At 52.0% G+C, this 57671-nt stretch carries 38 protein-coding genes and 2 pseudogenes (2 of these 40 only partly in view); 26 read left to right on the top strand and 14 right to left on the bottom strand.

Features of this window, described 5'->3' with window-relative positions; all coding sequences use genetic code 11:
- The 4 genes in view from ACJJIQ_RS14195 to ACJJIQ_RS14180 are tightly spaced (at most 25 nt apart) and all read left to right on the top strand, a layout consistent with a single transcriptional unit that may run on beyond the window.
- On the top strand, positions 1–1748 hold the 3' portion of the coding sequence (locus tag ACJJIQ_RS14195; protein WP_445362255.1) for a non-ribosomal peptide synthetase. 6124 nt of this gene lie to the left of the window's left edge; the window shows 1748 of its 7872 coding nt (coding positions 6125–7872); the start codon falls outside the window, past its left edge; the stop codon is at positions 1746–1748.
- Between the two features lie 25 nt (positions 1749–1773).
- A complete protein-coding gene (locus ACJJIQ_RS14190; protein ID WP_445362254.1) occupies positions 1774–6393 on the top strand; it encodes a non-ribosomal peptide synthetase in 4620 nt (1539 codons plus the stop codon).
- A 1-nt stretch (position 6394) separates the two neighbouring features.
- Positions 6395–11170 carry an AMP-binding protein gene (locus ACJJIQ_RS14185; RefSeq protein WP_445362253.1) on the top strand — a complete coding sequence of 1592 codons (4776 nt, stop codon included), beginning with the start codon at positions 6395–6397 and terminating at the stop codon, positions 11168–11170.
- Between the two features lie 3 nt (positions 11171–11173).
- A complete protein-coding gene (locus tag ACJJIQ_RS14180; protein ID WP_445362252.1) occupies positions 11174–16324 on the top strand; it encodes a type I polyketide synthase in 5151 nt (1716 codons plus the stop codon).
- 151 nt (positions 16325–16475) lie between these two features.
- Here the strand turns inward: ACJJIQ_RS14180 and ACJJIQ_RS14175 are convergent, their stop codons facing one another.
- Positions 16476–17426, bottom strand: coding sequence for an IS5 family transposase (locus ACJJIQ_RS14175; RefSeq protein ID WP_445362251.1), 951 nt, complete (start codon positions 17424–17426; stop codon positions 16476–16478).
- A gap of 61 nt (positions 17427–17487) precedes the next feature.
- Positions 17488–18360, bottom strand: a complete 873-nt coding sequence (locus ACJJIQ_RS14170) for an IS630 family transposase (protein ID WP_445364817.1) — start codon at positions 18358–18360, stop codon at positions 17488–17490.
- 125 nt (positions 18361–18485) lie between these two features.
- Here ACJJIQ_RS14170 and ACJJIQ_RS14165 point away from each other — a divergent pair, with 125 nt between their 5' ends.
- Complete coding sequence (locus ACJJIQ_RS14165; protein WP_445362250.1) at positions 18486–19436, top strand: IS5 family transposase; 951 nt, start codon at positions 18486–18488, stop codon at positions 19434–19436.
- Positions 19437–19555: 119 nt separating this feature from the next.
- Here the strand turns inward: ACJJIQ_RS14165 and ACJJIQ_RS14160 are convergent, their stop codons facing one another.
- The gene (locus ACJJIQ_RS14160; RefSeq protein WP_445362249.1) at positions 19556–19753 is read right to left on the bottom strand and encodes a hypothetical protein; all 198 of its coding nucleotides are present in this window, start codon (positions 19751–19753) and stop codon (positions 19556–19558) included.
- A 341-nt stretch (positions 19754–20094) separates the two neighbouring features.
- Between ACJJIQ_RS14160 and ACJJIQ_RS14155 the strand changes: the two genes are divergently transcribed.
- The 11 genes from ACJJIQ_RS14155 to ACJJIQ_RS14105 all read left to right on the top strand — a co-directional run bounded on the left by ACJJIQ_RS14155 (position 20095) and on the right by ACJJIQ_RS14105 (position 33748).
- The gene (locus ACJJIQ_RS14155) at positions 20095–20820 is read left to right on the top strand and encodes an aspartyl/asparaginyl beta-hydroxylase domain-containing protein (protein ID WP_445362248.1); all 726 of its coding nucleotides are present in this window, start codon (positions 20095–20097) and stop codon (positions 20818–20820) included.
- Positions 20821–20974: 154 nt separating this feature from the next.
- Positions 20975–23296 (top strand): FtsX-like permease family protein, encoded by a 2322-nt coding sequence (locus ACJJIQ_RS14150; protein ID WP_445362247.1) that lies wholly within the window; start codon positions 20975–20977, stop codon positions 23294–23296.
- A 51-nt stretch (positions 23297–23347) separates the two neighbouring features.
- A complete protein-coding gene (locus ACJJIQ_RS14145; protein WP_445362246.1) occupies positions 23348–25522 on the top strand; it encodes a M28 family peptidase in 2175 nt (724 codons plus the stop codon).
- A gap of 44 nt (positions 25523–25566) precedes the next feature.
- Positions 25567–26286 carry an aspartyl/asparaginyl beta-hydroxylase domain-containing protein gene (locus tag ACJJIQ_RS14140; RefSeq protein WP_445362245.1) on the top strand — a complete coding sequence of 240 codons (720 nt, stop codon included), beginning with the start codon at positions 25567–25569 and terminating at the stop codon, positions 26284–26286.
- Positions 26287–26307: 21 nt separating this feature from the next.
- Positions 26308–27225, top strand: coding sequence for a cupin-like domain-containing protein (locus ACJJIQ_RS14135; protein ID WP_445362244.1), 918 nt, complete (start codon positions 26308–26310; stop codon positions 27223–27225).
- A gap of 395 nt (positions 27226–27620) precedes the next feature.
- On the top strand, positions 27621–27818 hold the full coding sequence (locus ACJJIQ_RS14130) for an MbtH family protein (RefSeq protein WP_445362243.1): 198 nt from the start codon (positions 27621–27623) through the stop codon (positions 27816–27818).
- 18 nt (positions 27819–27836) lie between these two features.
- Positions 27837–29093 (top strand): efflux RND transporter periplasmic adaptor subunit, encoded by a 1257-nt coding sequence (locus ACJJIQ_RS14125; RefSeq protein WP_445362242.1) that lies wholly within the window; start codon positions 27837–27839, stop codon positions 29091–29093.
- A gap of 11 nt (positions 29094–29104) precedes the next feature.
- The gene (locus ACJJIQ_RS14120; RefSeq protein WP_445362241.1) at positions 29105–29773 is read left to right on the top strand and encodes an ABC transporter ATP-binding protein; all 669 of its coding nucleotides are present in this window, start codon (positions 29105–29107) and stop codon (positions 29771–29773) included.
- A 43-nt stretch (positions 29774–29816) separates the two neighbouring features.
- Positions 29817–30611 (top strand): thioesterase II family protein, encoded by a 795-nt coding sequence (locus ACJJIQ_RS14115; RefSeq protein WP_445362240.1) that lies wholly within the window; start codon positions 29817–29819, stop codon positions 30609–30611.
- Between the two features lie 47 nt (positions 30612–30658).
- Positions 30659–32305: a cyclic peptide export ABC transporter gene (locus ACJJIQ_RS14110; protein WP_445362239.1), complete on the top strand. Its 1647-nt coding sequence runs from the start codon at positions 30659–30661 to the stop codon at positions 32303–32305.
- A gap of 33 nt (positions 32306–32338) precedes the next feature.
- Entirely contained in the window at positions 32339–33748 is a 1410-nt protein-coding gene (locus tag ACJJIQ_RS14105; protein ID WP_445362238.1) for a hypothetical protein, read from the top strand.
- 32 nt (positions 33749–33780) lie between these two features.
- Here ACJJIQ_RS14105 and ACJJIQ_RS14100 read toward each other — a convergent pair.
- A pseudogene (locus ACJJIQ_RS14100) lies at positions 33781–34752 on the bottom strand (IS30 family transposase).
- A gap of 129 nt (positions 34753–34881) precedes the next feature.
- Positions 34882–35412 (bottom strand): TnsA endonuclease N-terminal domain-containing protein, encoded by a 531-nt coding sequence (locus ACJJIQ_RS14095; RefSeq protein ID WP_445362237.1) that lies wholly within the window; start codon positions 35410–35412, stop codon positions 34882–34884.
- Between the two features lie 477 nt (positions 35413–35889).
- Here ACJJIQ_RS14095 and ACJJIQ_RS14090 point away from each other — a divergent pair, with 477 nt between their 5' ends.
- Positions 35890–36612, top strand: a complete 723-nt coding sequence (locus tag ACJJIQ_RS14090) for a helix-turn-helix domain-containing protein (RefSeq protein ID WP_445362236.1) — start codon at positions 35890–35892, stop codon at positions 36610–36612.
- Between the two features lie 213 nt (positions 36613–36825).
- Here ACJJIQ_RS14090 and ACJJIQ_RS14085 read toward each other — a convergent pair.
- From ACJJIQ_RS14085 to ACJJIQ_RS14065, 5 genes and pseudogenes are all read right to left on the bottom strand, one after another.
- Positions 36826–37780 (bottom strand): annotated as a pseudogene (locus ACJJIQ_RS14085) (IS5 family transposase).
- A gap of 164 nt (positions 37781–37944) precedes the next feature.
- Positions 37945–39189: a ribonucleotide-diphosphate reductase subunit beta gene (locus tag ACJJIQ_RS14080; protein ID WP_108734126.1), complete on the bottom strand. Its 1245-nt coding sequence runs from the start codon at positions 39187–39189 to the stop codon at positions 37945–37947.
- A gap of 411 nt (positions 39190–39600) precedes the next feature.
- On the bottom strand, positions 39601–42540 hold the full coding sequence (locus ACJJIQ_RS14075) for a ribonucleoside-diphosphate reductase subunit alpha (RefSeq protein ID WP_445362235.1): 2940 nt from the start codon (positions 42538–42540) through the stop codon (positions 39601–39603).
- A gap of 807 nt (positions 42541–43347) precedes the next feature.
- A complete protein-coding gene (gene argF / locus ACJJIQ_RS14070; protein ID WP_444941010.1) occupies positions 43348–44262 on the bottom strand; it encodes an ornithine carbamoyltransferase in 915 nt (304 codons plus the stop codon).
- 22 nt (positions 44263–44284) lie between these two features.
- Entirely contained in the window at positions 44285–45469 is a 1185-nt protein-coding gene (locus ACJJIQ_RS14065; RefSeq protein WP_445362234.1) for an acetylornithine transaminase, read from the bottom strand.
- 317 nt (positions 45470–45786) lie between these two features.
- Between ACJJIQ_RS14065 and grxD the strand changes: the two genes are divergently transcribed.
- Complete coding sequence (gene grxD, locus ACJJIQ_RS14060; RefSeq protein ID WP_282933784.1) at positions 45787–46119, top strand: Grx4 family monothiol glutaredoxin; 333 nt, start codon at positions 45787–45789, stop codon at positions 46117–46119.
- 111 nt (positions 46120–46230) lie between these two features.
- Here grxD and bfr read toward each other — a convergent pair whose 3' ends face one another.
- Positions 46231–46722, bottom strand: coding sequence for a bacterioferritin (bfr, locus tag ACJJIQ_RS14055; RefSeq protein WP_020412720.1), 492 nt, complete (start codon positions 46720–46722; stop codon positions 46231–46233).
- Between the two features lie 1105 nt (positions 46723–47827).
- Positions 47828–48058, bottom strand: coding sequence for a bacterioferritin-associated ferredoxin (locus ACJJIQ_RS14050; RefSeq protein WP_413662956.1), 231 nt, complete (start codon positions 48056–48058; stop codon positions 47828–47830).
- Positions 48059–48372: 314 nt separating this feature from the next.
- Here ACJJIQ_RS14050 and ACJJIQ_RS14045 point away from each other — a divergent pair, with 314 nt between their 5' ends.
- The 7 genes from ACJJIQ_RS14045 (at position 48373) to ACJJIQ_RS14015 (ending at position 55789) form a co-directional block, all read left to right on the top strand.
- Positions 48373–48975, top strand: coding sequence for a peroxiredoxin (locus ACJJIQ_RS14045; RefSeq protein WP_143730920.1), 603 nt, complete (start codon positions 48373–48375; stop codon positions 48973–48975).
- A 241-nt stretch (positions 48976–49216) separates the two neighbouring features.
- Entirely contained in the window at positions 49217–50419 is a 1203-nt protein-coding gene (locus ACJJIQ_RS14040) for a serine hydrolase domain-containing protein (protein ID WP_413662955.1), read from the top strand.
- A gap of 97 nt (positions 50420–50516) precedes the next feature.
- Complete coding sequence (gene htpG, locus ACJJIQ_RS14035) at positions 50517–52436, top strand: molecular chaperone HtpG (protein WP_445362233.1); 1920 nt, start codon at positions 50517–50519, stop codon at positions 52434–52436.
- Positions 52437–52682: 246 nt separating this feature from the next.
- Positions 52683–53714, top strand: a complete 1032-nt coding sequence (locus ACJJIQ_RS14030) for an NAD(P)H-dependent glycerol-3-phosphate dehydrogenase (protein ID WP_445362232.1) — start codon at positions 52683–52685, stop codon at positions 53712–53714.
- Between the two features lie 13 nt (positions 53715–53727).
- Positions 53728–54210: a DUF4389 domain-containing protein gene (locus tag ACJJIQ_RS14025; RefSeq protein WP_282933779.1), complete on the top strand. Its 483-nt coding sequence runs from the start codon at positions 53728–53730 to the stop codon at positions 54208–54210.
- A gap of 125 nt (positions 54211–54335) precedes the next feature.
- Positions 54336–54788: a phosphohistidine phosphatase SixA gene (sixA, locus tag ACJJIQ_RS14020; protein WP_444911343.1), complete on the top strand. Its 453-nt coding sequence runs from the start codon at positions 54336–54338 to the stop codon at positions 54786–54788.
- Positions 54789–54856: 68 nt separating this feature from the next.
- On the top strand, positions 54857–55789 hold the full coding sequence (locus ACJJIQ_RS14015; RefSeq protein ID WP_445362231.1) for an alpha/beta fold hydrolase: 933 nt from the start codon (positions 54857–54859) through the stop codon (positions 55787–55789).
- On the opposite strand, the gene ACJJIQ_RS14010 is transcribed toward ACJJIQ_RS14015, so the two are convergent.
- Positions 55786–56130: a 5-carboxymethyl-2-hydroxymuconate Delta-isomerase gene (locus ACJJIQ_RS14010; RefSeq protein ID WP_282933776.1), complete on the bottom strand. Its 345-nt coding sequence runs from the start codon at positions 56128–56130 to the stop codon at positions 55786–55788. The two genes, ACJJIQ_RS14015 and ACJJIQ_RS14010, sit on opposite strands and share 4 nt — an antisense overlap.
- A gap of 54 nt (positions 56131–56184) precedes the next feature.
- Complete coding sequence (gene folE, locus ACJJIQ_RS14005; protein ID WP_282933775.1) at positions 56185–56727, bottom strand: GTP cyclohydrolase I FolE; 543 nt, start codon at positions 56725–56727, stop codon at positions 56185–56187.
- A 341-nt stretch (positions 56728–57068) separates the two neighbouring features.
- Between folE and prmB the strand changes: the two genes are divergently transcribed.
- On the top strand, positions 57069–57671 hold the 5' portion of the coding sequence (gene prmB / locus ACJJIQ_RS14000; protein ID WP_445362230.1) for a 50S ribosomal protein L3 N(5)-glutamine methyltransferase. Its footprint extends 321 nt past the window's final position; the window shows 603 of its 924 coding nt (coding positions 1–603); the start codon lies at positions 57069–57071; the stop codon falls past the right edge of the window.

Raw genomic sequence — 57671 nt, 5'->3', positions numbered from 1 at the left:
TGCCGAAACAAATTCTGGTGGTAAGTCAATGGCCCCTGACCGACAACGGCAAGGTGGATCGCAAGGCGCTGCCTATGCCGGAGTTTCTGGAGCAGGAGCAGGAAAAGCAGCATATAGCACCGGCCAATGAGGTTGAGCAAAAGCTGTACGCCATTTTACAGCGCCTGCTCGGCATTAAGGCTCTGTGTGTGACGGACAATGTCTTTATGCTGGGCATGGATTCGATTGTCGCTATCCAGCTGGTGGCCCAGGCAAAACGCGAAGGTCTGGCCCTGACTATCCAGCAGGTGTATCAGTTCACTTCTGTCCGCCAGTTAGCCCAGGTTGCCGGCACAATGCAGCACAGGGAAGCGGCGCAAAACTTTACCAGCGCCTCCCTGTTGCCGGTTCAGCACTGGTTTTTACAGCGCTTTGGCGACAGCGCCCATCATTTCAATCAGGCGTTTGCCTTTAGTTGTGAGCCGTTGGATATCCAGGCGCTGGAAACATCTGTGACTGCTTTGCTGCAGGCTCATCCTATGCTGTCTGCCTGTTTAAGAGACAAGCAGATTGCGGTGGATAAAATCGCCGAAGTCGGTGAGGTTGTTCAGTATCACCGCCTGTCGCAGGAGCAAAGCATGGCGGAGCTGGTGGAGTCTGTTGCCCATACCTTGCAGCGCGGTTTTAATTTGCAGTCAAGCCCGTTGATTAAAATTGCCTACCTTGAGGGAGGGGGAGAGTACAGACTGCTGCTGGTCTGCCACCACCTGATTATCGACGGGGTTTCCTGGCGGATCCTGCTGGCGGATCTGGAGTTTGCTTATCAGGTGGCGCAGACAGAAAAAGCTGTTGAGATACCGCCGGCGGAAACCAGTTTTGCCCAGTGGAGCGATTTTGTCCGTCAGTCCCCGGCGGCATTAGCTGAGCAGGAGAACACACAATTCTGGCTTGGGCAACATACAGCCACCGGCCTGCTTGCCCCTGAAAACGAGCAAAGCTTTGATTGTCGAGACAATACCTACGGCAACAGCCGCCTGGCAAGCCGCACCCTGACTGCAGAGTTAACCGGGCGTTTGCTCGGGCAAGCGAACGAAAAGTTCAATACCGATATCCAGGACTTGCTGGTATCGGGTCTGGCCCTGGCCTTGTCGCGGGTCAGTGGACAAACTGCTTATAGCATCATGATGGAAAGCTACGGACGCGATAACAGCGATCTCGATACCAGCCGTACCATAGGCTGGTTTACCGAATTGTATCCGGTCAGGCTGGATGTCGATGCCGGGGAGCTTGCTAATACCCTGATAGCCACCAAAGAAAATCTGCGCAAATGCGGCAGCATGAGCCGCAGCTACGGTCAGGTGAAATACCTGAGCGGAGAAGAACAGGCGGCATCATTGCAGGCAAGCGCCGAGCCTCAGTTAATGTTCAACTATCTGGGGCAGCTGGATAAAGTGATAGACGAAACCAGTGTTTTCCAGGCGGCGCCAGAGTCGCTCGGCGCCGATTGCGATGAATCCCTGCAGCGGCCGAACCTGCTGGAAGTCACCGCCATGGTGATAGAGCAAAAAGTGCAGCTGAGCTGCCGCTATAACCCGGTATGTCACCCGGCTGAGCTGATCCAAGGCCTGCTTGATCATTATCAGCAGGTACTGGGGCAGCTGGTAGACATGTGTTTGTCTCAGCAGCGTCATTTTACCCCTTCAGACGTGCCTGAAGCCGGCATGGAGCTCGAGGAAATCAATGATTTCCTGGGCGAGCTGTTTGACTAGGTAGCAAGTAGAAAAAGAAGTAAGCATGGAACAGCAATTACCTCCGTTTAAGTTGGAAAAAGACAATATAGAGACGTTTTACCCCTTATCACCGCTGCAGCATACGATGATCAGCAAAAGTATGCAGGCGCCGGGGCAGGGGGTGTACCATATCCAGGTCGGCTATGAGATCAAAGGCCAGCTGGATATCGGCGGCTTTCAGGTTGCCTGGCAGCAAGTGATCCAAAGGCATGATATTTTAAGGACCTGTTTTAGCCGCTTCGACAGCTATAAACCTATGCAGCTGGTGTGCAGGCAAGTGCCTCTGCCCTGGCTGGAAGTTGACCTTAGCGGCGAAGCGGACCCACAGCAGGCCTACCAGGCCTGGCTGCAACAGGACCGGCAGCAGGACTTCGATTTTGCCCGGCCCAGTTTGATGCGCCTGGTATTGCTGACCCTGGCCCCCGGCCATTACCATTTTGTCTGGAGCCACCATCACAGCATTTCCGACGGCTGGTCTATGCCGATCGTCGTCAATGAAGTGCTCCAGGCCTACCAGGCTGGGCTGATGTCGGCACCGGTTCAGTTCGGCCCGCAGGTCAGCTACCGCTCGATGATCGCCTGGTTGGGCCGTCAGGACGCGGCGGCTTCCGAGCAGTTCTGGCGGGAGTATCTGCAGGGAGTGGAGCAGGCGAGTCTGTTAAAGGATTACGCCAGGCCTGCGGTGCAGGATAAAGGGGAAACGGCGCATTATGATTTCTACCTGGGCGAGCAGCTTACCGTACAAAGCGAGCAATTTGCCATGTGCTGCGGCGTTACCACCAATGTTCTGTACAGCGCCCTATTTGGCTTATTGTTAAGTAAGTATACCAACAGTGACGATCTTGTTTACGGCAGCGTAACCGCCGGGCGCAACGGCGATATTGCCCTGGTGGAAAACATGGTAGGGCCTTGTGTTAATACCGTGCCAGTGCGCTACCGGGCGCAGCCGGGGCTAAGCCTGGGACAATGGCTAAAAACCTGCATGGACGAGCAGGGAGAAAGAAACCGTCATGAATACCTGTCCCTGCTTAAGATCAGCCAGAGCATATCCGCTAATCAGTTAAGCGAACTTTTCAATTGCCTGTTTGTATTTGAGAACTACCCGAAAGTGGCGACCTTTGACAACAAGGAAAGCCAGGCTGGGCAAGGGGTTAGTTTTGCTCCGCTGGCCACCGAGGAAAACAACAGTTTGCCGTTTTCCTTTATCGTGGTGCCGGGACAGAATACGCAAATTCGCATCAGTACCCAGACGGCCCAATACCGGAAAGCTTTTATCAAAACGTTTTTTGATGACTACGCTCAGTTGTTAAGTCGGGCCATTGAGATGCAGGAGGCCCCGTTAGAGCAGCTCTGGCCCGGGCATGACCAGCGCCTGGTTTCTGAACTTGTCTATCAGCATGGCGACAGGGACAACCTGGTGGCGGCGTTTGAGCAATGGGCCAAGGTTACACCCGATCAGCTTGCCCTTTCCAGCGATGAGCTGAACCTGAGCTACCGTCAGCTGGGGCAGCAAAGCGACCAACTGGCCGCAGGCCTGATCAGCCGCGGCGTTCGTTCGGGGGATCGCGTGGCCATTGCTTTGCCTGTCGGTCACCGGCAGCTGGTGGCCATGCTGGCGGTGTTAAAAGCCGGTGCCTGTTATGTACCTTTAGATATTAAGAGTCCGGCGCAAAGAAACCGTTTTATCTGCTCCGATGCCAAGATAAGCTGTGCTATCGCCGAGCAGGCATTGGAGTGGTTGCCGACAGGCTGCCCTGTGCTATCGCCCGAAGATGAAGCGTCTTATCATGAGGTGACGCTGCCGCAGCCGGGCGGCGAAGATGCCGCCTATATCATTTATACCTCAGGGACTACGGGTAAACCCAAAGGGGTAGTGATCAGCCACTGCCAGGTACTGCGCCTGTTCAGTGCCAGCCAGGCGGGATTTGGCTTTGGCAGCAAAGATAAGTGGCTGCTGTTGCACTCCTTTGCTTTTGATTTCTCCGTCTGGGAGATCTGGGGCGCCTGGATGTACGGGGCGCAGCTACACCTGGCGCCGGCCGGGACCGAGCGCGATTTCCAGTTGCTGTACGATTGCCTGCACAGAGAAAAAATCACTGTGCTGAACCAGACGCCTTCGGCCTTTTACCAGCTGAGCCAGGTCGCCTGCGAGCAGACTACGGATCTCAGTCATTTGCATACCGTAATATTTGGCGGCGAGGCGCTGTCACCGGCGTTATTAAAGAGCTGGGTGGCCCGTTATCCGCTGTATCAGGTGCAGCTGTACAACATGTATGGCATCACGGAAATTACCGTTCACGCCACCTACCATAAACTGTCGGCACTGGATATCGACAGCGGCGACAGCTGTATCGGTTTGCCGCTGGCGGATCTGGAGATCTTGCTGTTGGATAAGCAGGGCCGGGGTGTACCCCAGGGCTGTTTAGGGGAGATCTGGGTTCTGGGAGACGGTGTCAGCGCCGGCTATTATCAACAGGGCGAGCTGACGGCGCAAAAATTTACCCAGCTGCACGGACGGGCGGCCTATCAGTCCGGCGATCTTGCCTACCTCAACCATAGCGGCCAGCTGGTTTATGTCGGCCGCGCCGACAATCAGCTGCAGCTGAGGGGGTTCCGTGTCGAGCTAGGGGAAATCGAGCAGGTTTTACACGGCATTGACGGCATAGAGCAGGCCGTGGTGGCGACTAAAGACTCAGGCATAAATACCTCGCTGGTGGCCTTTGTTGTCGATAGTCTTAAGCGTGAAAGTAAACACTTACTCGGCGAGCTGAAACAGCATTTGCCTTATTATATGCTGCCCGGTGCTATCCATAGCCTGGAAAAATTACCGCGCACAGTCAACGGTAAGGCGGATAAAACCGCTTTGCTGAAATTCGACGCCGACTTGCATCAGGGGGAGAGTGCCTCGGCACAGGCACTTTCACCGATAGAGGCCAATATCGCCAAAATCTGGCAGCAATTGCTGCAACAGGAAGTGAGCAGCCCGCAGGCAAACTTTTTCGAGCTGGGGGGCCATTCCCTGCTCGCAACCCAGTTTGTCTTTGCTTATAAAAAACGCTTTAAGGTCGCCATCCCCGCCCAGGCGGTTTTTGAACATACGACTTTGGCTGAGTTGGCCCGTTTTGTCGAATTTGGCAACAGCCAGGAAGCGGTCGCAATCACTAAGGCGGCGCGCGATCAGCTTATCCCGCTGTCTTTTTCCCAGCAGAGGTTATGGTTTTTATCCCAGATTGAAGGGGCCGAGGCCAGTTACAACCTGCCGCTGGTCATGGAAATCTGCGGTCAGCTGGACAGGGATGCGCTGGAGTCCAGCCTGCAGCAGCTGTTTGAACGCCATGAAGTTTTACGCAGCCGTTTTGTCAGCGAAAACGGCGAATCGGGCCAAATGATCCGCCCGGCAGATCCGCTGCCGGTGTTATTTGAAGATGCACAGAACTGGGACGAGCAGCGCCGCCAGCAAGCCATTAACCTGGCCTGCCAGCAAGCGTTTTCTTTAGCCGATGATTTGCTGATCCGGGTGACCCTGTACCGGTATTCGCAAAACCGGCATGTGCTGTTAATCGTCTTGCATCATATTGTCACCGACGGTTGGTCCAACGGCATATTACAGCGGGATCTGCTGGCGCTGTATAAGAGCTGCTGCGAAAACCGCCCTCCCCAATTGCCCGAGCTACCCATTCAGTATGCAGACTTTGCCGCCTGGCAGCAGGCGAGGCACGGGGATTTCTCCGGCCAGCTTGACTACTGGCGACAGAAGCTGGCGGGCATGGCCAGAGTATTGCCTTTGCCTTTAGACGGCGTCAGGGGAGAAAACCAGTATCAGGGGGCCACTATGGCTGCGGTGCTGGAGCCGGACGTGCTTGCCTGGCTGGAAAAATTGGCCAAAACCCACGATGCTACGCTGTTTATGCTGCTGTTAAACGCCTTTCAGGCGGTGCTGGCCCACCATTCCGGCTGCAACGATATCGCCCTGGGCACTGTGGTGGCAAACCGCCAAAGCAGCGAGCTGGAAAATGTCGTCGGCTTTTTCACCAATACTCTGGTGGTGCGCGACCAGGTGGTGCGCCAAAAGAGTTTTGTTGACAGTTTAAAACAGACGCGCAGCACCCTGCTCGATGCCTACCGTAACCAGGACGTACCTTTTGAACAGGTGGTGGAACATGTGTGTCCCGAGCGCCCGGAATTTGCCGCGCCTCTGGTTCAGGTGATGTTCGTGCTGCAAAATGCACAGCAGGTACAATTTCAGCCGGAGCAAATCCAGGGCCTTGAGATCAGGCCGGCTCCCTGGGAGTATGGCCAGTCGAAGTTTGATCTGACCGTTTCTCTGCAAAATGACGATACCGGGCTACAGATCCATTTTGAGTATAAATCTGATTTATTGAGCGAAACGCGCATGCAGCGCTGGCTGACTACCTATACCGGTTTGCTGCAGGGTATTGCCGGTGCCCCAGAAGCCTCCATAGATCACTTGCTAGATGAACTCTTGCACAGCGATGATGCCGGGCAAAGCAGCGAACTGGACTGGCAGCGTATTGCCGCCATGTCGGAACAAGAGCTACAAGAATACATAGAGACCCTGCCGGAAGCGGCAATGCTAGACCTATTAGAAAAATTAGAAGAATAGTATGGATATAAAGAAAAATGAAGCTCAGCCGCCGTTGGAGGCGCCTCAAAAGGCACGTTTAAAGGCCTTACTGCTAAGTAAAGCCAAGACTATGTCCTTCAGGGAAAAAATAATTACTGAGGCTAAAGAAAACCCGGATGCCGTGGCCATCGAAGCAGAGCAAAGCTGGACTTACGCCAGCCTGCTCGATTATATCAGCCAGCCTTCAGGTAGTGCCGGTGGTGGCCAAGACCTTGACGGTTTTGTACACCAATTGCATAACTGGTGGCAGGGCGGTCACTGGGTTGTTGCCGATCCGGCCTGGAACTGGGACTTTAGCGAGTTTATGCGCCGTCCACTGGATATGCAGCTATTCGAGCAAGAACAGTCGCTCCCGGCCAAGGTGTGGGGCTCATTTAACGGCCGCTGGTGGGGGCTGGATGACAGCCTGCTTGCCGGTCAGCTTGACTCGATCGGGCGCAGCTTTGATTTTAAAGCCAATGCCTGCGTGGCGATGGATTTTACCCGGATGCCGGCGGACAAAGTGATGATAGCTCTGGCTGCGCTGTCCGTCGGCGCCAGGCTGGTGGATAAACCGGTTATGCATAAGTTCGGGCATATAGAGCATTACTTCTGTTTACCCGAAACGCCTGAGTTAGCCGCCCGGTTGGAAGAACTGGCCACCCAAGGCGCAGCGAAGAGCTATTGCCAGGATGTCGGTCCCAGCTCGTCCTTTAGCAGCTGTTATCTCTACCACCCTGCCGTCGGCGTCTGGCTTAAGGACAATCAACTGCAGCAGGGCCTGCAACCTAAGCTTGTGGACGAACAGGGCAGCCGCTTGGCCGAAGATGCCATAGGACGCATAACCTTCGCCAAAACCTCTGCTAAGCTGCCTGTGGTTGACGTGTGCGCTACCGCGGGTGAGGTCGGCAGCGAACTTGTCGATACCGGGCTCAAAGGGCAGTGCGGCGTACAGGGGGAAGTGCGGCTTGAGATCGACCGCTGCCATAGCCTGGCCCTCGATAACCGCTACTTTTCAAGCGCCGAAATCGTTTCATTCCTTTACCGGAAAATGCCGGAGGCCGGCTTCGAATACAGGTTCAGAGCCGGGACCAAGGGGATTATGGGCATACTTTACCTGGCGGGCAGCGAGCAGTTCGATACCGGCCTGAAAAACCGGGTAAGGGAATGTTTGCCGCCATGTTATGCGCCGGATCATATTGTCGAGTTATGTACCTTTCCCCGGCTGGCAAACGGCGCCTTGGATATTGCAGCCCTACAGGCATTGCCGCTGATTTCCGAGCAGCAGCTTGAGCGCTGGCACCAACGGGGCGGCGGCGAGCTGAAATTAACGCCGAAAAAGCGGCAATCTCCCGGCTGCGAGCTGCCGGGCATAGCACAAATCTTGTCTGCCTCAACTGAAGCATCAGCGCCGGCCCTGTTAAACGGTGCGGCACTGGAGGTCAGCAAGGGGCATATACGCTTGCTGCGCGATGCCTTGCTCGATGCCGCCGAAAACAGCGATAACGGTGTGTTGTTGCTCGGCGAGCAGGAGCAGAGGGTCACTTACCCGGCGCTTTTGCAGGCGGGGCGGGAGATATTGACGGCCCTGAAGGACATGGGCTTGAAATCCGGCGATACCCTGATTTTCCTGGTCCAGGACAACTACCGTTTTCTCAGTTTATTTTGGGCCTGCCAGCTCGGCGGCATTATCCCGGTATTTTGCGAATGGCCGAAATGGCAGGAGCGCCAGCAGGGGGCCCTGGCCAAATTAAGGCATATCGCGGATACCCTAAAAACCAGTCCTATCATAGCCGATGAGCATGTCTATGAATATCTGCCGCAGCGGCAAGACTTTGCTAACCTGGTGAGTTTCCAGACGCTTTATGGCTGCGCCCCTTGCGAAGAGCTGCCGGAGATCGACCCGCGGCAGGCGGCGCTGATGCTGCTGACTTCCGGAAGTACCGGCAAGCCGAAAATGGTGCCGCAAAGCCATGAGGCGGTGTTAACCCGCTCGCGGGCGACGATTGCACACAACCATTTTAACGATGGCGATATCAGCTTTAACTGGATGCCCATGGACCACGTCGGCGGTATAGTGATGTTCCATGTCCGCGATACCTTTTTGGCGATCGAGCAGATCCATGCGGCGACCGATTTGGTGCTGCAGCAGCCGTTATCCTGGCTGGACGCGCTTGCCCGCTACCGGGTAACTATGACCTGGGCGCCTAATTTTGCCTATCAGCTGGTGGTTGATCGCCTTAAGGAGATGAAAGACGACTATTACTGGGATCTCAGCCAGTTACATTTTATTCTCAATGCCGGCGAAGCCATTCAACCCAGGACGGCGGTGCAGTTTATGCAGATGCTGGCCCGGTGCGATCTGGCGCCAACGGCGATGAAGCCGACCTGGGGCATGTCGGAAACCTGCTCCGGGGTGGTCTATAACCGCTGCTTTGATGCAACCAGTGCCGATGCCCCCTATGTGCATGTCGGCTTTCCGGTGCCGGGCTTTTCGCTGCGTATTGTCGACGACAACGCCAATGTGCGCCGCCAGGGGGAGATAGGCGAGCTTGAAGTGAAGGGGCGCAATGTCCTAAAGGGCTACCATCTTAACGAGCAGGAAAACCGCCAGGTATTTACCCAAGACGGCTGGTTTAAAACGGGAGATCTGGCCTGTATCGACGAGCACGGCCTGGCGATCACCGGCCGCAGCAAAGAGCTGATCATCATCAACGGCGTGAATTATTCGTGTCAGGAAATCGAGGCAGCGGTCGATGAACCTGAGCTGGTTGACAGCCGCTATACCACGGCCTGCCCGATCCGGCTCAGCAACGGCCGGGAAGGGGCTGCCCTGTTTGTCGTTCCTGTTGCCTCCCCGCTGTCGCGCAGGGAAGTTGCGCAAAAAGTGCGGCAACAGGTTTTTGAACATACCCAGCTGGCCTTGGATCAGCTGGTGTTTTTAAGCCCCGGCCAGATACCTAAATCCAATATCGGCAAGATCCTGCGTAGCCAGCTGCAGCAAACTTATGCCGGTGGGCAATTTAGCGATGTTACGGAAAGTTTTGCCGCAGAAGATAAGGATGCGCCGGCCACGCCGGACTGGTTTGCCAGGTGCGCCCTCAAACCTGCGCCTTTGCTGTCCAGTTACCGGGCAAGCGAGCCGTGTCTGCATATCGGCCGGCCGTTTTGCGCCAGGCCGCCGCAGGAAAGAGTCCTTGAAAGCGGCGAAGATTTTAGCGGCCAGTTGCAGGCAGAGCTTGAAGCTCAAAACGGACAGACAGTTAACCTGGCTATCTGGCTTTGGGATGAGCAGCTCTGGCCCCTGATGGAAACTCTCGGCCTGCTGCACCGTTTGGCGCAAGACAAAAAGCTGAATCTGCGTATTTTTAGCCGCTCTGCCCTGACGGGCCTGCAGGGGCTGGTGCGCTCGGTTGTCAAAGAAGCCCCGCTGTGGCGTCTGGGCTGGATTTGTGCCGACACCCGGGATCAAGCCTCCTGGTCAGGGTATTTTAGTGATGAAATGAGTGCGCCAAACCTGCTTCCTGAAGTGGTGTACCAACAGGGTAAGCGTTACCGGAGTGCTCTGGTGGCGGGCGCGCCTCAGGCTGACGAAGCCGGGAAAGTGCCTTTTGGCAAAGGTGAGACCTATATTATTTACGGCGGCTTAAGTGCGGTGGCCAGGCCGCTGATCCGTTTGCTCAGGGATAAATTTGATGCCCGGATCGTGCTCTTGGGCAGACGGGATACTAATTCTGCCCTGAGTGCCTGGCCGGAAGCGGAGCAGGATGTCAATATCCAATATATTCAATGTCCCGGCGCCTTAACGGCCGCAGGTATGGCGGATATCGAAGGACAAATCCCGCCTCAGTGGCTGACCCGGTTACACGGCGTGATCCATGCCGCCGGTGTCTTTGAACCCGGTACCCTGGATACGCTGACACCAGACGGCTGGTGCCATTCATGCGAAGGAAAAGTTGCCGGGGCCGCAGTGCTGGCCGACTGGCTGCAGCAGCACCTGCCGGGAGAGGGACTCTTTATCCAGCTGTCTTCCGTTAATGGTTATTTCGGCGGTATGGGGGTGACTGCCTATGCAGCCGCCAACAGTTACCAGCAGGCGTTAAGCCGGCATTTAAATGCCGGGAAACAGTTAAAATCTTATTGTTTGCTGTTTAGCCCGTGGCAGGAAACCGGTATGAGTCTGCAACTTGACTCTGTTGCCGCCACCCGGGCCAACGGATTTCATGTGATGGTCCCCGATCAGGCGCTGCGCTCTATGCTCTTGTGTTTGTCGGATCAGCCTGGCGAGTGGTGTATCGGGGTGGAATTGGCTCACGCAAATCTGCTGAATGAATACAGTGAGCAGGCAAACCTGATGTATGAAGTGGCCCAGACTCGCCCCGAAGGCGTGACTGAGCTTAAGGATGACACCGGAGTGACCTGCCGCTTTGCAAGGCAAAACCGCCAGCAGGCGCCCCAGGATATGACGCAAACCCAGGAGCAATTGTACAAGCTTTGGCAGGAAAGTCTGGGGCACAGCGAATTTTCCATCGACGACAGTTATTTTGCCGTCGGGGGGAATTCCATGCGCCTAGTGCGCCTGAGAGAGCTGATCATGACCCAGACCGGGCGGGAAGTGTCCCTGACCGACTTCTTTAAGTTCCCGACCATCAGGCAGTTGTCGCAGCTGTTCGGCGAAGTGCAGGAGCAGCACCAGGAGCGCAAAGAAAGCACACAAAACCGTGCCGCCAACCGAAAAGCACAATTGGCGCGCCGCAAGAGTAAGAAAAGGCTTTAAGCCATGTCAGACAACGAAAATAAAATCGCCATTATCGGCTGGGCAGGCCGTTTTCCGCAATCGGCGACTGTTGCCGAATTTATTGAAAAAAGCCTGTCGGGAGAGACACAAATTGCCCATTTTGATCCCGAATGCCTGAAACAAAGGGGCATAAATCCGGAAGATCCCGAACTGGCAGGTTTAGTCGCCAATTACGGCTACCTGGACAAGATGTATCATTTCGATGCCGAGTTTTTTGCCATGCAGCCGGCGGAAGCCGGGATGATGGATCCGCAGCAAAGAATGCTGCTGGAATTAAGCTACCAGGCCTTATGCGATGCCGGTTATCCGATGCGTTCGGATCTGAGCAGCTGCGGCGTTTATATGGGCACCGGGGTGAGCCAGCACTGGCTGAGCGAAACCTATCAGGCCGGCGCCCGGGGCGTTGCCCCCGATGCCATGAGAATGTTGTTGGGCAACGGCCAGGATTTTGTCTCCACCAATATTTCCTACCGGTTAAACCTGGGAGGCCCGAGCGTGAGCCTCAATACCGCCTGTTCAACTTCCCTGGTGGCGGTGCATCAGGCCTGCAGCGCGCTGCTTAATTATGAATGCGATATGGCGATCAGCGGCGGTGTCAATGCCAGTATCCATCAGGAACGGGGTTATTTTACCATCGAAGGGGGCATAGAATCCCCCGACGGCTGTTGCCGCCCGTTTGATGAAAAAGCCAACGGTACTGTCCCCGGCAACGGCGGCGCCGTGGTGGTGTTAAAGCGCCTGGAAGATGCCCTGGAAGATCAGGATCCCATCTATGCCGTGATCCGCGGCAGTGCCATCAATAACGACGGCTCGGATAAAATCGGCTTTACCGCCCCGAGTGTCTCGGGGCAGCGTAATGTTATCGAAGCGGCGATGGCGATGGCGGAAGTCGAAGCCGATGACATAGGTTATATCGAGGCTCACGGCACCGGCACCCACTTAGGGGATCCGATAGAGTTTCAGGGGCTTAAAGAAGCATTTTCCGAGGCTTCGCCCGAGGCCCGGTGCGGAGTCAGTTCGGTCAAGGCCAATATCGGCCACCTGAATGCGGCTGCCGGTGTTGCCGGGCTGATCCGGGCCAGTGCCTGTATTGACCGCAACCTGCTGCCTAAAACGGCAAACTATCAGTCCCTTAACCCGGCGATTGATTTGGCGCAAACGCCGTTTTTTATCTCGTCTGAGTTACAGGCCTGGCCGCAGCCCGGGCAACCGCGTATTGCCGGGGTGAGCAGTTTCGGGATAGGCGGCAGCAATGCCCATGTTTTGGTAGAGCAGGCACCGGCGCAGGAGCTGCCGGGTGCGCGGGAGCAGGCGGGTATCTGCGTATTATCCGCGCATTCGCCTCAGTCGCTGGCGCAGATGAAAACAGCGTTGGCGGAGTTTGTGGCTGCAGAGGATAAGCTTAACCTCAATGATCTGGCCTATACCCTGCAGGAGCGAAGAGATGAATTTTCCTATCGCCACGCATTCGCCTACTCCAGTAGGCAGTCCCTGCTGGAGCAGCTCAACGCCGGTGATACGGCAAACGGCAAAGCGGCAGAAGCCGATCCCAGGCTGGCCTTTGTCTTTAGCGGCCAGGGCAGTCAGGTGGTTAATATGCTTAAGGGCCTTTATCAGCAAAAGACTGCCTTTAGCCGCTGTATTGATGAGAGTGCAGCCTATATTCAGCCACTGATCGGTAGGGATATCCGGGAGCTGATCTACCCCGACGGCAAAACCGTCACCGAAGAAGAGGCGCAGGCGCTGCTGGCGCAAACCCGTTACGCACAACCGGCCTTATTTATGGTGCAGTATGCCCTGGCCGTTAACCTTATTGAGCACGGGATCAAGCCGTCTGTAATGCTGGGACATTCCCTGGGGGAATATGTAGCTGCCTGTCTGAGTCAGGTGATGTCGTGGCAGACTGCCCTGACATTGGTTTGCGCCCGGGCCGAAGCCATGTTTGAACAGCCTCCGGGCTCCATGCTCAGCGTGGCGGCCGGTATCGGTGAGTGTGAAGGCCTTTTGCTACCCGGGATCAGCGTTGCCGCTATCAACAGTAAAAACAATATCACCCTGGCAGGTACCGGGGAAGCGATAGCGCAGCAGGGAGAAGCCTTGACGGATGCCGGATTGCAATGGCGCCTGTTAGAGACTTCGCATGCCTTTCACAGCCCGCTTATTCGCGGGGCCAGAGATTTGCTGCATAGCCGGTTTACTACGGCTTCTTTGCAGCCGGGCACGCTGGCGTATGTGTCCAATATCACAGGGGAGCTGGCAACGGATCAGCAGGCCGTCAGCGGGGAATATTGGCTGGATCATATGGAGCAGGCGGTACAATTTGCTCCGGGCGTAGAAACCCTTGCCGGGCACAGCGATCTGATCCTGGATTTAAGCCCCGGCTCTACCTTAACCGGGCTGCTGCAGGGACAACAAAAACCTGTAGTGGCCCTTGCCGGTAAAAATAATACTTCTGTTACCGTGACGCTCCAGGCCATGGCGGCAAAATTGTGGCAGGCGGGATGTCAGATCGACTGGCAGCAATTTCGCCCTGAGACCGGTAAGGCCATTCACCTGCCGCCCTATGCTTTCTGCGGAGCGGAATATCTGTTGCCTCAGGCGCAGGGCGCTAAATCTGCTGCACAAACCGACAAGCCGGTTGAGGCCGGGCAGGTATGTTACCGTACGGTTTATCAGCCGAGCTACCTGGCAAAGGCGGGTTTAGCCTATGGTTCGATCCTTATTTTTGCGGATGAAGTAACCCCTCTATTATCTGAGCTGGCGATAAAACACGGCGCGAAAATTATAACCTCTAAGATGATCGACGACGTGCCCGACAATCAGCAATGGCAGTTTGACTGGGCCGGCCAGGACTGGGCAGACCAAGAGGCGTTGTTTGAGCTCAGCCGGGAAGTGCAAACGGTACTGGTGCAGCAGCCAACAGACTTAGAGGCCGATGATTTTATGGTCTGGCAATTACGCCTGCTCAATAACCTTTTGTTACTGAACAGGCGGCAAACGACCATCACGGCAAACCTGATCCTGAGCCGGCAAAGCACGGCCGTGATGGCCGAGTGCGAGATCTCTCCACCAGCGGCCATGTCTTTAGGTTTCTGGCGTTGTGCCCAACAGGAAAACAGTCAGCTGAATATCAAACTGGTGGATATCCATGCAGATGAAACCAGTCCGGTCAATGCCACGGTTGGGCTGCTGGCATCAGAATTATGTCAGGGGGAAAACGAGCTGGCGGTTATCTGGCGCGCCGGACAGCGCTGGGTGCAAAAGGTCGAACCTTTGGCTGTGCAGCAAGGAGGCGCAAGCCGCCTCAAACAGGGCGGCGTGTATATTGTCACCGGCGCCAGGGGGAAAGTCGGCAGCCTGCTGTGCCGCTACCTGAGCGAGACCTACCAGGCAAAAGTGGTTTTAGTTGTCCGCGAAGGCATTCAAGCACCTGACTGGTCCTGGCTGCAGGCATCTCTGGATCAGGAACAGGCCTTAGTTGCGCCTCTTGCCCTGGATGATAGCAGCGCCTGGGATACGTTGTTGCAGCAGCTGGTATCGAAATGGGGGGGCATCGACGGTGTCTTCCATGCTGCCACCACAGGGGCAAAAAGCTTTAGTCTGCTAAGCGAAATGACGCCCGGGCACTGGCAGGGGGAATTTCAGGCCAAAGTCTCCTGTTTGCAGGTTATGGCCGATGCCTTTGAATCTTATGCCCCGGATTTTATCCTGACGATGTCAAGCATTGCTTCTCTGCTCGGCGGTCTGGGCCACGGCGCATACAGCGCCGCCAACTGTTATCTGGATCATTTTGTGCTGCGTCAGCAGCAAAAACACGGCCAGGAAAGCCCCTGGCTGACGGTTAATTGGGACGGCTGGCAAACGGGTCTGGAGCTCCAAGGCAGCGATAAAGAGCAGGCCTTTAGCGATGCCGACGGCCTCGGCCAGCTTGAACGGGTGCTTGCAGACAATACCCGTGCGCACCGGGTGGTGGCAGCCTGTGCGCCGCTAACCGAGCGGATCGATAAGTGGGTGAAATTAAATTCCCTGCAGCAGCAAAGCGGCGATCTGCAGGCGGGCAACTTGCTCGAACGGCTGCGGGGCATATGGCACAACCTGTTTGGGGTCATCCCGGAAAACGACAGCCTGGGCTTTTTCAGCTGCGGCGGCGATTCCATGCATGCCCTGTTGCTGGTGAAAGCCCTACAGACGGAATTTGGCTATGAGTTGCCGCTGCAGGAGCTGATCGCCAACGATTTTAGTATCGGGCAGTTAGCGCAGATGATCACAGAGTCGGAGCAGGACAATGCCGGGGAAGCCTGGCAGCCGGTTGTTAAAATGAGCCAGCAGTCCCACGAGCAAAAAATGGTGTTTATCCATAGCGGCGGCGGCGGCCTTTTGTGTTATCAGGAGTTAGTTACCGCGCTGGAAGGGCGCTATGAGTGTTACGGCTACCGCTCTGCCATAGAAGCGAACAGCCCCCAGCCGGCCTACGAGGACTTAAAACAGCTGGCGGCCACTTATGTCGAGCAAATCGTAGCGACTGTGCCAAACGGGCCCTATAACCTTGCCGGTTACAGCCTGGGCGGCATTATCGCCTTTGAAGTGGCCCTGCAGCTTGAACAGCGCGGCGCCCGGGTGGACAAGCTGGTCTTATTCGATCCCCGTCCTCCTTACCGGGACATGGCTGAGCAGCTGGAAAACCAGATGGGGCAGTCGGGTTTGTTTGAAACCCTCTATCTGGCGTTGTGCGAGGAGTTTGGTTTGCCGGCTTTGGATGTGCTTTTGCCCGATGACGACACTGTAACGGTTGAGCAAAGAATCGAGGCCTGTCTGGTAAAATACCCCGATGCCCAGCCGCAATGGCTAAGCTGGAGCCGGGAGTATTTCCGCCACAATATTGCCCAGATGTATGCCCGCAACGATTATCGTCCTCAGGCTCAGTTTGCCGGCGAGATGAGCTTATTGCGTATCGATGATGCCGATTATCACACCGATAGAAATGACATCAGAGATTTGGGTTGGCGCGAGCACTGTCAGCAGGATGTCGAAGTGTTTTATGTCTCAGGGTCGCACCGGAGCTTGTTTAAACCGACGCATATTGCCATGACCACGGAAGTTTTTTTAACAGCACTTGGTTTATCAATTAGCTAAGGAACCTCTGAAGAATACGGCAGACTTTCCCTATCCTGCTTTAAATCAGAAAAATTGGCTATATATTGGTCGTAAATTACCTTCTCATGGCTAAACCCCTCAAATTTGTATGCCCAAAATCCGTATTGATCGGATTTTGGGCGCACTTTCCCTAAGTGATGAGATATTTTTTTCCTATCAGTAAGTTGGTAATGCCTGCCAGCAAGTGTAGACGTTGTGTATTCTTGGCCAACCCTTTATAGCGTACCTTGCTGTATCCAAAAACTCGCTTTATATAGCGGAATGGGTGCTCTACTTTTGCACGGATCTGTGCTTTGATCTTCTCAGCCTTCTTTACAGCATCCCTTCCAGGAAGGGATTTCTGCCTGCTGGGCTTCATCGCAATATGCCAATCCACTTCTTTACTATCCAGCTCTTTGCGTCTCTCCACTCCGGTATAGCCAGAATCACCCCAAACTCTTTTTTCATCGCCATGTAAGAGGTTTTTTGTCGCGGTAATATCATGGGCATTGGCTGCTGTTGTGTCGATATGGTGAACCAATCCAAGCACGTCGTCAGTCCCTATATGCAGTTTCATCCCAAAGTGCCACTGATTTCCTTTCTTGGTTTGGTGCATTTCAGGATCCCGCTCTCTCTTCCTGTTCTTGGTGGAGCTTGGAGCAGAGATAATGGTTGCATCTACAATGGTGCCTTCACGCAATACCATACCCCTCTCAGAAAGATATTTATTGATTTCCTCGAAAAGTCCCGAGCCAAGATGATTTGCCTCCAGTAAGTGGCGAAAATTAAGAATCGTTGTTTCGTCTGGAATTCGGTCACTCAAAGTTAATCCCGCAAAATTTCGCATCGATTCAATTTCGTAGAGTGCATCTTCCATGGCTGGATCGCTAAGGTTATAGAAAAGCTGCATGCAGTGAATTCGTAGCATGACGCTGAGAGGATAAGGTTGTCGACCACGCTTACCCAATGGGTAAGAGCGAGCTATACGAGCTTCCAGTCTACGCCATGGGAGGAGGTCATCCATTTGAGAAAGGAATTTCTCCCGGCGGGTTTTACGGCGCTTAAGGCGGTATTCTGCTTCGGCAAAGGTGACTTGATGCATGATCTATCGTAGTCTTGGCTGATAAGTGAATACTACTAGTGTTCTGTAACAAATAGTGCGCTCAAATCAGTGCCGCCTTGGCGCGCTCAACTTTCTTCAAAATTATCTCTGCGTTCTTGGTCCAAACAAAGGGCTTGGGGTTAGCATTGTGAATATCTATGAACTCCATTATCTTTTGCTCCAGATCCTTTACTGACGCAAAGACACCACGACGAATTTGTTTTTCTGTGATTAACCCGAAGAAGCGCTCAACAAGGTTCAGCCAAGATGAGCTGGTTGGTATGAAATGCATTATCACTCGCGGATTTTTCTTTAACCAATTACGGACTTTTTCATGCTTGTGTGTGGCGTAGTTATCCACGATCACATGTAGAGCTTTATCTTTCTCCGTTCGAGCCTCTACATTCTTTATGAATGACAGAAATTCCTGATGGCGATGGCGATGGCGTTTCTTACACGCCCCAATGATCTCTCCTGTGAATACATTTAATGCAGCAAATAGAGTGCTGGTACCATGGCGCTTATAATCATGGGTTAGGGGGCCAGCTCGTCCTGATTTCATAGGCAGCCCTGGCTGGGTTCGATCCAAGGCCTGAATCGAACTCTTTTCATCCACAGAAAAAACTACCGCATTTTCGGGTGGGTTTAAGTACAATCCCACCACATCCTCAAGCTTTTCTTCAAAGTTTGGGTCATTGCTGATCTTAAATTGACGTATCAGGTGAGGTTTAAATCCATACTCCTGCCACACACGTGCCACGATCATATGGTTTGTACGGAGTTTGGCCGCAAGGGTTCTGGTAGTCCAATGTGTCATCCCCTTGGGAAGCTTGTCCCTGTTGGTCGTGTACTCGATAATCTGCTTACGAAGCTGAGTTTGTTTTTTGCTGTCTGCACCGCCATGGTTCGATCCCCGTGGTAGATCTTTCTCAATGCCTTTAAAGCCAGATTCTGCGAACCGGTTTCGCCATCGAGCAATTTTATGGGCGCTAAGGAACCTCTGAATAATTCCGAGCCAGTTTGGTAGTATTCAGTTATCCGTCAAGACTACGATAGATTATGCACCAAGTCACCTTTGCCGAAGCAGAATATAAGCTAAAGCGCCGTATAACTCGCCGAGAGAAGTTTCTTTCTCAAATGGAAGCCCTCATCCCATGGCAGCGACTAGAGGCTCAGATCACTCCTTGCTATCCACAAGGCAAACGTGGCCGACAGCCATATCCATTAAGTGTCATGCTCCGTATTCATTGCATGCAGCTATTTTATAATCTCAGTGATCCCGCTATGGAGGATGCACTGTATGAAATTGAATCCATGCGTAGTTTTGCTGGATTGACTTTGAGCGGCCCAATTCCCGATGAAACAACGATTCTTAACTTTCGCCACTTATTGGAGCTCAATCAGATTGGTGCAGCGCTTTTTGATGAAATCAACAAGCATCTTGCTGAGAATGGCATGGTACTGCGTGAAGGCACGATTGTAGATGCCACTATTATCTCTGCGCCAACTTCAACTAAGAATAAAAAGAAAGAACGTGATCCAGAAATGCATCAAACAAAGAAAGGCAATCAGTGGCACTTTGGAATGAAGATGCATATCGGGGTTGATGATGTGCTCGGAGTAATACATAGCGTAGATACAACAGCAGCGAATTCGCATGATGTCACAGCCACAGAGCGAGTCCTCCATGGGGAGGAAGGAAGAGTCTGGGGTGACTCTGGGTACATTGGTGCGGAGAAGCGAGAAGAGTTGAAGGAGCGGGAGGTGGATTGGTACATAGCAATGAAGCCGAGCAAGCTGAAAACTCTTCCTGGGCGTGATGCACTCCGTAAGGCGGAAAAGATCAAGGCGCAGATAAGAGCGAAGGTTGAGCACCCCTTTCGCTACATTGAACGGGTATTTGGTTATGACAAGGTCCGCTATCGGGGACTGTTAAAAAATACTGAGCGGCTGTGCTTGCTAGCAGGCTTTACCAACTTACTAATAGGGAGAAAATATTTGGCCACCTAGGGGTGGTTCGCCTGAAACCCGCCTATTTAGGGTTTCAGATGAAAAATTAGCGGGCTATTACGCGAAAATTACGCGCTTGAGCGTAATAAAGTGAATTTTTCAAGCAGTTCAGCTTAATTCTAGAAAAATGCTTCGTTGATCAGAGGGTCCCTAAAGGGTAAGCGTTCAGCAATTTCTCCGTTCGATAAATCTTCATCGGCAAGCAATATAATTGACAGGCGCTCTTTGATTCTCGCTGGAGTTTTACCACTGCGACAGAGGCGTTGAAATTCTTCACGCTCTTCGTCTGTGAGGGCTATTGTTACGGGGGCGGGCATTGTCTGTATACCAAAAGCAGCAGCTGGGCCACTAATTATATTTGAATGTATTGTTTGTTACACCACACTAGATTTGATCCGAATTATTCAGAGGTTCCCTAACATTATTGCTTGCTTTATTTGTGCTAGCAAGGTAAATATAAACAGAGTTTTAACATGTTCATTACTTGCGGAAAACTCACAAAAAACTGTTTGTATTTCGCTCTGACAGCTTAAATCAAAGCTATGGTCCGAAGACTTCGGCTAGATAATGTGTTTAAATTCAAATTTAGCACAAATGCTTTGCTCAATGTCGGATTAGAGTTTGACTCTTACGGAAGTATGTATAAGGAAGTATATCAATGATAAGACAAATTTTTTGTATTCTAATTATTAATCCACTTTACATTTTCACCGAAATGTTAAACCGAAAGTTTGGCAAGGTTAAGCTCGGTCCTATCTGGTATGCCGAAGACATGCCATGGATGAAGGTGTTGGAAGATAATCATAATGTTGTCCTGGAAGAGTTCGAACGTTACCGGGCGACCTTGTCCCGTTTGCCCGATCTGGAAGATCTGCGCACCCAAAACAACAAGACGGATTTTGGCAGCGGCCGCTGGGACATGTTATACCTGCGTATCAACAATCGCAAAAATGAAGAGCTAAGTTCACATTTCCCGAAAACTGTTAAACTGTTAGAGGAAAATGTCCCCGAGCTGTTCAGCATCCGCTTCTCCCTATTGGGCAGTAACCGCAAGGAAATTACCCCGCACCGGGACGGCCACAACCAGTGCGTTATCTGTCACCTGCCGCTGATCGTGCCCGAAGGCGAATGCTCGATTACCATCAATGATATCCGCCAGCCTTGGGAAGAAGGCAAATGTTTTGCCTTTGACGCTTCAGCCCTGCATTACGTGACCAAAGAGTCCGATGGCGAACGCCTAGTGGTGCTCATCGATACTTTCCGCCCTGTGCCTAAATGGGTTAAAGCCCTGTCACGTTTTGTCTTTAACTACCAGGTAAAAAATGCGCCGGTTGAAGAAATTTTTCAATTGCATGGCCAGGCAATCAGTAAAGCTCAGCTTTAATGATGTGCATACCGTACCCTGTATTAATACGTAATAATAACTAGGTTATATCATGCTCCTTAATTATCTTACGATCCTGTATCGTAACCTAATTCGGTACTGGTTGTTTTCGGCTATCAACATTGTCGGTCTCACGATTGGATTTTTATGTTGTATGCTCATTTGGCTGTTTATCCAAAATGAAACAGGCTATGACCGGCACTATCAAGATGCCGAGCAAATTTACCGCGTTACAACCCGGGTTGAACGAGGAGCAGATCAGGAGCCGATTGTTGTTGCACTGACGTCGCCGCCGGTAGGTACCCTGCTGAAAGCGGACTTTGATGTCGTCGACAGCTATACCCGGCTGATGATGGGGAGTTTTGACCTCAGCTACCAGCGGAAAAACTTCAAAGAAAAGCTCTATTTTGCCGACGCCAACTTTTTCGACATCTTCGATCTCAAGGTGTTGGCCGGTAACCTCAGCCAGGCGTTGAGCACTCCCGAAGCCATAGTGCTGACCAAAGATCGGGCGATCAAATATTTCGGCTCACCAGAGGCGGCTATCAACAAAACCATGCTGCTGGATAACCAGCGCAACGTAGTGGTTACCGCCGTGCTGGACGACTTGCCGGAAAATACCCATTTGTCCTTTAATGTCCTGCTGTCGATGGAGATGCTGCAGGAGTTTTTCGGTGACGATATCCTTGAAGACTGGAACGGCCGCGCCGCCGGTTATACCTATATCAAACTGACCAACGGTAAGTCCATCTCGCCGGTGTTGGCGGGCATGCCTGAGTTTATCAAAAACCGCTTGCCGAATCCTGAAATGCAGCGCCTGGAAGTGCAGGGGATCACAGATATTCACCTGCACTCTGCTCGCAAGTTTGAAATGAAAGAAGGCGGCGATGTCTCGGTTATCTTCACTATGGCCCTGGTGGCTTTTACTATCTTGCTGATGGCCTGTTTTAACTACATCAATCTCTCGACCGCACTGGCCACTATGCGCTCGAAAGAAGTCGGCGTGCGCAAAGTACTGGGGGCGGAAAAGGGCCAGCTGATCGCCCAGTTTATGACGGAATCTGCCGTTACCGCGATTATTTCTGCTGTACTTGCCGTGGCGGCCTTGGCTGTGCTTTTACCGTACTTTAATAATTTCCTGTCGTTGAGTTTGCAGCTGGGCTGGCAGGACCTAGAGTTTTGGGGCGGCTTTGTCGCGGTGCTTGCCGTGGTGATCTTGCTCGGCGGCGGTTATTCGGCTTTTTACCAGTCGTCATTAAATCCCATCGTGGCGATTCACAACAGCGACTTTCTGCCGAGTAAACTCGGCGGCACCCAGTTACGCAAACTGCTGGTGGTTGCCCAGTTTACTGTGTCCGTAGTACTTATGATTGCCACCATGGTGGTTTATTTACAGGTGAATTTTGCCAAGAATATCGACCTCGGCTACGACGATAAGGATCTGCTGGTGTTATACGGCGCCGCCAATCCCCAGGTGCAGGAAGCCTATGAATTGATGAAGACCCAGTGGCAGAGCCATCCCGGTATCGACGAGGTCACAGCCTCATCTGCCACGCCGCCGGTGTCTTTGATGGGTCGGGTGCAATACCGTATTCCGTCGGCCAACCAGAGCGAATTCGACTACATTGCTTATAATGCCATCGATTATAACTTCTTTAGCACTTACGACATCGGCATTATTGCTGGCCGGGGCTTTTCCGAAGCGCAAAAAGGCGATGCCTTCAGCTTTGAGTCGGGTGCGGGTGTCGTTATTAACGAGCGTGCCGTGGAAGTACTGGGCTGGGCAAATCTGCAGCAGGCGCTGGGACAGCAGATGCTGGTGAAGTCCCTCGACGGCGAAAGGGAAGTGATGACCACTATCGTAGGGATCAGTGAAAATGTCCATATGTCTTCGGTTCACGATCCTATCCACCCTCAGCTGTATTTTGTCATGCTGCCTTATATGCAGGATATCAGTATCCGCATCCGCGGAGACCGGCAGGAAGCCATGAACCATATCCGCCAGGTGTGGCAGCAGCGCCTGCCGAATGTGGCCCTAGTCAGCGGCTTTGTCGATGTCGGCATTGAAAGCCTGTACCGCGACGAGGAGCACCGTCTTAAGCTCTTTACCGGTTTCTCTGTGCTGGCCGTCAGTATTGCCCTGCTGGGACTGTTTGGCCTGTCTATGTTCACGGCACAGCGCAAAGTCAAAGAGATAGGCGTCAGAAAAGTGTTGGGGGCGGAGCTGAGCGATATTGTGGCTTTACTCAGTAAAGATTTTACCAAGCTGGTAGTAATCGCCAATATCCTGGGTATTCCGCTGGCCTATTACTTAATGTCGAACTGGCTCGAACAGTTCTCTTATCGCATCGATATGCCTGTATTGTCCTTTGCCGTTGTCTTTGTGCTGACCCTGTTGCTGTCGGTGGCAACGATTGCTTCGCAAGCGGTCCGGGTGGCCAGCCTGCCGCCGGCCAATTCACTAAGGGACGAATAAGCTGATGGCCGGCCTGCGCTTCAGGCCGGCAACCAAGTTGTGCAGTAACATATGAAACAAGTTATCCGAAATATCAGTGTGCTGGCCTTGTTCGCCGCCATAACCTTGCTGGCTTTGTTCGCCGCAGAAAAGGTGAATCACGGGGTGTTAGCAAAAACCGGCAATGAAAGTCAGTTTTCGGTTACCCGGGCCAGGGCGCTTTATGAGCAGCTGGTGGTCAAAGACGTGCCCCGGCCGACAGGCAGTGCCGCCAACCTGCAAACCGTGGACAATATTTACCGCCACCTTAAAGACCTGGGCCTGGAAGTGGTCAGGCAGGTGGAGTTTATTTGCAATCAGGATACCCTGCAATGCAGCCAGGTGGTCAATTTAATTGCCAAAAGCCGCGAATATAGCGGCACGGATTATGTGCTCGTTGCCAGCCACCATGATACGGTACCGGCCAGTGCCGGGGATGCAGATCCCGGGGCGGGTATGGCCATTGCGCTTGGGCTTGCCGAGCAAGATCTGATGGCGCAGGGGGTGATGTTGCTGTTTAGCGACGGCGAGGAAATCGGCCTGCTTGGCGCCAAGGCTTTTATCGAGCGCCATCCCTGGGCGGATTCGGTCAGTGCCGTGGTAAATCTGGAGGCCCGCGGCACTTCGGGGCCGAGCCTGATGTTTGAAACCGGCAGCAAAAATCACTCGGTGATCCGGGCATTGGCCAGTTCGATGGCCCGGCCCGTTGCCAGTTCGTTTTTCACCGGTGTCTACCAGTTTATGCCGAACCAGACAGATTTCACCCTGTTTAAGCAACATGATTATCAGGGGGCGAATTTTGCCTTTATCGGCGGTTGGGACCACTATCATACCGAAGCCGACAGCGGTGAGAATTTAAGCCTCGACAGCGTCCAGCACCAGGGAGACAATGCCGTCAGCCTGATCCGTGGGCTGTTAAACCAGGACGGCCAGCCGGCACAGGCAAACAATCTGGCGTTTACCGATATCCTGACCTTTTCCCTGGTGAGCTGGCCGGAAGAGTGGACGCCGCTGATTCTTTTTGTCTTTGTTGCCGTTTTCAGTGTGGCCATTTGGCGTCAGCAGGCGATGCAGGCGCTGGATATCGATGTCTTGATGCACCGTACCCTGGTTTGGCTCGGGGTATTGGCCCTGGCAGCGATGGCGGGCTGGTTGCTTAGTTTCTTTGCCTTATCGGAGAGCAGCAGAGGTTACCTGTTTGTTGCCAGTGCGGCCCTGGCTGTGGCTTATGTGTGCGCCCAAACCGAATCGTCGGATGGGCTCAGTACGGCGCTGGTTCCCTGGTTGGGACTCTTTTTCCTGGCCCTTATCCTGTTGCTGATCACCCCGGCGCTGACCGCACCCTTTTTGCCGCTGTTGATTTTGATCACCTGTGTGACGGCACTGACTTTGCTTTTTGCCCGCTGGCACAAACTGCTGCTGGTGCTTTTGCTGGCCACAGGCACTGCGGCCTTGATCTCGTTTGATTTACTGGCCGGCTGGCTGGAACTGGCGGTAGGGTTTCAATACCCGGCCCTGTTCCTGGTGCTCTGGACCCTGGGATGTATGCTGATCTCCGCCTGTTTCGGTGCCTATCTGCGTGATAGGGGCATAGCCAAACTGGCACTGGGCACTGCCATGCTTTGCTGTATCGCGGCCGTACTGGTGGCCGACGACAACCATGAGCACCAGTTAAATTATATTAAGCTTCAGGCACACTCGGGGGACGAGTACCTGGTGGCTTATGGCGACACCCGCGAAGTTGCTGCAAGTTCAGACCATGTGATGTTCCAAAATGAGCAGCAAGAATATTATCCCTGGGCGCCGGGTTACCGGGCGTTCGGTATGGAGCTTGGGAGCCAAGGGCAACAAGTGGCGGATATTGCTGTTGAGCGCGTGCAATCCGGGGTTTACCGGATCGCCATTCCCGAGAACATCAATGCCGACAGCCTGATGCTGATTTTACCCGGGCAGCAGCTGACGCAGATCGATGTGGCAGGTCAGTTAATCGCCACCCCCGGCAATGTCCAACCCCGGGTGCTGCATTTATACGGCTTAACGGACGGCACGAATGAGATCACCCTGAGGTACCAAGGGGACGCTCAGGGGGAGATGTACTGGGTGCAGAAAAACTGGGGATTGTCCACGGACCAGGCCTTGCCGGTGTCAAAGCGGCTAAGGTTTGGTGAAGGGGATACGACCATGCGCGTAAGGCATGTGAAATTATAAAAATCAGTTCATAGACTAGAAAAATTAAAGGAAACACCATGTTCATGGAGAGAATTATTGAGTCGATTAAGCAGGCTTATTTTAACATTATTCACAAACTGCTGCTGCGAAGCACAAGTTTGTCGGGACAGGCCTACTGGGATTCTCGGGAGCTTCCTTGGCTGGCGGAACTGGAGAAAAACCATCAGGTTTTTGCCCAGGAGCTGGCGGAGTTTAAGCGCAAGCAGGAGAAGAAAGTCGATAAAGAGGATTTGTTTCCCGGCCTGACCGACAATTTCGGCACCCAGCCATGGGAATTTTTGCACCTGATGGTATACGGCGAAAAGATAGAAGCTGTGGCCTGCCATTTTCCGCGTACCTTTGCTCTAGTCGAGCAGCTTGTCCCCAAACATGTTTCCATCATAGTGTCGACCATTCCCGGAGAAAGGGAAGACATCCCGGAACATGAAGATGAAAAAAACGGCACTTTGCGCCTGCACCTGGGATTGGATATCCCGCAAGACGGCGAAAACTTCATTTCGGTTTCCGGAGAAAAGCGCAGCTGGCAGCAGGGTAAGGCCTTTGTCGCCGACGTGACTCAGCCGCACTGGGTGAGAAAAACCTCAACACAGGCAAGAGCCATCATAATGGTGGACTTTGTCCGGCCTACTTCGCGCTTGCTGGAGTGGTTAGGCTACCACCAGTTTGTACGCATCAAGGGAGTCAGGGTTTCACAGCTGCTAAACCGTCAATATAGAAAGTTAATTACTGCCGAGGTGGTGTAGCAAGCGGAGACCGTGATCAAGATGGAAATTTTAAAGCATATTCCAAACAGGGAAACCGCTAGAGGCGTGGTGACCTATGATGCGCAAGACTTGCCTGAGACGCAATTTGTGCAGTCGCACGTTAATTTAAACAAGCCCTGTTTAATCAAGGGGGCGGTAAAAAGCTGGCGGGCGACGCAGCTCTGGCGCGATCCCGATTATCTGTCGGGATTAGTCGATAATCCTGAAGTGCGGGTTTACGGGCACTCCAATTATCTGGACTGGAAAAGTATGGCGCGCAATGAAGAGCGGGCCACATTCAGGCAGGCACTGAAAAGGATCGAGGCCAATGAAGAGGGAATAGTGAGTATACCTTCGATCTTTTGCGTGCCCGACAGCCCGTTTTATCCTTTGCGCCAGGATATCGGTGTGTTTGCCTTTTTAACGCAAAAAAAAGCCCCAGTTTTCTATCCCCAGCGTCGTTTCTTTATGTACAGCGGCGCCGGGACGGCTTGGCATTACCATCAAATTGACGAAACCCTGATGTGCCAGATAAAAGGCAGTAAACGAGTGGGCTTGCTCTCCCCCGACTGCGCCGGTTTCAAGCAGCTCAATGACGATCTGATGGCTTATAAATACCTCGACGGTCCCGGGTGTTTTGCCTCCTATAAGGATGAGATCCAGCCGTTCGAAGTTGTGGTGGAAGAAGGGGATTCCCTCTATATACCGCCCTTTTGGTGGCACGGGGTCGAGCCGGTAGATAAGGAGCTGGGCATTACCATGGCCGAATGCTGGGCTTCGCCCGAATATAAACTGGCGGACTTTAAAAAGCCGGTGTTGAAAAAGCTGTGGAAAGAAGCGTTTTCAGATTTCGGCATTGCCAAGCTGATCATGCGCCACGGTTTGCCGGCAATCATGTCGCGCTTTAAAAACAAAGAGTTAGTCCTGAAAATGGACTGATGCGGAATTTATATATGAACGATAACGTAAAATATACGGTCGACAGGGAGCTTTACTGGGGAGCCTCGCTGCTAGTTTTTATAGTGCTAACAACGAGCTGGGGTGTGTTTATAACGTAACCGGCCCGGAGAATATCAGGCCTGATGCCGTTCGGTATGACTTTTCCTTGGTGTAGGCTTTGGGTGCCACGATGTTAATCAGCAGCAGCGACAGTGTCGGCTTGTTGGGCTTCACGCTTTTTAACGGCGGTGAAGCCAGAGGCTGTTCAGCCAGGCTTATGATATCCACATGTTCCTTATAAATGTGGTGTGGGCGGGAATACTGAATCACATTGCCGGTGCAATGTATAGCTATAAGTAATTTGATTTTTATTTTATAACTTAGTTGATGTAAATATGGATTATTTTGAGAAATTTGTTGTTGTTTGTAATCATGAAATGCAGTACAGCCTGTGGCCGCAAGAAAAGGCCGTACCCCAGGGGTGGGAGAAAACCGACTTTAGCGGCACTAAGAAGGCCTGCCTGGAGTATATTGCAAAAACCTGGCGAGACATTACCCCGAAATCCTTACAAACACAGTTAGCAAGCGCCTAGTGTTACAGGAAACTTACTGTGGATAAAAAAATACGAAAAAAAAAGAGCCGCAAGCCGGTCTGGATCCTCGCGGGTGTTCTCGGCATCGGGTATGCGTTTTACATTATGCTGGAAGCCTCTGCAGATGCGGTTGAACTGGATAAAAGCAAATTGACAGTAAGTCGGGCATTTATTGGCGAGTTTAGGGACTTTGTCCCGCTGCGGGGGGTGGTGCGGCCACAGGAAACGGTTTATCTGGATGCGCTCGAAGGCGGTAATGTCAAAGAGGTCTTGGTCCAGGACGGCGCCTATGTCGAAAAAGGCCAGCCCCTGCTTGCATTTAGCAATACCCCTTTGATCTTAAATACCATGGCCAGAGATACGGCAATAGTAGAGCAGAGCAACCAGTTGCGTACCACCCAGCTGAACTTGGATCAGGAAACCCTGGCGCTGAGGGAGGCTATTCTGGATACGGATTACCGTATCACGCAACTTGAAGCTGACATCAAGCGGATTAAACCTTTGCTGAGCGACGGCAAGGTTGCCAAGTCCCACTATGAAGACGCGGTCTACGAGCTTGAATACAGTAGGGATAAGTTGGTACTGCAAAAAGAAAAACTTACCCTGCATAAAAAACTCAGTGCCATACAGGCCGAGCAAATCAGTCAGTCGATCGAACTCCTGGAACAAAACCGCCAGGAATTAAAGCAGGCCAAGGAAAGCCTGGTGGTTCGGGCGCCGGTCGGCGGCTATCTGACAGGGTTTGAGATCACGGTCGGCGAGTCTAAGGTTTCCGGCGAGCGGCTGGGGCAAATTGACGTCCTCGGCAGGCAAAGCAGTAACTATAAAATTGTCGCCGAAGTCGATGAATTCTATTTGTCAAAAGTGAAAAAGGGCCAGTCTGCTAGCGCACGCATCAACAACCAGGCATATCCTTTGATTGTTGAGAAAATCTATACCCAGGTCAGGAATAATAAATTTACCGTTGACCTTACTTTCGAACAGAGCGCACCGGAAGGGGTAAGCAACGGACAAAGTATAGCGTTGGAGCTGACCTTCCAGCAAAAAGCCGATGTCCTGCTGCTTGAGCGGGGCAGTTTCTTTGAGGATACCGGGGGTAACTGGGCATTTGTCATCGATGAGTCCGGGGAATACGCCACCAAGAAACCGCTCACCATAGGCGCAGTAAACACACAATATATAGAAGTTAAAGATGGGCTGACTACCGGCGAGCAGGTTATTATCTCTAAATATACCAATCTGTCGAACCGACAGCGTATTAACTTCAAATTATAAAGGGCAAGAATATGATTAAAATTCGTAACTTATCAAAAAGCTATTTTACGGATGAGCTGGAAACCACTCCGCTGAAAAATATTGATTTCGATATCGATAAAGGCGAGTTTGTGGCTGTGATGGGACCGTCAGGCTGTGGTAAATCAACCTTATTGAATATTGTCGGCTTACTCGATGCACCGTCTGAAGGCAGTTATGAGTTTTTAGAAAGCCAGGTGGCGGATAAATCGGAACGTCAGCTTGGCAGGATCCGCAAGCAGAACATAGGCTTCATTTTTCAGAGCTTCAACCTGATTGATGAGCTGACCGTGTATGAAAATGTTGAACTGCCGCTGTTATACCAGGACACAAGCGCATCACAAAGACGTGAAAAGATCCATGCTCTGCTGGATAAAATGGGGATATTACACCGGGAAAATCACTACCCGAAGCAGCTCTCCGGCGGCCAGCAACAGCGCGTTGCCGTTTGTCGGGCGCTGATCACTGAGCCGTCGCTTATTCTGGCTGATGAGGCTACCGGTAACCTGGACTCAAGCAGCGGTGAAGAAGTGATGAAAACCCTGGTGGAATTAAACAAACAGGGCTGTACCATCATGATGGTGACGCACTCGGATGAACATGCCTGTTATGCTGGCAGGATTGTCAGAATGCTAGACGGAAAATTTGTCTGCGAAGCCTAGCAGCAAAGTAAAATTACCTAACAGCAAGTGAGATCAGGGCGCTATGAATATAATTAACGCACTTTCCCCTTGGCTGATTAATATCAACGGCATCAGGGAAGACAAGCCTATTATCGTGATGTTTGCCTATGCAGGCGCCGGGGCTTCTGTTTTCTACAGCTTTAGCAAGGCGCTTGAAGGTTTTTCCGTTTTAATTGTGCAGTTGCCAGGCAGGGGGCAGCGCATGGAGGAGCCGCTGGCGGAAGATCTTGGTCTGTGTGCAGGCATTATCCTCAATGAATTGCTCCGCCATGTGCCCGAGCATGCCCGCTTGGTGTTTTTTGGCCACAGCATGGGGGCGCTGATGGCCTATGAAGTAGCACGCCAATACCAATTACGTGTCGTAAAGCCAATACAGATCGAGCGCCTGATTTTATCGGGTAGGGACATTCCCACCCGTAAATCCATTCGCGTTGATGCGCATACCCTGCCGAGTCCGCAATTTTGGCAGGAGGTCAGGGAAATGGGCGGTATGTCGGAGGAAATACTGGCGGTACCCGAGTTGCTTGAGTTGGTTGAGCCAGTATTAAGAGCCGATTTCAAAATGAACAATGGTTATGCCTGGCCGCAAAGCGAGCCGCTGCCGATCCCGATAACGGTTTTAACCGGTACCGAAGACAAGCTCTGTAATGTTGACAAGCTACATGACTGGCAAGCGTTTACTTGTGATGATTTTGAGCTGATGGAATATGACGGCGGACACTTCTTTATCAACGAACATAAGAAAAAGATAGTGTCTGTGATCGAACGCTTGTGCCTTGCATCTGATATCAGCTACGACAGCCCGCGTTTTGCCTAATCTGGAGTCTTTGCCTGTTACTATTATACGGGAAGGATCATAAATAAATGAAATTATTGGACTATATTCCTAGGCATACCTTTGTTGTCACCTTGCTATTTGTAGTTTTTATCAGCCTTTTCCCTGCCATCATCAGTGTTAAGCTGTTAGCTGAAATAGGTGGTGCGATTAGTCGGGTGGGTACGTCAGAGCCTGTTATGCCTATGGGGGCTGCCTATTACATCGGCTTGGTGCTGATGATGATCATACTGGCGGTTATTTCCCGATTTTTTATGAGCCGTTTCAAGGAAGAGATGCTGCTGAAAATCCGTGAGCAAACTGCTAGCAAAGTGTTCGGCAGTACGCTGCAGAATATAGAAAAAATCGGTGCTGCACAGTTATATAACCTGCTTACGGAAGATGTTGGTCATGTGAGCTCTTTGCTGGCGACGCTGCCTTATTTAATCTTTAATTCCCTCTTGATTATCATCGGCTTTTTCTATATTGCCCATATGTCATGGGGTATGTTTTTTATGGTATTGTTTTTAACCTGTGCCGCGGCGGCCATTGCCGGTATCATGCAAAGCGGTATACAGAAAAAAACATTTGAAGAGCGGGGGCTTAAAGATAACCTGTACCAGCTGTATGAATCTATTATCTACGGTAAAAAGGAACTGAGCTTAAGTCATAGTAGAACCCGGTACATTTCCAAGTCGAAACTTGCGCCGTTATTGCAGCAGATGCAGGAAAAAGTCATAGATCAGGACCTGCGCTGGTCCGGGGTCATCACCTTTACCGATTCAATGATCCTGTTGATCATCTTAAGTTTGCTGTTTTTGGTGGAGCAGGTTACGGCTGAGGTCTTGTCGATAACAGTTTTGATTATCTTTTATTTGAAGGGGCCGGTCTCGACCATAATGTCGAGTATGCCGACGATATTACATGCCCGGGTTTCACTAGCGCGGTTATCTGTTCTGTCCCAATTTTCCGATAGGCCGTTTTCTGCTAGACCAAACTCGCTGTATGTTGTGGATGAATTAAACTATCAAAACATACATTTTAGTTATTTGGATGAGGCGCAGAGACCGGCCTTTCAGCTTGGTCCTTTGAACATAGTTTTCCGTAAAGGGGAGGTGACTATGCTCAACGGCGGCAACGGCAGTGGTAAGTCGACATTGTGTAAGATTATTTCCGGCCTGTATCCGCATCATGATGGCGCGATTTATGTGAACGGCGAAATAAGCTCTGAACCTGAAAAATTACGTTCGCTGTTTTCCTGCCAGATGTTCGATTATTACTTGTTTGACGACCTGCCGGGGGGGCAGGAAGCACTTTCAGACGAACAGCTGGCTTTTGTCTATGCCTATCTTAAAGAGCTGAAGCTTGAGCATATTGTTGACTTAAAGGGCAATACCTGGAGCACCACCAATTTGTCGTCGGGACAAAAGAGAAGGTTGGCCCTGGTCGCTACCCTGTTTGAGAGCAAGCCTATCATTTTGTTCGATGAGTGGGCCGCAGATCAAGACCCCTATTTCAGGCACTTTTTCTACAATGTCCTGTTACCCCGTTTAGCCAGCCAGAACAAGATAGTGATAGTGGTCAGCCACGACGAACACTATTTCAGTCATGCAGATAAAATATATACCTTGCGCGAAGGACAACTGGTTGCAGAAGAAACAGGCAGGGCGGCCGAATTAATCGCTGCAAACGAGTAGCAGTTAAGTTTTGCACTGACAGATGGAAATATCATGATAAATAAGGAAGAGTTAGAGAAAATTATCGGGGTTTCTTATAAGCCGCTGGGCGAAGTCGCTCAGCGCTTTATTAACTACGCCGTTGAAAACAAATCTCTGCATGTGCACGAGGATTATAGAAAAAGGGCGGACTTGCCCGCCATGATCCAAAACTTTCGTTATGCTGTCCAGTCCTGGCCCTTTTTTGTCAGCACGGAATACATGAAAGAGGTTGAACAGCCGGCGACGGTTTTTCCCGCCTTATTAACCAAGATCCCAGAGTTATTTTTCGATAATGACTCGAACGCACTGTGTGATTTTTTTGATATCGAAGACCGTACTTTGGTGAACATGCTGCTCAATCATAAGTGGAGCAACGAAAGCATTATTTCCAGGGGAGACTTTATCAATACCGAGGACGGTTTAAAATGCCTTGAGCAAAATATGGGCTCCAATATCGGTGGTTGGGAGCTTGAACCCATTACCAAATCCTACATGGAAAGAAACGCGCTGAAGTCGTTTTTAAACGACAACCAGGTAAAAATCACCGGGATAAACATAGTACACCGCTGGTTCAATTACGCCGTGAGCTTGCTGAAAAAGCACCCCGAACTCTACGGGGACGGTCCGTTAAACCTGTTTATATGCTCTACCTCAGAATATCGCCGCGATGGTATGCAGGAACATTTTGAAGGGGTTTTTGCCCAAGTATTACAAGAGCACGGCATGACAGGTAGCTTAGTATTAAGTACCTTCGACCAGCTGAAAGTTGTTAACCGGGACGTGCATTACGGGGACCTGAGGGTCCACGCTACCCTTAACCCTTTGGATATGAAAGTGCCGCTTGAATTGCTGCGTGCTTATATGTCCAGCCGGGTGTATTTCGTTGATAATATGTTAAGTTTTATCTACGGAGATAAGCGTGCCCTGGCCTTACTGTCAGCCAATGCCGATAACGCGGAGTTATTTTCTGCCAAAGAGCAAGAGGTCATCAATAAGCACCTACCATGGACTCGTGATCTGAGAGATACTCAGGTTGTTTATCAGGGAGAGGAGTGGAACATACGCGAGTTGGCCATTGCCCAACAAGCTCAGTTTGTATTAAAACACGCTAAAGGCACGCAGGGACGGGATCTTTATATCGGTTGTAAAACCACTAAAGAAAAGTGGCAAAGCGTGGTAAATCAGACGAAAGAGGATGCGACCTGGGTATTACAGCAATACTATAAATCTAACTCTTATCTTGCCCAAAGCGGGGTTGATGCAAAAGGCTTTGGGGTCCATCACTTCATATGGGGAACCTTCTGTTTTGGCGAAGAGCTTGGCAGGATATGGATGCGTTTACTGGCGGTTGAACATGAAAAGGGAGTTATAAACAACTGCCAGGGCGCCCAGCAAACTCAGGTGTTTGTTGCCGATATTTAAAACCTGCATTCAACTCTGAAGTGCATCACCCTTTAGGCTGCTGCGGCAGCCGTATATTCTCCCATGACTTGTTTCGGGGTTTTATAGTCCAACATCTTTCTCGGACGATTATTTAAACGCTCAATAGCTGCTTCGACACCTGCTTGGTCCACAAGCTTGAAATCAGTTTGTTTCGGAAAGTACTGACGCAGTAGGCCATTAGTGTTCTCATTTAGGCCCCTCTCCCAAGATGAATACGGATGCGCAAAATAGACCGTCGCATCTAGAGACTCACCAATCTTCTCGTGCAGAGCAAAATCTTTGCCGTTATCGACGGTAATCGTGTGTACGAAATCTCTGTATGGCTCAAGTAATACAATGGTAGCTTGAGCAACCAACTCTGCTGTCTTGCCTTCAACCTGCTGAGAGAGGATAAATTTGCTCTTACGATCTACAATAGTGACCAGAGCACCGCTATGGCCTTTACCTATAACGGTATCAATTTCCCAGTCTCCAATGCGAGATTTATCGTCAACAACCTGTGGGCGTTCTTCGATACTGATGGCGTTCTTGATGTGTCCTCAAGTTGACTTTCCATTGGCCCGTTTTTTGTAGGGCCTATCCCTACGCCGTAAATTCTCGTAAAGGGTCCCGCCACGCTGCTTATCAGCCCAGATATACAAGTAGATAGTTTCATAGCTAATGGACTGGCCTTCTTCCCGGTCTAGCCAGCCGGAAATTTGTTCTGGGCTCCACTGTAGCTTCAGTTTGCTCTCTATCAGAGCAATCGCCTTAGATAGCATTTTTGTTGGCCTTCCTGCCTGCCTACGCCGCTCTTCAGCCATCTGCTGAGCTTGCTTATAGCGGTAGCCTCTTCCGCCTCGATTACGAGCGAGCTCTCTGCTGATCGTAGGCTGGCTAATACCAATCTCCCTGGCAATTGCCCTCTGACTCCAATCACTTTTCTTTAGCGCCCAAATCTGGCATCGTTGCTCTTCGGTCAGCTGTCGGTAACGTCTTGTCATCACTTAATCTCTTGGCGGAGAAGAAGCGGCAGATGTTACCTTCAGCTGACCGTTCTTTTCCAGATGATTAACTGATGCACTTCAGAGTTGAATGCAGGGCCTCTTTTTCAATGTGTAGTCCGGGCATATCTACCTCCCGACTTTAATGTCAGTAAAGACATGCTGCTCTCTCAAAGGTTGGCTCCAGTCAATATTGAGATGACCGTCAAGAGCTAGGCAAGCGAGTACGCTGCGTGCTTGGGGATAGGGTGCGGTTAGTTTGAATAGATCTCCAAATGTCATTTGACCCAGACTAAAAATCCACCGCCAAACCGTAGAAGTTAGCAATGTCGGAGCTTTGCCATGTGATAGGCTTAATAGCCACTGAGCGTTTAAAAGTCTTTGTCCTCTAATATTTTTCTCGGTTAGTAAAATATAATCCATACCTTGTTGCTCTGCGAAGAACTCCAATGCTTCACAACGTTGGCGAAAAAGAGGATTACGAGTGTTCTTTTCATACTTGATATCTACAAGGATTTTTTTAGTCAGCAAAGTGATTTCAAAATCTGGATAAACGATGCGACTCTTTCCAGCATAGAGCAAGCGAACTGCATATGGCTGAGAGCGGTAGGTCTGAATTTCGTGGTAGCTCTCAAAGGTGGTACATGCTTGCTTTTCCAAAGTAGATTCAAATGGAATCATTGCCTAGTTTAAGCGACTAGCAAATAATCCCACGTGGTGATTACGATCTCCTTTTCGGATAACTTTGCGAGCTGTCACTTGCCGTAGATATGTGACAGGTATTAACTGACAAAGCTCTGGCCTTTGCGTGAGGAGTTGCTCAATAGCCTCCTTGAGTGCTGCCATGCTTCTATCTCTGCAGGACATGGGCGAGAGGGAATTTACTGGCTCTCTTATTTGATCTAATGTTTGTTGGCTGTCGGACATTTCGTATTTCCTTTCCAATAAGCCGCCCCTTGGGCGAAAACAGAGTTACTCAGATATTTTCCTGAGCCCAAATCTTTTGGAGATGCAGTTATTTGCGGTCTCGTGGGAATGGTAATGAGGTGTAATTTACTGTCCCAACAAACTGGGACAAAAATTGGGAGGTATGCCAGAATTAGTAGGGTTTACAAGGACTTATGAGGAGCCATTCGAATGAATCACCAGTTAACGAAAACAGAGAAATCTCTTATGGTGAAATTTGGTGAAATTTTGCGGATGGTGCGTAAACCGGATGAGGCTGAGTATCGTAATTTAGCAGCACGTGATTATTGGGAAAAATTAACTCAAGAGTCACTTCCTCCAGGTAAGCAGAGTTCAAAACCTGAAGCTTTTCAGACATTCGAAGAATTGCTCGTCTTGCCGCAAAATTTTAGGGATTATCAGCGGCATGCAAGGCGTCTAGGGTTAAAAATGATGTCCATTCGAGAAGTTGCCGATCAGCTGGGTATTAGTAAAAACACTCTCCATGACTATGAGAAGGGTAATCGATACCCCCCGGCAGAGTTTCTATTCGAGTATTGCTCGCTATTAGAACTAAGTCCGGAGTTCTTGATGAACTATTGGATCAGGTGCCATCCAAATTCCAAGGTTCGAGAGAATAAAAGGTTGCTAAGAGTTCAAGGGTATTTCGGGGGGATGTCCGAAGATATCAACTCTCCTGAAAGAAGAGCTGCGATTGATTTCTTTAGTGGGGCTATTCGGTATGCAATATATCTGACAAATGCTAATTTCATTTTAGGAGAAAAAGCGAATGAGGTTGCCTACTGTTCAGCATTAGTTGTCGAAAGAACTTTTTCTAAAGGGTTAGCTTTAGATCCTAAATCGATTAAGCCTGATAAGGCTTATTACGAGGAACAACTAAAGCATTTTGAATAGGGTTATAGGGACGATGATCTCTAATGTAGATTAGTTTAGATCAAATCTATCACTTCCAATTAGGGACCCTCTGATCAACGAAGCATTTTTCTAGAATTAAGCTGAACTGCTTGAAAAATTCACTTTATTACGCTCAAGCGCGTAATTTTCGCGTAATAGCCCGCTAATTTTTCATCTGAAACCCTAAATAGGCGGGTTTCAGGCGAACCACCCCTAGGTGGCCAAATATTTTCTCCCTATTAGTAAGTTGGTAAAGCCTGCTAGCAAGCACAGCCGCTCAGTATTTTTTAACAGTCCCCGATAGCGGACCTTGTCATAACCAAATACCCGTTTAATGTAGCGAAAGGGGTGCTCAACCTTCGCTCTTATCTGCGCCTTGATCTTTTCCGCCTTACGGAGTGCATCACGCCCAGGAAGAGTTTTCAGCTTGCTCGGCTTCATTGCTATGTACCAATCCACCTCCCGCTCCTTCAACTCTTCTCGCTTCTCCGCACCAATGTACCCAGAGTCACCCCAGACTCTTCCTTCCTCCCTCCCCATGGAGGACTCGCTCTGTGGCTGTGACATCATGCGAATTCGCTGCTGTTGTATCTACGCTATGTATTACTCCGAGCACATCATCAACCCCGATATGCATCTTCATTCCAAAGTGCCACTGATTGCCTTTCTTTGTTTGATGCATTTCTGGATCACGTTCTTTCTTTTTATTCTTAGTTGAAGTTGGCGCAGAGATAATAGTGGCATCTACAATCGTGCCTTCACGCAGTACCATGCCATTCTCAGCAAGATGCTTGTTGATTTCATCAAAAAGCGCTGCACCAATCTGATTGAGCTCCAATAAGTGGCGAAAGTTAAGAATCGTTGTTTCATCGGGAATTGGGCCGCTCAAAGTCAATCCAGCAAAACTACGCATGGATTCAATTTCATACAGTGCATCCTCCATAGCGGGATCACTGAGATTATAAAATAGCTGCATGCAATGAATACGGAGCATGACACTTAATGGATATGGCTGTCGGCCACGTTTGCCTTGTGGATAGCAAGGAGTGATCTGAGCCTCTAGTCGCTGCCATGGGATGAGGGCTTCCATTTGAGAAAGAAACTTCTCTCGGCGAGTTATACGGCGCTTTAGCTTATATTCTGCTTCGGCAAAGGTGACTTGGTGCATAATCTATCGTAGTCTTGACGGATAACTGAATACTACCAAACTGGCTCGGAATTATTCAGAGGTTCCTTAGGTATAAAAAAAACGGGCATTAAGCCCGTTTCAATACTTCTCTTCCTGTGAGCGACTACTTTTTCCTTTTTAGTAATTCGCTGACTGGGAGGCGCTTACCACTGTAGTGCGCCGCCAGTTTGATACTCAATAACGCGAGTTTCAAAGAAGTTTTTCTCTTTGCGCAGGTCCATAATTTCAGACATCCACGGGAATGGGTTCTGAGCGCCAGGGAACTGCTCTTTCAGGCCCAGCTGGCTAAGGCGGCGGTTGGCGATAAACTGGAGGTACTCCTCCATCATATTCGCATTCATGCCGAGTACGCCGCGGGGCATAGTGTCGCGGGCATAAGCTACTTCAAGCTCCATACCCTCGAGAATCATCTGGGTGACTTCCTGCTGGAATTCTGCTGTCCACAGGTGTGGGTTTTCCAGCTTAATCTGGTTGATGACGTCGATGCCGAAGTTCAGGTGCATAGACTCGTCGCGCAGGATGTACTGGAACTGCTCGGCAACACCGGTCATTTTGTTGCGGCGACCCATGGACAGAATCTGGCTGAAGCCACAATAGAAGAAGATACCTTCAGTGACAGCGTAGAAGGCGATCAGGTTGCGCAGCAGCTCCTGGTCGGATTCAACGGTGCCGGTTTTGAAGTTGGGATCACCGATGGCCTGGGTGTGGGACAGGCTCCAGGCCGCTTTTTTGGCAACCGCTGGCACTTCGCGGTACATATTGAAGACTTCACCTTCGTCCATACCTAGGGACTCTACACAGTACTGGTAGGCGTGGGTGTGAATGGCTTCTTCAAAAGACTGACGCAGCAGGTACTGGCGGCACTCAGGGTTGGTGATATGGCGGTAGATCGCCAATACCAGGTTGTTAGCAACCAGGGAGTCTGCGGTGGAGAAATAGCCCAGGGAGTATTCCACGATGCGACGCTCGTCCTCGGTTAGACCGTTGGGGTCTTTCCACATGGACACGTCTTTGTTCATGTTGATTTCCTGGGGCATCCAGTGGTTGGCGCAGCCGTCCAGGTATTTTTGCCAGGCCCAGTCGTATTTAAAGGGAACCAACTGATTGAGGTCAGCGCGGCAATTAATAATGCGCTTTTCATCTACCTGGATGCGGGCCGCACCCATTTCCAGTTCTTCCAGGCCGGGAGCCGGGTCCATATTAGCAACTGCGGCACGTGCGGCATCAACGGCAGTGGAGCCGCTTTGGGCCGCAGGCGACGCCGGAGCGGCTGTGTAGGAAGCGCTGGGCTCCTGCACGGATTTTGCCTGGGCCTCCGGCGTCGGTCGCGGTTCGGTTGCTTTTTCAGGTTGTTGGGGCTTGGTGTCGATGTCGTCCCAGCTCAGCATAGTTGGCCCTTTTGATCGGTCTCACTATCGAAAGTTCGATAAAAAATTCTTAAATCTTCCTGGTGTATTACTCACTAATTGTGTGCAACCAGGGATGACATACCGGTGATATTTTTTGCCGGTAATAATTTATTACAGGCTCGTATTTTTAACTCGCCTGGGCACAGAAAATCCTGTGCCAGATCAATTTTTGCTGCGCTTTTGTGCATTTATTTGCACTGAATTTTCGCTGGCAATTGCACTGGGTTTTCTCGGGAAAATAAGCCGCAGCCGATCCCCGGTCCCTATGGTATTACCCACTATTAAAATAATGGGTGGACCGGGGTCGCTGCGCATGGTCATGCCCGCACTTGCGGTTACGACGCTCTCCCCCGAGAGTCAGTGCAGCCCCTATAAAAAGGGGCTTAAAATTTACTGGCAGGCCTCGCAATCCGGGTCGTCCAGTGAGCAGGCCTGAGGCACTGCGGCCGGTGCGGGTGCAGCTTGCTCGGCAGGTGCTGCCGCAGCCATTCCGTTGCTACCGCCGTGTGCACTTACCGCGTTCAGGGTGCCGCTATTTACCGTAGATTTCTCTGTGGTAGTGGCAGCCAGTGCGCGCAGGTAGTAAGTGGTTTTTAGGCCGCGGAACCAAGCCATGCGATAGGTCAGGTCCAGCTTCTTGCCGTCGGCGCCGGCGATGTACAGGTTCAGGGACTGGGCCTGGTCGATCCACTTCTGGCGACGGCTGGCAGCGTCCACGATCCAGCGCGGCTCCACTTCAAACGCGGTGCGGTATTTTGCTTTCAGGTCTTCCGGTACGCGATCGATTTTCTGTACAGAACCTTCATAGTATTTCAGGTCGTTAACCATGACCTGATCCCACAGGCCGCGATCTTTCAGATCGTGTACCAGGTAGGGGTTTACTACGGTGAATTCGCCGGACAGGTTCGATTTCACATACAGGTTTTGGTAGGTCGGTTCGATCGACTGGGAAACTCCGGTGATATTGGCAATGGTCGCAGTAGGAGCGATCGCCATCACGTTGGAGTTGCGCATACCTTGGGCTTTTACTTTCTCGCGCAGGCCATCCCAGTCCAGAGTGGAGCTGGTGTCCTGTTCGATAAACTGCTGGCCGCGCTGTTCAGCCAGGATCTGTATGGAATCCAGCGGCAGAACACCTTTGCTCCACAGGGAGCCTTCGTAGGTCTGGTACTTGCCGCGCTCGGCAGCCAGGTCGCTGGAAGCGGAGATGGCTTCGAAGCTGATCGCTTCCATGGTGTTGTCGGCAAAGGCGACGGCTTCGTCGCTGGCGTAGGCGATACCGGCCTTGTACAGCGCATCCTGGAAGCCCATTAGGCCCATGCCCACAGGGCGGTGACGCATGTTGGACTGACGTGCACTTTCAACTGCGTAGTAGTTGATGTCGATAACGTTATCGAGCATACGCACCGCAGTTTTTACGGTATTGGCCAGCTTGGTGCGGTCGAGTTCACCATTCTCACCAATGTGTTGAGCCAGGTTCACGGAGCCCAGGTTACACACGGCGATTTCGTCGTCGGCCTTGGTGTTGAGAGTGATCTCGGTGCACAGGTTGGAGCTGTGAACCACACCGGCGTGTTGCTGAGGACTGCGCAGGTTGCAGCTGTCTTTAAAGGTGATCCAGGGGTGGCCGGTTTCGAACAGCATGCCCAGCATCTTGCGCCAAAGGTCTAGTGCGCGGATCTTCTTGAACAGACGCAGCTTGCCTTCGGCAGCCAGTTGCTCGTAGTGGTTGTAGCGCTCTTCGAATGCGGTGCCGAACAGGTCGTGCAGGTCCGGGCAATCGGCCGGGGAGAACAGGGTCCACTCTTTGTCTTCGAACACGCGCTTCATAAACAGGTCGGGGACCCAGTTGGCGGTGTTCATATCGTGGGTGCGGCGGCGGTCGTCACCAGTGTTTTTGCGCAGCTCGAGGAATTCCTCGATATCCAGGTGCCAGGTTTCCAGGTAGGCACAGACAGCGCCTTTGCGCTTACCGCCCTGGTTGACGGCTACTGCGGTGTCATTGGCCACTTTCAGGAAGGGCACAACACCTTGGGACTTGCCGTTGGTGCCTTTGATATAGGAACCCAGGGAGCGCACCGGCGTCCAGTCATTGCCGAGACCGCCTGCCCACTTGGACAGCATGGCGTTATCGCGGATCGCGCCGTAAATGCCGTGCAGGTCGTCCGGTACCGTGGTCAGGTAGCAGGAGGACAGCTGCGGGCGCAGGGTGCCGGCGTTGAACAGGGTCGGGGTAGAACTCATGTAGTCGAAAGAGCTCAACAGGTTGTAGAACTCTACCGCGCGCTCGTTTTTGTTCTCTTCATTAATGCTGAGGCCCATGGCGACACGCATAAAGAAGATCTGCGGCAGCTCGAAACGAATATCGTCGCTGTGCAGGAAGTAGCGGTCGTACAGAGTCTGCAGGCCCAGATAAGTGAACTGGTGATCGCGCTCGCCTTTTAGAGCTTCGCCGAGTTTTTCCAGGTCGAAGGTGGCCAGTGCCGGGTCCAGCAGGTCCAGCTCGATACCCTTTTTCACGTAAGTGGGCAGGGTAGAGGCGTACAGCTTTTCCATCTCGTGCTGGGTGGCGCGCTCGGCAACACCGAGGAAGCGCAGAGCTTCGGAGCGCAGCTTGTCCAGCAGCAGGCTGGCGGTGGCGAAGGTGTAATTGGGCTCCTGCTCAACCAAGGTGCGCGCAGTGATTACCAGCGCGGTATTGATATCGTTTTCGGAAACACCGTCGTACAGGTTTTTCAGGGCTTCGTTAAGAATTGCCGCGCTGTCGACATCTTTGAGGCCTTCACAGGCTTCTTTGACAACGGTGCGCAGGCGTTCCATATCCAGGGGTGCAAGGCTGTCATCGTCCTGCTTTACACGGATGCTGGGGTGGGCATCGACAGCTTGCTCGGCAATTTGAGCGGTTTTTTCTTTCTCTGCGCGCAGGCGGGCGTGTTCTTCACGGTAGAGTACGTAGTCGCGGGCAACCTTTTGTTCACCGGCGCGCATCAGGGCCAGCTCTACCTGGTCCTGGATCTCTTCAATGTGGATAGTGCCGCCAGAGGGCATGCGGCGTTTGAAAGTGGCACTGATCTGGCCGACCAGTTCTTCAACTTGCTCGTGGACACGGCTGGAAGCAGCGGCGGTGCCGCCTTCAACAGCGAGGAAGGCTTTAGTTACGGCGACGGCGATTTTGCTGTCGTCGTAGGGTACAACGGTGCCATTGCGCTTGATTACGCGGATCTGGCCCGGTGCAGTAGCGGCCAGAGTCGTGCCGCCAGTCGCCTGGTCGCTGGAGGTGCCTGATTTTTCCGCAGGCACGGCTTGAGAGCGCCCTGTCTCTGTGTGCATGTAAATCTCCGAAAGGTTTGTTCTGTTGTCTGTCCGCGTGCGTTCAAAAGAACGGCGGCCACATGACTGTGTGGCATGGCGGAGCGTGTCCTTCGCTTTGCCAGTGTTTATCCACAGCTGTGGACACTGGAAACAGGCGGCTTGTCACCGGCTATCTGAAAAGGTTTGCCAGCTGCTGCCTGTGGCGGAAATTCCATTCCGCCCGCTTACCTCTGATTCTGCTTTGAAAAAAGCAGCGCCTGACGCCCACCGCCAAAAAGTGTGGTGGTGCGCCGGAATTTGCCCCACATAATGGGGGTGCTCTTGAGCCTCTACCCCAATATATAGGGGGTCGGCCTCGAGTGCGCTACAAGATAATGCGGTAGGCGGGTCAGTTCAAGGCGAATAACTATGTAGTTGTTTGTGGATAAATTGTGGGTAGAGGTGCTGAGTCAGTAGCCACTTTCGCGGCAGAGCCCGCCAGCCCTGGGCTGCAAAGGAGTGGGTGCCGGGAAAGAACGCTGGGTACAGTGTCTTACAATTTTTTTTAATAGCTAGAGCGCTGTAAATTAACAACGGCAATAACCATTTGCAAATGGCTGCTCTTTGAGCAAAGTGGTACTCAATTGCTCAATTTACTGACGCTTATTTAATTCTGACATCTTGGCTGGCTGTAAATTAGTCGTTGGCGCCGATTGCTAAATTTAGCGATCTCTTGGATTTTTTGTCGCCAATCGCATCTTTTATACGTTATCGGGAGGAGAGGCGCAGGGGAGTGAGTACAGGTAGCAGGGTACAACCGCAGGAGTGGCTGTACCCTTTCAGGGTTTATCGACTGTGGTCTTGGAGGAATTCCATCAGGGCTTTTTGCGCGTGAAGGCGGTTTTCAGCCTCATCCCATACCACCGAGATGTTGCCATCCTCTAAAAGTTCGGCACTCACCTCCTCTCCACGGTGGGCGGGCAAGCAGTGCATAAAGATGGCATCGCTATTGGCGTGGCTCATCAGCTCATGGTCCACGAGGAAGCTCTCGAAGGCTTTCAGGCGGATCTGTTGTTCAGTTTCCTGTCCCATGGAAGCCCACACATCGGTGGCCACCCAATCGGCCCCTTTAACAGCCTCCACCGGATCGTGTACTACGGTGACCCGATCACTTGCCGAAGCGAGGATATTGGCGTTGGGCTCGTAGCCGGGCGGGCAGGCTATACGCAGCTCAAAATTGCACAGGCGGGCAGCATTAATATAGGAGTGGCACATATTGTTGCCATCGCCGACCCAGGCGACCACCTTGCCCTCAGGGCTGCCGCGGTGCTCCACAAAGGTTTGGATATCTGCGAGCAGCTGGCAGGGGTGGTAGCTGTCGGAGAGGGCATTAATCACCGGTACCTTTGAATATTCTGAGAAGCGCTCCAGTACCTGGTGGCCAAAGGTGCGAATCATCACCATATCCACCATGCTGGAAATTACTCGGGCGCTGTCTTCAACGGGCTCCCCGCGGCCTAACTGAGTATCGCGGGGAGATAGGAAGAGGGCGCTGCCGCCCATCTGTGCCATGCCGGCCTCAAACGAAACGCGGGTGCGAGTAGAGGATTTTTCAAAAATCATCCCCAGCACTTTGCCGCGAAAAAGGTCGGTATTTATTCCTTGAGCGCGCAGTGTTTTGAGTTCGATTGCGCGTTCAATAATTTGCTTGAGCTCTTCCGAAGACAAGTCTGTCAGGGTGAGAAAATGTCTGATCGCCATAAGCTGTTCTCCTTTTTTTGCATCAGACTGCTTGCAGTGCAAACTGGTGAATCAGTGAGCTGACATCGTTTGCCAATTGATGGCACTCGTCGTCGCTGAGTGTGAGTGGGGGGAGCAGGCGCACTACATTGCCGGCGGTAACATTAATCAGCAGTCCGCGCTCGCGGGCTATGTCCACCAGTTTGGCACAGGGCTGCTGCAATTCTATTCCGATCATCAGCCCCAAGCCCCGCACCTCTTTGACCTGGTCGCAATCGGATAACTGCTGTTTGAGTTGGTGCTGCAGGCGTTGCCCCAATGCCTTGGCGCGCTCTAACAGCCATTCACTTTCCAGCGTATCGATCACTGCCAGTGCGGCACTGCAGGCTAGAGGGTTGCCGCCAAAAGTGGAGCCGTGGGTGCCCGCAGAAAATAATTGTGCGGCAACTCCCCTGGCCAGGCAGGCTCCGATGGGGACACCGTTACCCAGTCCTTTGGCAGTGGTCACCACGTCGGGCAATATGTCCGCATGCTGGTAGGCAAACATTTTGCCGCTGCGGCCGTTTCCGGTTTGCACTTCATCCAGCATCAGGAGCCAGTTATGTTGATCGCAGATTTCGCGCAATTGCCCCAGGTAGTTGGAAGTGGGCACGCGTACACCGCCCTCTCCCTGAACCGGCTCAGCCAGCACTGCGACAATATCGTTGCGCTCACCTGCGAGCTTTTCGATGGCTGCGGTATCGTTAAACGGCACACGTAAAAAACCCTCGGGCAGAGGGCCGAAGCCCTCTTGGATTTTTTCATTGCCGGTTGCTGTCAGGGTAGCCAGGGTGCGGCCGTGGAAAGCGCCTTCCATCACCAGGATTTGAGGGGTTTCAATGTTGCGGCTATTACCTAGCCGCCGCGCTAATTTAATCGCGGCTTCATTAGCCTCAGCACCGGAATTGGAGAAAAACACATTGTCCATGCCGGACAACTGCACCAGCTTGTCTGCCAGTTTCTCCTGCGCAGGGATATTGTAAAGATTGGATACATGTAACAGGGTCCGAATCTGCTCGTGCAGGGCCAGGGTCACTTTGGGGTGGCAGTGGCCGAGACCGCAGACGGCGATCCCAGAGATTGCATCCAGGTATCGTCGGCCCTGATCATCCCATACATAATTGCCTTCACCCCGCACCAGTGTGAGGGTTCGATCGCCATAGTTTTGCATGAGTGTCGGGGTGGCCACCGGGGCATCTCCTTAAATATTGACTATTTGGACTATCTATTTTCCGCAGAAAATTCTGTTTAAGCTTTCTAATCTGCACTTTATATTGATTGGGGCAATGGTAACACAGCCTTTATAAGCTGTGTGCTATCTGGTTGGCTGAATTTTCAACATGGTATCCGGTGTTGCAGATCTGCGGTTTTTGCTTTCATCGAGGGGATGGTGTACTTATTGCCGGCCCCACTGGGGTACAATGGATGCCGGCGCGCTATACCAGATGATGGTATGGTGCCTGTACACTTACTTTTTGCTTCGACCACCTGAGGTTTTTCACGCTTATGGATACACTGGAGAACATCAAGCAGCAGATCGCTGATAACACCATTCTGCTTTATATGAAAGGTAGCCCTAATGCCCCCCAGTGCGGCTTTTCCATGCGGGCCTCCCAGGCGATGATGGCTTGCGGTAAGCGCTTTGCCTACGTTGATATTCTGGCTAACCCGGACATCCGCGCTGAGCTGCCTAAGTATGCGAACTGGCCGACCTTCCCCCAGCTGTGGGTTAAGGGCGAGCTGATCGGTGGCTGTGACATCATTATGGAAATGCATGAGAACGGTGAGCTGAAAACCTTGATTGATGAGGCATCAGCGGAGAGCGAAGGCGAGGATTAATTTCCGCTTTTGCTCCAATATGTCTGCTGCTATAGACGGTAGGCATACTGTAGAAACAAAAAAAACCGCAGCGGAAGCTGCGGTTTTTTTATGCCTGTGAGAGGACTTAAACTACTTGCCAGAGTGGCCGGCTGCAGTTTCCATTTGAGTTTGCAGGTAGTTTTGAATGCCAACTTTGTCGATCAGCTCCAGCTGGGTTTCCAGCCAATCTACATGCTCTTCCTCAGACTCGAGGATTTTCTCCAGCAATTCACGACTGCCGTAATCCCGAACGGACTCGCAATAGGCGATGGCCTCACGCAAGTCGGGAATGGCCTTGGATTCAATTTTCAGGTCGCACTTGAGCATCTCTTCGGTATTTTCGCCGATCAGAAGTTTGCCCAGGTGCTGCAGGTTGGGAATACCTTCGAGAAAAAGAATGCGCTCGATCAGCCAATCGGCGTGCTTCATTTCATCGATGGATTCGTGATATTCCTGTTTGCCCAGCTCTTTTAAACCCCAGTTGTCGTACATGCGGGCGTGTAGGAAATACTGGTTAATAGCTACCAGTTCATTACCCAGTACTTTATTTAAATGCTCAATTACCTTGGGGTCGCCTTTCATAGCCTGTGCTCCTGAAGCCCTGCCAACTCAATAAGGTTTGCAGAGAGTTCCTATTTGTTAGTCGCTAGAGATTAGTTGATATTTTTAGTTACTAAAGTTTATTAGTCACTAAAGTCTGCGGCTGCCTGATTTACCTAATTTTATTTTAGGATTTCAGCTGCAATCGGGGCCGAGTTTGCGTTGCGATTTGCGGCAAGTCAAGAAAAAATTTTTCTTGCAGAATGCAGGAAAAACAAGGGTTTTAACGCAAATTTAGCCGAAAATAGCAACGAAAATAATTATCATTTAGGTTGTGTGAGCAATACAACAATAAGTCATTTATTTCGAATATTAACCCTTGTTATTGGTGGGTTGTGCATTTTAGTTGAGGTTAATGTTTTCATGCTTGGTATTAATAATGCTTCTTATTTATATATACGGGTGAAACGCTTGCAGTTATAAGTTGAGCCAAAGCCTTTTCTAGTATTCGAATGGCGCTTGAATAATTAATTTTTTTCTAAATTAAATGACCCCACCTTTTGATAGTTTGCCATCTGACCGACTCATTGAATGGTTACCTGGAATATAAAAGCGATTGAGTTGATATTTTGTTGATGGACTCATGCCCTGAATTGATGTTGACCACTGTCGAATGTCACGTGGATTGCGAAGGGGTTAACAAAGCGGTGTCTGAATAAATCCGTAATATTTTCGGGCTCCTGAAGTCAGCAGATTTTAGGTACGTCGCTGCGAGTGCCTTGTCTAACAGGACCGATCCTACAGGCTTTCATGGCAGATTCACGCTCTGCGCTGTAAAAACCAAAAACATCACGGAATTGTTTTGAGGCTTTCTAAAACAGATTTTCTCAATATCCAACTTTTCCGATCCAAGGGGTATTGCAGTGAGATTGGAGAGGTAAGTAAATCGGAGGGCTAGAGTTTGGCCGGTATGCAAAGCCGGGAGACGCGTTTGCAGGTTGAGAGCGGAGATAAAGACAGTGGAGGCACGCTAGTTCGACTTGGATGGGAGTCTTATACAGGTTTTTAAGGTTTTGCGAAGAGCTGGAGGGCTGGGTAGATAAAAGTGGTATAAAGGCCACCAGAGGAGGGTGGCCATATTGGACGGTCAGCTGGCGGAGTAGAAGAGGCCGTTGTTGGCAGAGGATACCATCCCACCGCTCATGGTCTCATCGATGATCTCCTTGGTCTGCTCGGCACAGCGTCCACATTGAGAAGAAACGCCCAGCTGGCGTCTCAACGCCTTCACCGAAGTGGAGCCATCATAGATCGCCTCTTTAATCTGGCGGTCAGTTATGCCCTTACAAATACATACATACATGGCGGTGGCTCTGTTCAACTCTTACTCAATAGTAGTCAGGTAGGAATCCTATTGCAATTGAGAATGAGTGTCAATAAGATTCCGGAATGGTCGCATTTTGCCCTCTTTGTTTGCTATTTGTACATTTTTGCGGGTAGGTCATCCTATTTTGGGTGTTAGTTCACGCATAGCCGTTCTGCTATCAGCCTGATTTAAAAAATTTATGGGCCTGAAATAAGTGGGTGTGTATCATAGCGGCCCACTATTAATTCCCATTCGATTTATAGCTGTTGCTCATAAATTGAACACTCTACGTATCATCAACAACCCATCATTGGATTGAGGAGGTTTTCATGGCAGTTCTGGTAGGCAAGCCGGCTCCGGATTTCACCGCTGCAGCGGTATTGGGTAACGGCGAGATCGTCGATACTTTTAACCTGAAAGAAGCAATCAAAGGTAAGAAGGCTGTAGTTTTCTTCTACCCGCTGGACTTCACCTTCGTATGTCCTTCTGAGCTGATCGCTTTCGACCACCGTTTCGCTGAGTTTGAAAAGCGCGGTGTTGAGGTAATCGGTGTATCCATCGATTCCCAGTTCTCTCACAACGCATGGCGTAACACCTCCGTCAACGACGGTGGTATCGGCCCGGTTAAGTACACCCTGGTTGCAGACGTTAAGCACGAAATCTGCCAGGCGTACGACGTAGAAGCTGACGCTGGTGTTGCTTTCCGCGGTTCCTTCCTGATCGACGAAGAAGGCAATGTACGTCACCAGGTAGTTAACGATCTGCCGCTGGGCCGTAACGTTGACGAAATGCTGCGCATGGTTGACGCTCTGGCGTTCCACCAGGAGCACGGTGAAGTTTGCCCCGCCGGCTGGCAGGAAGGCGACAAAGGTATGAACGCTTCTCCGGAAGGTGTAGCGGCTTACCTGAGCGAGAACGCTGAGAAGCTGTAAGACGCTTTTTGCGCTGGGGTCTCCGGACCCCAAAAAGAAGAACCGCCGCAAGGCGGTTTTTTTGTTTGTACAAGCCTTGTTGCGCTGACCTGCGCTGATTGGCATGGCCGTCCCCGCGCCGGAGAAAAGTGCAGACTAGAATTCAGCAGTCAGTCCTGCGTGGCGCCTAAATAGAGTTTTTGCCCGCTGGCTGCTAGTCTTATCTGCAACTACCGGATTGCTTTGGCGGCTCGATTTGCTTATGAGACCTGCAATTCTTTCAAATATCGTCTACGTCATGCGCGCCTCTATGGCACGTTTTTTCCTCTTCCTGGTGATTCTGGGGAGTCTGTCCCTGCCTGCGCAAGCGGCTGATATAGACGACAGGGCCAAACAGTTTGGCCGATACTTCAAACAGATGATGGCGGGTAAATCTATACCCGGCGGCGCCTATGTCATCGTGGATGGCAACCGGGTGGTCGCGATGGACACCTATGGCGTCAGGGTCAGGGGTAAATCCGGCAAGGTGGATCAGGACACGGTGTTCCGTCTGGCCTCGGTATCCAAGACCTTCGCCGCCAGTATGGCCACTATGTTGGAGCATGAAGATCGCTTCAAATGGGATGACAAGGTGGTCAACTATGTGCCGGACCTGAGCTTTAAGACGCCCTCGTTGTCTCGCCAGCTTCAGGTGGAACACTTGCTCAGCCATTCCTCGGGTCTGACCCCCAACGCCTACGACAACTACCTTGAGGACAACAAGCCTCTCAGCAAGATATTGCCCAAGTTTGCCAATATCGATCCGCGCTGCACGCCAGGAAAATGCTACGGCTACCAGAATGTGTTGTTCAGTCTTATTGAAGATGTGATTTTTGAGGCGACCGGGGTCTCCTTTGCCAGCCAGCTGAAAAAGCGAATTTTTGTCCCGCTGAAAATGCAGAACGCATCGGTCGGTTGGGAGAGCTTTATGGCCTCCGACAACCGTGCGGCACCCCATATCCAGACAGGCAGTGGCTGGCGCCCGGTAAAGGTGGAGAAGGAATACTACTTTGCTGCACCGGCGGCGGGAGTGAATGCCAGTATCTCCGATATGGCCCAGTGGCTGAAAGCCCAGATGGGCTACTACCCGAAGGTGCTGTCACCGGAAGTGATCGCCGATATGACAACTGAACGAGTCGCTACCCAGCGCCATATGCGCCATCGTATCTGGAGAGATTACCTGTCTCATGCGGGCTACGGCTTGGGCTGGCGCCTCTACACCATCGGTGATGACCGCATTATTTATCACGGTGGTTGGGTTGCGGGCTTCCGTGCGGCGGTGGCCTATTCGGAAAAGTTGAAAGTGGGTATTGCCATCTTGATGAATGCGGAGTCCCGTGTGATCTCAGATCTCACTGCCAATTTCGTGATCGATATTACTGGCAAAGGCAATCTCGCTACCGCTCAAACCAGTGGAGATCGCTGATCTCTACTGGCAAGTGTGAAGTCCCCCCTTGAAACCTGCTAGCTGATCCCAATATTTGCTTCCTGTTCCGATTGACGTTTACGGGGAGACCGAATAGATGACCGTTGAGGCCCAAAAAGAGAGCCATGGATTCCAGACGGAAGCCAAGCAGCTACTGCACCTGATGATCCACTCGCTTTACTCCAATAAGGAGATTTTCCTGCGCGAGCTGGTATCCAACGCTTCTGATGCCGCCGACAAGCTGCGTTTTGAATCGCTGTCCAAGCCCGAATTACTGGGCGAAGATGCAGACCTGCGTATTCGCATTGAGTTTGACAAGGAAGAGGGAACACTCACCATTACCGATAACGGTATTGGTATGAGCCGCGATGAAGTTATCGAAAACCTCGGTACTATCGCCCGTTCCGGTACCTCTGCGTTTATGCAGCAGCTGACCGGAGACCAGAAAAAAGATGCGCACCTGATCGGCCAGTTCGGTGTGGGCTTCTACTCCGCCTTTATCGTCGCTGACAAAGTGGACGTATTCACTCGTCGCGCCGGCTTGAATTCCGATCAGGGTGTGCACTGGGAGTGTCACGGTGAAGCGGAATACTCCGTAGAGACTGTTGAATGGCCCCAGCGTGGCACCCGGGTGGTTCTGCACCTGAAAGAAGAAGCGAAAGAGTTTGCCGATAGCTGGCGCCTGCGCTCCATCATTAAAAAGTACTCCGATCACATCGCCATTCCGGTGGAGATGTTGAAAGAGGAAATGCCGGCGGCGGAAGAGGGCGAAGAGCCGAAAGAAGAGAAGGCGCCTGAGTTTGAAGCAGTAAACGCTGCCCAGGCCCTGTGGACTCGCCCCCGCTCCGATGTGAAATCTGAGGAGTACAAGGAGTTCTACAAGCATATCTCCCACGATTTCGACGACCCCTTAACCTGGAGCCACAATCGCGTAGAGGGCAAACAGGATTACACCAGCCTGCTTTACATCCCTGCGCGCGCACCGTTTGATCTGTACCAGCGCGATGCCGCTCGCGGCCTCAAGCTGTATGTGCAGCGCACTTTTATCATGGACGATGCGGAGCAGTTCCTGCCGCTGTACTTGCGTTTCGTGAAAGGTGTTCTGGACTCCAACGATCTGCCGCTGAACGTATCCCGTGAAATCCTGCAAAAAGATCGCAATACTGATGCGATCAAGAGCGCGCTGACCAAGCGTGTTCTGGATATGCTGGATAAATTGGCGAAGAAAGATGGCGATGAATACCAGAAGCTCTGGGATCTGTTCGGCAATGTATTGAAAGAAGGTCCGGCTGAAGATTTCTCCAACAAAGAGAAAATTGCCAAGCTGTTGCGCTTTGCCAGCACCCATACCGATACCGAGAAGCAGGATCAATCCCTGGAAGACTATGTGGGTCGCATGAAGGATGGCCAAAAGGCGATCTACTACGTGTGTGCCGACAACTTCGCTACGGCCAAGTCCAGCCCCTACCTGGAAGTATTCCGCAAGAAGGGTATCGAAGTGCTGCTGCTCACCGATCAGGTGGACGAGTGGTTCGTGGGCCATATGAACGAGTTCGACGGCAAGCAGTTCCAGGACGTGGCCAAAGGTGCGCTGGACCTGGGTGAAGCCGAGAGCGATGAGGACAAAGCTGAGCGCGAAAAAGTTGAGCAGGAGTCCGGTGCCCTGGTTGAGCGGGTACAGGAAGTTCTGGAAGGTCGCGTTGAATCCGTACGCGCAACCACTCGCCTGGTGGACTCCCCAGCGTGTCTGGTGGTGAGCGAACAGGATATGGGCCCGCAAATGCGCCGCATCCTGGAACAGGCCGGCCAGGCCCTGCCAGATGCCAAGCCAATCTTTGAAATCAATCCGTCCCACCCACTGGTACAGCGTCTGGACCAGGAGGTGGATGAAGATCGCTTTGCGGATCTCACCAATATCCTGATGGACCAGGCTAACCTGGCTGCCGGTAACCAGTTGGCAGATCCGGCGGATTATGTGCGCCGCCTGAACACGCTGTTGCTGGAAATGCACGGCTAAGTCAGCGCTATTGATTGGTGCTAAGCGATGGCCAGCGGAGTTGTTTTAGACTTTGCTGGTCCCAGAAGCGGCCCCTGCCGGATCGAACGGTGTTTTATCGGTTGGTCAAGGCAGAGGGCCGTTTTTGCTATTTACTGTGCCGTTTCGCACAATTGGCAGAAGTTTAAAACAAATTGACCCCATTGGGCTCAGCGGGTCATGCCTCTATAATCCGCAAGTCTTATAAGAAGCTTTATCGGTGTGACAATGCAAAAAGAAACTTCCAACCCCCTCGCTATTGCCGTATTGGGCGGCGGCAGTTTCGGAACCGCGATTGCTAACATTGTGGCGGGCAACGGCCACGACACCCGCCAGTGGATGCGCAATGCGGAGACGGCGGCAGAGTGTCGCGACACTCGAGAAAACCATAAATACCTGCCCGGCGTGCCGCTGCACCCGGAATTACAACTTACCAGCGACCTGGAGCAAGCGGTCGATGGTTGCAGTATCGTTTTTGTCGCGATACCCAGTAAGTCCTTTCGCGAGGTGGTAAAAAAAGTAGCCCCGTTGTTGGCGCCGGGCACCATGCTGATCTCCACCACTAAGGGAATCGAGCACGACAACTTCCACTTAATGAGCGATATCCTGCGCGAGGAAACCACCGACATGCGTGTCGGGGTCTTGAGCGGACCAAATTTTGCAAAAGAAATTGTTGCGGGGCACTACACTGCAACGGTGGTGGCCAGTGAAGACGAGGCACTTTGCAAAGCGATTCAATCGGCGCTGCACTCGGAGACTTTCCGGGTTTATTCCAGTAACGATGTGTTTGGAGTCGAGCTTGCCGGTGCGCTGAAAAATATCTACGCGATTATCACTGGTATGGCTGCGGCACTGGAGCGCGGGCAAAATACCATCAGTTTATTGATCACCCGCTCCCTGGCAGAAATGATGCGTTTTGCCGAAGCGATGGGTGCCGATCCCATGACGTTTATCGGCCTCGCCGGTGTTGGCGACTTGATTCTGACCTGTTCCTCAGACCTCAGCCGAAATTATCGGGTGGGGTATATGGTCGGTAAAGGCAAGCAGCTCGATCAGGCTGTCGCAGAAATCGGTCAGGTGGCCGAAGGTGTGAATACGGTTCGTCTGATTAAACAGAAAGCCGACGAAATGGGTGTCTACATGCCCTTGGTTTCCGCGATTCACGCCATATTATTTGAACAGCGGCCGATTCCTGAGGTGATTCGTAATTTGATGTCGGGCGCGCAAACTTTTGATGTGGCCTACTCGGCCAAGCCTTAAATGGAAGCCTCATATGAAAAATGACGATCTAAAGCGCAATCTTACTTCCGGCAACCAGTGGGTGCGCCTTATCTATATGGTGCTGTTTGCAGTGTGCCTTCAGGTTGCCGCGTGGTTACTGATGGCGGTAGTGATACTGCAATTCCTGTTTTCGATTATCAGCGGGAAATCCAACGATAATCTGCGTCGCTTTGGCGATCAGCTCGCCTCCTATGTTTACCAGGCGATCCAGTTCCTGATCTACAACTCCGACGAAAAGCCTTTCCCGTTTGCCGAGTGGCCTGAATCTGAAGTAGAGGATTTGTCTGGTTACGAGGGCGCCGAAGATGTTTCTGCAGAAGTGGTTTCTACGGAAGTAAAGCGTGAAAAGGACAAGGCTGAAGACGAAGCCGAGGATGCTATTATCCTGGGTAGCTCCGAGCCCGAGAGCAGTGAAAAGCCCGAGCTGGTAGAGGAAAGTGCCGACGACGCCGACAAACCTGTCGACAAGAATTGATCGCTTTTCCTATCGCTAATTTATCCGGTGCCTTATCCGTGGGCACCGGATAAATATCCGCAGCCCTCCCTACGAATATTCCCGCAGATATCGATAAAGTAACAACCCATCCTTGAGGAAGCCCCATGCAGCTGTTTATTTTGCGTCACGGTAAAGCGGAGCCCATGCTCGCCAATGATGCAGAGAGAGCCCTGACAGAGCGCGGGCGCAGGCAGGTTGCACAGGTTTGTAAAAAACGCGCCGAGGAACTGGCGGCGGTAAAGGCAATTTGGGCCAGCCCATTTGTACGCACCCAGGAAACCGCTGAGATTGCTGCCGCCCAATTGGGATTGCCCGTTATTACCGAACCGCTGCTGATCGGCAATATCCACCCACAGCAACTGCTCGACCATTTGCAAACCCAGGATACCTTTCCGCTTCTGCTGGTTAGTCACCAGCCTCTGGTGGGCAGTCTGCTCAATGGCCTCTGTGGCAGCGGTAACGAGCACCCGATGGGCACTTCCAGCCTCGCCTGTGTCAGTGCGGATGTATGGGCTAATGGCTGCGCTGACCTAGAGTGGTTGCAGCACGCAGAGTAACTTTTCCGGTTGTGTCTGCCAGTAAATCCCTATTGCGCTGATCACAACTGTCATTGCGGATGTTGTTGGTGGGCCGCACCATTTCACCACCTGTTTTTAGTCACTATCCGGTGGATATCACTTTGGCGACAAATCAAATCACTCCCCGTGAAATCACCCTTGAGTTTGATCACAAGTCGATTGCCGCACGCCAGTGGGGCGATCCGGAGGGAGAGCCGGTAATTGCTCTTCACGGCTGGTTGGATAACTGTGCCACCTTCAGTCGGCTGGCTCCCCTGCTGAGCGGAATTAATCTGGTAGCGATAGATATGCCGGGCCACGGACGCAGCTATCACCGCTCACTCGATGCCAACTACAACATCTGGGAAGAGGCGGAAGATATTTTGGGGGTGGTGCACGCGCTCGGCTGGCGCAAGTTCTCCATTGTGGCGCACTCCCGAGGTGCTATTGCCGGGGTGATTACCGCTGGTGCTTTTCCCGATCGGGTAAAGCGCCTGGCACTGATCGATGGCCTGGTACCTCCCTCCACCGAAGATGAAAAAGCTCCGGAGAACCTGGCCAAGGCCATTGCCCAGAGAGCCCGTTACGGCACGCGCAAGCTGCGGGTATACGGTACCTTCGAAGAGGCGGTCGAAGCGCGAAAGAATGGCATGTTCCCGCTAACTGAGTGGGCTGCGCAGGTACTGACCGAGCGGGGCACCCGGGAAGTGGAGGGTGGCTATATGTGGAGTAATGATCCCCGGCTGATGGCGGCTTCCACGGCCAAGCTCAATGAGCCGCAGATTAAAGCTTACTTATCCCGATTGAAGATGCCGGTGCAGTTGGTTCTCGCTGAAGACGGTATCGCAGATATGCTCAAGCGCCTGCGCCCTGTACTGCAAGAGTTTCCGGGTATTGAGGCACGTGAGATTCCCGGAAGCCACCACTTACACTTGGAGGAGAGTGGTGCCCAGGCGATTGCAGAGTGGTTTGGGCCTTTCTTGCGCGGTGAAACCGCTTAGAAGGGAACCCGCTTGGAATAGCAGCTGGCATCCATCTCCCGCACCTCTACCGAGACTGCGGGAACTCCCTCGGCAAATTGGCACAGGCTGTTAAAAACAGCCGAGCTCAATGCCTCCCTTTCCCGCGTAGAGCGCCCTTCAAGCAAGCGGATCTCTGCGTGGATAAAGCTGTTGCCATTGTCCCCAGCGATAAATTGGTCGTAGGACTTGGCGCGGGTCTTGATATTGTGGGAGGCGAACAAACCGGAACGGTGCATCGCCTCCTGAGCCGAGCTGACCAGTGCAGCGACAGAAATCTTCTCTTCCAGATTTTTCGCATACTCTATGATCAGGTGAGGCATAGCGGTCACTCCTCGGTCAAAGCGGCCCTGGTGGTCGCTGGGTACCTGTGGCGTTTACTGGCGCAGCAGGGAGAGGAACTCGTTGCGTGTGGCCTGGTTGCTGCGGAAAGTACCGAGCATAGCCGAAGTCTTCATCACAGAGTTCTGTTTTTCCACACCGCGCATCATCATGCACATATGCTTGGCTTCGATGATCACGCCGACACCGGCAGCACCGGTAACGTTTTGCAGGGTCTCGGCGATCTCTACGGTCAGCTGCTCCTGGATCTGCAGGCGGCGCGCAAACATATCCACAATGCGTGCTACCTTGGACAGGCCAACGACCTTGCCATTGGGAATATAGGCTACGTGGGCGCGGCCGATAAACGGCAGCAGGTGGTGCTCACACAGGGAGTAGAGTTCGATATCCTTAACCAACACCATTTCGCTGCAGTCGGACGGGAAGAGCGCGTCGTTGACTACATCTTCCACGGTCTGTTTATAGCCGCGGGTCAGGTATTCCATGGCTTTGGCGGCGCGCTCCGGGGTGTCTTTGAGCCCAGGGCGTTGCGGATCTTCGCCGATTGCTTCAATAATTCGCGCGTAATGTTCGTTCATGCTGCTCTTTCCAACATCTCAGCCCGAAGGGCGGGTGCGCTACCCTAAGCGTTTGTAACCCGAGAGTAAAGATCCCCGCGGCCCCAGGAGCCTGTTAGCTGTTATTTGACGACCACTGGCGAAGGCTATTTTGTTAGCAGGGCAGAGGAAGTTGGGCGGAAAAATGGCTTAGGGCCTTTAGGTAGCAGCTGTAAAATGGCCACTTAACCTTACTCGTCGCTTATTTGGTGTGAGCAAACTACACTCCCCGGGCATTGATTGGCCCCTCTGAAGCAACAACAGAGGGCACCCGCAGGTGACAGTGGGCCCCGACGAGATACAAAGCACTTAAGGATAGATTGATGATAGAAAGGCGTGAAACAAGCCTCCACGAACTGACCACGGTTTTGGATTATATCCGCTGGGGGACCAGCCGATTCAATGAGGCCGACCTCTACTACGGCCATGGCACCGACAACGCCTGGGACGAGGCCGTTTTACTGGTAACCCACGCCCTGCATCTCCCCCCTTACAGTAAGCCGGAGATACTCCAGGCCCGTTTGACCATGGAGGAGCGCCGCGACGTACTCACTATCCTGGAGCGGCGCTTTAGCGAGCGGGTCCCGGCGGCCTACCTGACCAAGGAAGCGCACTTCTGCGATATGACATTTTATGTGGACGAGCGGGTACTGGTACCCCGCTCACCGATTGGCGAGATGATTCGCCACAACTTCCAGCCCTGGCTCAATGTTGAGCCCCTGGCGATTCTGGACCTCTGTTGTGGTAGCGGTTGTATCGGTATCGCCTGTGCCGAGGCCTTCCCGGAAGCGCGTGTCGATGTGAGCGATATTTCCGAGGACGCGATCGAAGTGGCACAGATCAATATCAATCGTCACGAGTTGAACGAACGCGTGCGCGCAGTTCAGTCGGACCTATTTTCCGGCCTGCACGGAATGAGTTACGAA

It is taken from the genome of Microbulbifer maximicatervae (SeqCode), from assembly GCF_052468295.1.
Note: the sequence above shows the minus strand (reverse complement) of the source record. Positions and strands in the feature narration are given on the sequence as shown.

Coding starts and splice junctions, on each gene's coding strand:
- ACJJIQ_RS14155 (WP_445362248.1), top strand. CDS start 20,095: ATGATAAGACAAATTTTTTGTATTCTAATTATTAATCCACTTTACATT.
- grxD (WP_282933784.1), top strand. CDS start 45,787: ATGGATACACTGGAGAACATCAAGCAGCAGATCGCTGATAACACCATT.
- ACJJIQ_RS14010 (WP_282933776.1), bottom strand. CDS start 56,130: ATGCCTCACCTGATCATAGAGTATGCGAAAAATCTGGAAGAGAAGATT.
- argF (WP_444941010.1), bottom strand. CDS start 44,262: ATGGCGATCAGACATTTTCTCACCCTGACAGACTTGTCTTCGGAAGAG.
- ACJJIQ_RS14045 (WP_143730920.1), top strand. CDS start 48,373: ATGGCAGTTCTGGTAGGCAAGCCGGCTCCGGATTTCACCGCTGCAGCG.
- ACJJIQ_RS14190 (WP_445362254.1), top strand. CDS start 1,774: ATGGAACAGCAATTACCTCCGTTTAAGTTGGAAAAAGACAATATAGAG.
- ACJJIQ_RS14130 (WP_445362243.1), top strand. CDS start 27,621: ATGGATTATTTTGAGAAATTTGTTGTTGTTTGTAATCATGAAATGCAG.
- ACJJIQ_RS14160 (WP_445362249.1), bottom strand. CDS start 19,753: ATGCCCGCCCCCGTAACAATAGCCCTCACAGACGAAGAGCGTGAAGAA.
- folE (WP_282933775.1), bottom strand. CDS start 56,727: ATGAACGAACATTACGCGCGAATTATTGAAGCAATCGGCGAAGATCCG.
- ACJJIQ_RS14075 (WP_445362235.1), bottom strand. CDS start 42,540: ATGCACACAGAGACAGGGCGCTCTCAAGCCGTGCCTGCGGAAAAATCA.
- htpG (WP_445362233.1), top strand. CDS start 50,517: ATGACCGTTGAGGCCCAAAAAGAGAGCCATGGATTCCAGACGGAAGCC.
- ACJJIQ_RS14185 (WP_445362253.1), top strand. CDS start 6,395: ATGGATATAAAGAAAAATGAAGCTCAGCCGCCGTTGGAGGCGCCTCAA.
- bfr (WP_020412720.1), bottom strand. CDS start 46,722: ATGAAAGGCGACCCCAAGGTAATTGAGCATTTAAATAAAGTACTGGGT.
- ACJJIQ_RS14140 (WP_445362245.1), top strand. CDS start 25,567: ATGGAGAGAATTATTGAGTCGATTAAGCAGGCTTATTTTAACATTATT.
- ACJJIQ_RS14145 (WP_445362246.1), top strand. CDS start 23,348: ATGAAACAAGTTATCCGAAATATCAGTGTGCTGGCCTTGTTCGCCGCC.
- ACJJIQ_RS14025 (WP_282933779.1), top strand. CDS start 53,728: ATGAAAAATGACGATCTAAAGCGCAATCTTACTTCCGGCAACCAGTGG.
- ACJJIQ_RS14110 (WP_445362239.1), top strand. CDS start 30,659: ATGAAATTATTGGACTATATTCCTAGGCATACCTTTGTTGTCACCTTG.
- ACJJIQ_RS14175 (WP_445362251.1), bottom strand. CDS start 17,426: ATGCATCAAGTCACCTTTGCCGAAGCAGAATACCGCCTTAAGCGCCGT.
- ACJJIQ_RS14115 (WP_445362240.1), top strand. CDS start 29,817: ATGAATATAATTAACGCACTTTCCCCTTGGCTGATTAATATCAACGGC.
- ACJJIQ_RS14135 (WP_445362244.1), top strand. CDS start 26,308: ATGGAAATTTTAAAGCATATTCCAAACAGGGAAACCGCTAGAGGCGTG.
- ACJJIQ_RS14105 (WP_445362238.1), top strand. CDS start 32,339: ATGATAAATAAGGAAGAGTTAGAGAAAATTATCGGGGTTTCTTATAAG.
- ACJJIQ_RS14040 (WP_413662955.1), top strand. CDS start 49,217: ATGAGACCTGCAATTCTTTCAAATATCGTCTACGTCATGCGCGCCTCT.
- sixA (WP_444911343.1), top strand. CDS start 54,336: ATGCAGCTGTTTATTTTGCGTCACGGTAAAGCGGAGCCCATGCTCGCC.
- ACJJIQ_RS14150 (WP_445362247.1), top strand. CDS start 20,975: ATGCTCATTTGGCTGTTTATCCAAAATGAAACAGGCTATGACCGGCAC.
- ACJJIQ_RS14165 (WP_445362250.1), top strand. CDS start 18,486: ATGCACCAAGTCACCTTTGCCGAAGCAGAATATAAGCTAAAGCGCCGT.
- ACJJIQ_RS14120 (WP_445362241.1), top strand. CDS start 29,105: ATGATTAAAATTCGTAACTTATCAAAAAGCTATTTTACGGATGAGCTG.
- ACJJIQ_RS14030 (WP_445362232.1), top strand. CDS start 52,683: ATGCAAAAAGAAACTTCCAACCCCCTCGCTATTGCCGTATTGGGCGGC.
- ACJJIQ_RS14080 (WP_108734126.1), bottom strand. CDS start 39,189: ATGCTGAGCTGGGACGACATCGACACCAAGCCCCAACAACCTGAAAAA.
- ACJJIQ_RS14180 (WP_445362252.1), top strand. CDS start 11,174: ATGTCAGACAACGAAAATAAAATCGCCATTATCGGCTGGGCAGGCCGT.
- ACJJIQ_RS14090 (WP_445362236.1), top strand. CDS start 35,890: ATGAATCACCAGTTAACGAAAACAGAGAAATCTCTTATGGTGAAATTT.